Consider the following 57,530-nt stretch of genomic DNA (forward strand, 5'->3'; position numbering starts at 1 on the left):
AGCGGCACTAGCCGCGGCTGCCGGCCTTGGGGCGCTCGGGAAGGTGGTGTGCGCGGGCGCCGATCGCCGTGGCGCCGTTGATCCCGGGCGGTACGACCACGGGTTCCTGGAGGACGTCCTCCTGGGCGGTGTCCTGGCGCTGTCGGTAGCGCGGCGGCACGAGGGACTGCGCCCACAGCGGCGCCCGCGGCGAGAAGCGCGGCAGCAGCAGCAGCACCAGTCCGGCCGCACTGAGCACCACGATCACCAGGACGAACCACACGCTGGCCGAGTTCACCGAGTACGCCACCGCGCCGAAGGCGATCAGCGCCGACCAGAAGTACATGATCAGGACCGCGCGGCTGTGCGAGTGGCCGATCTCCAGCAGCCGGTGGTGCAGATGGCCGCGGTCGGCGACGAACGGCGACTGGCCCTTCCAGGTGCGCCGGACGATGGCCAGCACCAGGTCAGCGACCGGGACCAGCAGCACTGTCAGCGGCAGCAACAGCGGGATGTAGACCGGCACGGTCGTATGCACCGCCGCCCGCTCCGACCCGGTGAACAGCTTGAGCGCGTCCGGGTCCACCTGGCCCGTGATGGAGATCGCACCCGCGGCCAGCACCAGGCCGATCAGCATCGACCCCGTATCGCCCATGAAGATCCGCGCCGGGTGCATGTTGTGCGGCAGAAAGCCCAGGCACATGCCCATCAGGATCGCCGCGAACAGCGTCGCCGGAGCCGCCGCCTCCAGCCCGTAGCCGAACCACATCCGGTAGGCGTACATGAAGAACGCCGCCGCCGCGATGCAGACCATACCGGCCGCCAGGCCGTCCAGGCCGTCCACGAAGTTCACGGCATTGATGGTGATGACGACCAGCGCGACGGTGAGCAGGGTGCCCTGCATCGGCGTGAGCGCGACCGAGCCCACACCCGGAACCGGGATCCACAGGATCGTCAGACCCTGCAGCACCATGACACCCGCGGCGATCATCTGGCCACCCAGCTTGACCAGGGCGTCCACGCCCCACTTGTCGTCCAGCACCCCGAGCAGCCAGATCAGCGCGGCGCCGGACAGCAGCGCTCGCGGCTCGTTCGACATCTCATAGACGCTCTTGATGTTCTCCAGATGGGCCGCCACCAGCAGGCCCGCGCACAGGCCCGCGAACATGGCGATACCGCCGAGCCGCGGCGTCGGTTCGCGGTGCACGTCACGCGCCCGGATCTCCGGCATCGCTCCTGCGGCGATGGCGAACTTCCGAACCGGGCCGGTCAGCAGATAGGTGACGGCGGCCGCAACGCACAGCGTCAGCAGGTATTCACGCACAAGCTGCCCCAGAGGTTTCGCTGGCCATCTCAGCCCTACACCCTATGCGCCTCAGCTGAGTGCGGGTGCACATGGACTAGGACTCACACGGGTGCGCAGATGGTTGCACAGACCGCGCCTGCCCGCTCTTACCGCGTCGGATACGGCGGGAACCGGCCGGCCAGTTCCGTGGCCGCCGCCCGGGCACCCGCATCGCCGCGCAGCGCCGCGCCCAGCACGGCCGCGATGCGTGTCATCTCCGTCTCCCCCATGCCCTGCGTGGTCACCGCCGCGCTGCCCAGCCGGATGCCGGTGGTGGCCGCCGGCGGTGCGTTGCCGTGCGGCAGGCGGCAGGTGTCCAGCACGATCCGGGCGGCGGCGCAGCGACCGCGTGCCGTACGGCCGTCCAGGCCCAGCGGCGCGACATCCGCGGTGATCAGGTGGGTGTCGGTGCCGCCGGTGGTGATGGTCAGGCCCTCCGCGGCGAGGCCGTCGGCGAGCGCCCGCGCGTTGGTGACGACTTGGCGGACGTACGCGCTGAAGGCGGGCGTCGATGCCTCTTCGAAGGCGACGGCCTTCGCCGCGATGGTGTGCATCTGGGCGCCGCCCTGAGTGAAGGGGAAGACCGCCCGGTCGATGCGTTCGGCGAGGTCGGCGCCGCACAGGATGACCCCGCCGCGCGGGCCGCGCAGCACTTTGTGGGTGGTGGCGCACACCACATGGGCGTACGGCACCGGGTTGGGCGCCGCTCCCCCGGCGATGAGCCCGAGCGGGTGCGCCGCATCGGCGATGAGGTACGCGCCGACGTCGTCGGCGATCTCCCGGAACGTGGAGTAGTCGAGGTGCCGGTGGTAGGAGATGGAGCCGCAGACGATCGCCTTGGGGCGGTGCTTGCGGGCCAGTGCGCGTACCCGGCCGTAGTCGATCAGGCCTGTACGCCGGTGGACTCCGTAGCCGACGAAATTGAACCAGCGGCCGGAGAAGTTCGCGGGGGAGCCATGGGTGAGGTGCCCTCCCTGCGGCAGCGCCATGGCCAGCACGGTGTCGCCGGGCCGCAGCAGGGCGGCGTAGGCCGCGAGGACGGCCGAGGAACCGGAGTGCGGCTGGACATTGGCGTGCTCGGCGCCGAAGAGGGCGGCGGCCCGCTCGGCGGCGATCCGTTCGGCGAGGTCGACCAGCTCGCAGCCACCGTGGTGGCGGGCGCCCGGATAGCCCTCGGCGTACTTGTTCGCCAGCGGAGACCCGAGCGCGGCCAGAACGGCCGGGGAGGTGAAGTTCTCCGCCGCGATCAGCTGGAGACCGGCGGACTGCCGGTCCAGCTCGGCGAGCAGCAGCCCGGCGATCTCGGGGTCCTCCCGGCGCAGGGCGTCGAAGTCCGGCCCCCAGTGACGCCTGCCTTCGGGCGCCGCGCCCGCTCCATGTCCTTCGGCGGCCGGGCGTGGGGCTGCGCCCCGGCTGGCTTCCGTGGTGACCGGCATCGCTGGCTCCGGGCCTGGGAGAGGGTTGGTTCCCGCGTCTCACCCAATGTAGGCCTGGACCCCGCCGGTGCGCGCTGTGTGTCTTCCGGGGCGGGGAGCCCAGCGCGAGTGAGCCGAACGCCGTTACTTCCGGGTCGGGACGCCCGTGAGCGCCGTGACGACCGGGTCGAGGGCCTGGTGGATCTCGTCGCCGATGCTGCGGAAGAACGTAATGGGCGCGCCGTACGGGTCGTACACCTCGTCGGCCTCGGCGCTGGGCGCCAGCAGCCAGCCGCGCAGTGCGGCGGCGGCCCGTACCAGGGCGCGGGCGCGCTGTACCAGGGCGCCTTCGGGCTCCGGATCGGGCAGGGTCGCCGGGTCTATGGCCCGTACCAGCCGGGTGAACTCCTTCAGCGTGAACGTCCGCAGACCCGCCGAGTGGCCCATGGAGATCACCTGGGCGCGGTGGTCGCGAGTGGCGGTGAGGACGAGGTCCGCGCGGATGACGTGCTCATCCAGCAGTTCGCGGCCGACGAACCCGGCCGGGTCGGCGCCGTAGTCGGCGAGCACGGTCGCCGCATGGGCCTCCATGGGCGCGCCTTCGTGCCCCCAGGTACCGGCGCTCTCCACGATCACGCCCGCGGCCCCGGCATGGCCGAGGCGGGCCACCAGGGCATGGCGGGTCAGCCGCTCGGTGATCGGCGAGCGGCAGACGTTGCCGGTGCTGACGTGGAGGATGCGGAAGGTGTCGTTGGTGGTGTCTTCCCCAGCCGGGGCTGGGTGGTGTCCCCCGCTGGTCCCCGCTATGCCACGCCCCTCAGGGGCTGTCAATTGGCCACCTCGAGGTCGGGTACGACCTGCCGCAGCTGCTCGGCGCTGAGCGCGCCCGCGCGCAGCAGCACCGGCGCCTTGCCCGTGACGTCGACGATGGAGGACGGCACCGCGGCCGGGGTGGGGCCGCCGTCGAGGTAGACGGAGACGGAGTCGCCGAGCATGTCCTGCGCGGCGTCGCAGTCCTGCGGGGACGGGTGTCCCGTGAGGTTGGCGCTGGAGACGGCCATCGGCCCGACCTCGGTCAGCAGCTCGATGGCGACCGGGTGCAGCGGCATCCGTACGGCGACGGTCCCACGGGTCTCCCCCAGGTCCCACTGGAGCGACGGCTGGTGCTTGGCGACGAGGGTCAGCGCGCCGGGCCAGAAGGCGTCGACCAGCTCCCATGCCTGCTCGGAGAAGTCGGTGACCAGGCCGTGCAGGGTGTTCGGGGAGCCGACGAGGACGGGCGAGGGCATGGACCGGCCGCGGCCCTTGGCCTGCAGCAGGTCGCCGACGGCCTCGGCGTTGAACGCGTCCGCGCCGATCCCGTAGACGGTGTCGGTGGGCAGGACGACCAGCTCGCCACGGCGGACGGCGGCCGCGGCCTCGCGCAGGCCGGTGGTGCGGTCGGTCGCGTCGGTGCAGTCGTAACGCCGTGCCATTTAGCTGGCCTCCCTTGGCCGTGGCTCCTGCTGGGTCGTTGGTCGGTTGGCCGCGGGTGCGGCCGGGGTCGCGGTCACGGGGTCGCCCGGCGGGCTGTCGCGAACCGCGGCCGGTTGTTCAGGTCGGGGTGGTCCGCCGCGTCGGCCCAGCCCCGCTCCTCGGTGAAGATCCACGGGACCTGGCCGCCCTGGGTGTCGGCGTGCTCGATGACGACGACGCCCCCGGGGCGCAGCAGCCGGTGCGCGGTGCGCTCGAGGCCGCGGATCGTATCGAGTCCGTCCTCGCCGGAGAAGAGCGCGAGCTGGGGGTCGTGGTCGCGGGCTTCCGGGGCGACGTACTCCCACTCGGTGAGCGGGATGTACGGGGGGTTGGAGACCACGAGGTCGACCTGGCCGTCCAGTTCGGGAAGCGCGGTCAGCGCGTTCCCGTGGTGGAGAACGACGCGGGACCCCTCGACGTTCTTGCGCGCCCACTCCAGGGCGCGCTCGTCCAGCTCGACGGCGTGCACGCGGGAGCGCGGCACCTCCTGGGCGAGGGCCAGGGCGATGGCGCCCGAGCCGGTGCACAGGTCGACGATCAGCGGCTCGACGACGTCCATGGCCCGTACCGCGTCTATGGCCCAGCCGACGACCGACTCGGTCTCCGGGCGGGGCACGAACACACCAGGGCCGACCTGCAGCTCCAGATACCGGAAGAAGGCGCGGCCGGTGATGTGCTGCAGGGGTTCGCGGGCCTCGCGGCGGGCGACGGCCTCCCAGTAGCGGGCGTCGAAGTCGGCGTCGGCGACCGTGTGCAGCTCACCCCGCTTGACGCCGTGCACGAACGCCGCGAGCTCCTCCGCGTCAAAGCGCGGCGAGGGCACGCCGGCATCGGCCAGCCGCCGGGTGGCCTGGGCCACCTCCGCGAGAAGCAGAGATCGGGGGTACGCGGGGCGCTCCCCGGGAGATTGCTGCACCGATCCTCCAGCCGGTCCCGTCGTACGAAGGTTTAGTTCGCGGCCGCCAGCTTGGCGGCGGCATCGGCGTCGACGCAGGCCTGGATCACCGGGTCCAGCTCGCCGTCCAGCACCTGGTCCAGGTTGTACGCCTTGAACCCGACACGGTGGTCGGAGATGCGGTTCTCCGGGAAGTTGTAGGTGCGGATGCGCTCGGAGCGGTCGACGGTGCGGACCTGGCTGCGCCGGGCGTCCGACGCCTCCTTCTCGGCCTCCTCCTGGGCCGCCGCGAGCAGCCGGGCGCGCAGGATGCGCAGCGCCTGCTCCTTGTTCTGCAACTGGCTCTTCTCGTTCTGGCAGGAGACGACGATGCCGGTGGGGAGGTGGGTGATACGCACCGCGGAGTCGGTGGTGTTGACCGACTGGCCGCCCGGACCGGAGGAGCGGTAGACATCGATGCGCAGGTCGTTCGCGTTGATCTCGACATCGACGTCCTCTGCCTCGGGGAGGACGAGGACACCGGCGGCGGAGGTGTGGATACGGCCCTGCGACTCGGTGGCGGGGACCCGCTGGACGCGGTGCACGCCGCCTTCGTACTTCAGCCGGGCCCACACGCCCTGGCCGGGCTCGGCGGTGGCGTTGCCCTTCATCTTGACCGCCACCTGGACGTCCTTGTAGCCGCCGAGGTCGGACTCGTTGGCCTCAAGGATCTCGGTCTTCCAGTTCTGCCGCTCCGCGTACCGCAGGTACATGCGCAGCAGGTCGCCCGCGAACAGCGCGGACTCGTCGCCGCCCTCGCCGGCCTTGATCTCGAGGATGACGTCCTTGTCGTCGCTGGGGTCGCGGGGGACGAGCAGCAGCCGCAGCTTGTCGGTCAGCTCCTCGCGGTGCCGCTCGAGCTCCTTGACCTCGGCCGCGAAGTCGGGGTCGTCGGCGCTGAGTTCGCGTGCCGTCTCGATGTCGTCCCCGGCCTGCCTCCAGGCGCGGTAGGTGGCGACGATCGGGGTCAGCTCGGCGTACCGCTTGTTCAGCCGACGGGCGTTCGTCTGGTCGGCGTGGACCGCGGGGTCGGCGAGCTGCTTCTCGAGGTCGGCGTGCTCGCCGATCAGTTCTTCGACCGCCTCGAACATCAGGGGCTCATCTCCATCGGTGCGTGGGTGCGCACGGGCCGCGCACGGGCCCGCAGGACGACAAAACGCCGGTCCGGCCACCCCTGGGGCGGGGCGACCGAGGACCGGCGCGTGCGGGTCGCTACTTCTTGGCGGACCCGGCCTTCTTGCCGAAGCGGGCCTCGAAGCGGGCCACACGGCCACCGGTGTCGAGGATCTTCTGCTTGCCCGTGTAGAACGGGTGGCACGCGGAGCACACGTCGGCACGGATGGTGCCCTCGGTCACGGTGCTACGGGTGGTGAACGAGTTTCCGCAGGTGCAGCTCACCTGGGTCTCGACGTACTCCGGGTGGATGTCGCGCTTCACTGGGTTCTCCTAGGTTCGGGAGGGCGCCGGGTCGCACGAGCGGGCTTGCTCGTACGTGAACCGGGGCCGACGTACCAGTCTGCCAGCACTGGCCGCATCACCCAAAACCGGGGGACGGCCCGATCTATTCCGGGCCCGGCGCAGGGACCGGCAGCCCTGTTCAGGGGCTCTTGATCAGGCCGGAGGCGGCGGTGGGTCCGCTGACGGTGCCCTTGGTCGCGGAGGGCGGGACCGGCCGGTCGTGGCGCAGGGCGTCCCAGACCTGGCGGGACTGCTGCTCGACGGGTACCACGCGGTAGGGGTCGATGGCGTCGTAGCGCACCGGCAGGGTCAGCATGCCGATGTTCCGGGTCTGCAGGCCCCGCAGTCCGCCGGCGAAGCCGATCAGCTTGTTGACGCCGGCCAGCTCGGAGTCGGTGGTGACGCTGCGGGTCGCGGTGTCGGCGAGACCGTAGAGCTTGCCCGGGTCGTCGAAGAGATCGATGTCCTGGACGCGGTGGAGCAGCGCCCGCAGGAAGGCCTGCTGAAGCTGTATTCGGCCCAGGTCGCTGCCGTCGCCGACAGCGTGCCGGGTCCGTACCAGGCCGAGGGACTGCTCGCCGGTGAGGATGTGGGTGCCGGGCGCCAGACTCAGGTGGCTGTCACGGTCCTTGATCGGCTTGCTGGTGGTGACCTCGACGCCGCCCAGCTTGTCGACGAGCTTCTTGAAGCCGGTGAAGTCGACCTCGAGGTAGTGATCCATGCGGATGCCGGACATCGCCTCGACGGTCTTCACGGTGCAGGCCGGGCCGCCGACCTGGTACGAGGCGTTGAACATCGCACGCCGCGCGGCGGGGGCGGTGCCACGGCCGTCGCTGCGGGTGCAGGCGGGGCGGCTGACCAGGGTGTCGCGCGGGATGCTGACGACCGTCGCCGTGCGCCGCCCCTGGTAGACGTGCAGGAGCATCGCGGTGTCCGAGCGGGCGCCGGCCCGGGCGTTGCCGTACTTGCCGTTGGCGCCGCCGCGTGAGTCGGAGCCGAGGACGAGGATGTCCTGCGAGCCGTCGTCGACGTTCCGGGGCCGTTCGGTGCCCAGGGTGGTGCTGATGTCGACCCGTTTCAGGTTGCCGATAAGCCGGGAGTAGGCGTATCCCAGGCCGGCTCCCGCGAGCAGCACGAGGACGGTGAACACCCAGAGGCTGATCTTCAGTGCCGTACGGCCGCGGCCAGGGGGCTTCCGCCGCCCTGTGGCGGGTCTTGTGCTGCCCGGTCGTGAGCCGCGCGGGCTGGTGCTCGGGTCCGCCATGTGGTCTCAGTCCTCGCTGTCCGGCTGTCTCTGCCGACTCGGTCAGATACGAGGTCGCCACTCGAACGGGTGACATCATGGGGCAGAAGGTAAACATGGGGCCCACGAGGATTTTCCAGGCGAAGGTCCTCGTGGGCTCCACAGCCGGTCAGCACCTAAGAACGGGCCTGACCTGTGGTTTTCAGCTGAAGATGTGGTACTGGCCGAAGCCGGTTCCGATCTTGATGCGAGCGGCGAAGATCTCCGAGGAGGCCTTGCCGGTGCCCGGGTAGAGGTAGAGCGTCCCGGCGCTGTCCCGGGCGACGAAGTCGGTCTCGCCGTCACCGGTCACATCACCGGGCGCGGCGAAGGCGTTGTACGAGCTCCAGTCGCGGACGTGGATCGGGGACGCGAAGGGCGCGGACGCCTTGCCGGTGCCCCCCAGCGGATAGACCGCTCCCCCGCTGCCGCGGGCGATGAGGTCCGGCTTGCCGTCGCCGGTGAAGTCGCCCTTGCCGCGCAGGGAGTTCGCCTTGCCGTTGCGGCTCAGATCGGTGAAGACCTCGTAGGTGCCCGAGACATTGCAGGCCTGCGTGCCGTTGTCGATGCCCCAGGAGACGATGCCGGCGACCGTGCCGCCGACCACCAGCGGACCGCGCGCAGGAGCGGCCTTCGGCGAGCGCGACCGTACAAGCAACAGGGCCTCCCCGTCACCGGGGAGGCCCTGTTCAGCGGACTTGCGGCTCAGTCCCCGTTCGGCATCGGAGTCGTCTTCTGGATCTGCATCAGGAACTCGGCGTTGCTCTTGGTCTGCTTCATCTTGTCCAACAGCAGCTCGATGGCCTGCTGCTGGTCCAGAGCGTGCAGCACCCGGCGGAGCTTCCAGACGATGTTCAGCTCATCGCTGCCGAGCAGGATCTCCTCCTTGCGGGTGCTGGACGCGTCCACGTCCACCGCGGGGAAGATCCGCTTGTCGGCGAGCTTCCGGTCGAGCTTGAGCTCCATGTTGCCGGTGCCCTTGAACTCCTCGAAGATCACCTCGTCCATGCGCGAGCCGGTCTCGACCAGGGCGGTGGCCAGGATGGTCAGCGAGCCGCCGTCCTCGATATTGCGCGCCGCGCCGAAGAACTTCTTCGGCGGGTAGAGCGCTGTCGAGTCGACACCACCGGACAGGATGCGGCCCGAGGCAGGCGCCGCGAGGTTGTACGCGCGGCCCAGACGGGTGATCGAGTCCAGCAGGACCACCACGTCGTGACCCAGCTCGACGAGGCGCTTGGCGCGCTCGATGGCCAGCTCGGCGACGGTGGTGTGGTCCTCGGCGGGGCGGTCGAAGGTCGAGGAGATGACCTCGCCCTTGACCGACCGCTGCATGTCGGTGACCTCTTCCGGACGCTCGTCGACGAGGACGACCATCAGGTGGCACTCGGGGTTGTTGTGGGTGATCGCATTGGCGATTGCCTGCATGACCATCGTCTTGCCGGCCTTCGGCGGCGAGACGATCAGACCACGCTGGCCCTTGCCGATCGGCGCGACCATGTCGATGATCCGGGTGGTCAGCCCGCCCGGCTCGTTCTCCAGGCGCAGCCGCTCCTGCGGGTACAGCGGGGTCAGCTTGCCGAACTCCGGGCGGCCACGGCCGTTTTCGGGCGCCATGCCGTTCACCGAGTCCAGCCGGACCAGGGCGTTGAACTTCTCGCGGCGCTCGCCCTCGCGCGGCTGGCGAACCGCGCCGGTGACGTGGTCGCCCTTGCGCAGGCCGTTCTTACGGACCTGGGCGAGCGAGACGTACACGTCGTTCGGGCCCGGCAGGTAGCCGGAGGTCCGGATGAACGCGTAGTTGTCGAGGATGTCGAGGATGCCCGCGACGGGGATCAGCACGTCGTCCTCGGCGATCTGCGGCTCAGTGCCGAACTCGTCGCGGCCACGGCGGCCACGGCGGTCGCGGTAGCGGCCCCGGCGGCCACGGCGGCCGCCCTCGAAGTCGTCGCCGTCGTCCTGCTGGCCGCGGCCCTCGCGCTGCTGGCGGCCGCCGCCGCCCTGCCCGCCGTCGTCACCCTTGCCACGGCGGTCGCGCTGGCCACCACGCTCACGGCGGTCGCCCTTCTGGCCCTGGCCACGGTCCTGGCGCTCGCCGCCCTTGCCGCGGCCCTCGGCGCCCTCCTGTGCGGCGGACTCAGCCTTGACCTCGGTCTTGACGTCGGCCTTTGCCTCGACCTTGGTGTCGCCCGCGGCCTCGGTGACGGTCTCGGGGCTCCCCGCCGCCGCGACGGCCCGGCGCCGGCGGCGCTCGCCGGCCGGCTGGTCGTCGCTGGCCGGTTGGCCGGGGATATCGATCTGCTGCTGGCGCTGCTCGCCGGTCTGCTCGGCCGGCTTCTCCGCGGCCTTCTCGGCGCCCTCGGGCTCACCCGTACGGGTCCGAGAGGTGGTGCGGCGCTTCGGCTTGGCCTCGGCCTCGGCGGCCGGTGCCTCGGAGGTCTTGGCGCCCCCGCCGGCGGCGGCCTGCTTCTCCTTGATGACCTCGATCAGCTGGCTCTTGCGCATCCGCGCGGTGCCCCTGATGCCAAGGCCGGAGGCGACCTGCTGCAGCTCGGCGAGGACCATGCCCTCGAGGCCGGTGCCGGAGCGGCGTCGCCGCGAGGTACCAGTGGCAGCACCGGTGGCAGGCGCGGCGGGAGCGTCCGTGGCGGGCGCGGAGGCAGCTCCGACGTTGTTGTCGGCAGTCACGCCCATCAGATCGGTGGTGTCGCTCACGAAGGGTCCTTCCCTGGAGCGGGCGTCGGCCTGTCTGGCTCGGCGACCGGTTGTGCTGTCCGGCTGCGGTCTTGCGGACCGGGCCGGGGCGGTGGTCCGCCGGTTGCGGCGGAGAGATCACTTGATTGATTACGGCGAGGGGAGATGGTGTTTCCCCCAGCTAGCTCCCCCAGCTACCGCTGGGAGTGCCCCCTGGAGGTGCCCCAGGTCCGTCACGCCGATTTCCGGAGCGTGCTCAATACTGCTCAGGCAGGCTGCACAGGCAGTTCGGAAGGCTTCCGGAAGAGATATGGTCCCGAACGGGACGCGGCACACCGCACCAGGTAGGTGTCGGGTGCGTACTTGAGGTTAACACTACCGGATCCAACAAACATTCCCCCTCTCCAAGACCGGCAATCGAGTGTCAGGCAGCGAGCGGCAGGACGCTCGCCCCCGCTGTGTCGAGGGCCAGCCGGTTCGCCGCCCAGCCTTCGCCCGCCAGCTGTGCGACCTTGTCGGCCGCACCGTCCTCGGCCAGCGCCAGCACCGTCGGGCCCGCACCGGAGATGACCGCCGGGACACCGTCCGCACGCAGCCGGTGCACCAGCTCCACACTCTCGGGCATCGCGGGAGCACGGTACTCCTGGTGCAACCGGTCCTCGGTCGCGGCCAGCAGCAGCTCGGGGCGCCTGGTCAGCGCCTCGACGAGCAGAGCCGCGCGGCCTGCGTTCATGGCGGCGTCCACATGGGGGACCGTACGCGGCAACAGCCCGCGCGCGGTCTCGGTGAGCACCGGCTTGGAGGGTACGAAGACCACCGGAACGATGGAATGCGACGGCTCCATCCTGATGGCGCGCGCCGCGCCGGACTCGGTCCAGGCAAGCGTGAAGCCGCCGAGCAGACAGGCGGCGACGTTGTCGGGGTGGCCCTCGATCTCGGTGGCCAGCTCCAGAAGGGCGGTGTCGTCGAGCTTCTCGGCCCCACCTATGGTCACCGCCCGGGCGGCGACCAGCCCAGCGCAGATGGCGGCGGAGGAGGAGCCCAGGCCCCGGCCGTGCGGGATCCGGTTGGCGCAGACCACCTCAAGGCCGCGCGGCTGCCCGCCGAGCACGTCGAACGCGGTGCGCAGGGACCGTACGAGCAGATGGCTCTCGTCCCGCGGCAGGTTCTCGGCTCCCTCACCCGCGATGTCGATGTGCAGGCCGCTGTCGGCGACCCGGACGACGACATCGTCGTACAGCCCAAGGCTCAGCCCCAGGGCATCGAAGCCAGGGCCGAGGTTGGCGCTGGTCGCGGGCACGCGCACCCGGACGGCGGCGGCTCGGAATGCGGGACCGGCCATCGCTCGATGACTCTCCTTGGTGTGGATTTCGAGAAACTGCCCCAGGGCCCGGCGGCAGCCGCGCGAACGTGGCGGAAAACTGCGGCGGGGCGGGGTTCGGCTGCCAGCCTATCGAAGGAAGGTTCTGTCGCGACATAGGGCGCACGGGAGGCGCACGATGCGTGTCGCGTGCCTTCCCGTGCTTCCCTTTTTCTCGGGGCCTCCCCCTGGGGCGCGTTTCTCGAGGCCTCCCCCTGGGGCGCACCTGGGGGGACTACCGCTGGGAGGTGCCCCCATCTTTCGACACCGGCGCGCCCTGTGGCCCGCTCACTGTCGCTTCCGCGCGCACGAGTGGCTTTACGCCAGGCCCAGGCGCTCCGCGGCCGCGGCGGCGTCGACCGGTACGGTGACGGGCTGCGGCGCACCGGCCACCGCCCAGTCCGGGTCCTTGAGACCGTTTCCGGTCACCGTGCAGACGATGCGCTGACCCGGGTCGACCAGCCCCTGCTCGGCGGCGTGCAGCAGACCGGCGACGCTCGCGGCGGAGGCGGGCTCGACGAAGACGCCCTCCTGCGCGGCCAACAGGCGGTAGGCGGCCAGGATCTGACGGTCGGTCACGGCGTCGATGAGACCGCCGGACTCGTCCCGTGCCTGCTCGGCGAACTGCCAGGAAGCCGGGTTGCCGATGCGGATCGCGGTGGCGATGGTGCTCGGGTCCTTGACCACCTCGCCGCGCACGATCGGAGCGGAGCCGGCGGCCTGGAAGCCCCACATGCGGGGCCGCCGCGTGGCCATGCCGTCCGCGGCGTACTCGCGGTAACCCCGCCAGTACGCCGTGATGTTGCCGGCGTTCCCGACGGGCAGGATGTGGATGTCCGGGGCGTCGCCCAGCATGTCCACGATCTCGAACGCCGCGGTCTTCTGTCCCTCGATACGCACCGGGTTGACCGAGTTGACCAGCGCCACCGGGTAGTTGTCGGACAGGCCGCGGGCGAGCGTGAGGCAGTCGTCGAAGTTGCCGTCGACCTGCAGGATGCGCGCGCCGTGCACCAGCGCCTGGCCCATCTTGCCCAGCGCGATCTTGCCCTGCGGCACCAGGACGGCGCTGACCATCCCGGCCCGTACGGCGTAGGCGGCGGCCGAGGCGGAGGTGTTGCCGGTGGAGGCGCAGATGACGGCCTTGGCCCCCTCCTCCTTCGCCTTGGAGATGGCCACGGTCATACCGCGGTCCTTGAAGGACCCGGTGGGGTTCGCACCCTCGACCTTGAGATGAACGTCACAGCCGGTGCGCTCGGAGAGCACCTGCGCGGGAACCAGCGGGGTGCCGCCCTCGCGGAGGGTGACGACCGGGGTCGTCTCACTGACCGGGAGCCGGTCGCGGTACTCCTCGATGATGCCGCGCCACTGGTGAGTGCCGGACATTCGAGGGCTGGCGATTGCGTTCATTGGTTTCCTTTACTCCCCTTCGACCCGCATGATGCTCGCAACGTCCCGCACGGTGTCCAGCTTCCGCAGTGCCTCCACGGTCGCCGAGAGGGCGGCGTCGGGGGCCCGGTGGGTGACGACGACGAGGGACGCCTCGCCGCCCTCCCTCCCCCGGCTACCGCCGGGAGGTGCCCCCAGCCCACCGCCACCCTCAACGGAGGCGCTTACGGCGCCGCTGAAGTGATCCTTGGCCTGCTGGCGGACGGTGTCGATGGACACTCCGTGCCCGGCGAAGACCGTGGCGACCTGGGCCAGGACGCCCGGCTTGTCGGCGACGTCGAGGCTGATGTGGTAGCGCGTGACGACCTCGCCCATGTGGCTCACGGGCAGTCGCGTGTACGCGGACTCGCCGGGGCCGGTCGCCTCGTTGACCTTGTTGCGGCATATGGCGACCAGGTCGCCGAGCACGGCGGAGGCGGTGGGCGAACCGCCCGCGCCCGGGCCGTAGAACATCAGCTGGCCCGCGGCCTCGGCCTCGACGAAGACCGCGTTGTACGCCTCGCGCACGGAGGCCAGCGGGTGGCTGAGGGGGATCATCGCCGGGTGGACGCGGGCGGTGACGGACTGCCCGTCGGCGGCCCGCTCACAGATGGCGAGCAGCTTGACCGTACAGCCCATGCGCCGGGCGGAGGCGATGTCGGCGGCCGTGACCTCGGTGATGCCCTCGCGGTGCACGTCGTCGAGGCGCACGCGGGTGTGGAAGGCGATGCCCGCGAGGATGGCGGCCTTGGCGGCGGCGTCGAAGCCCTCGACGTCGGCGGTCGGGTCGGCCTCGGCGTAGCCCAGCGCGGTGGCCTCGTCCAGGGCCTCGCTGTAGCCCGCGCCGGTGGACTCCATCCGGTCGAGGATGAAGTTGGTGGTGCCGTTGACGATGCCCAGGACCCGGTTGACCTTGTCGCCCGCGAGGGACTCGCGCAGCGGCCGTACGAGCGGGATGGCGCCCGCGACGGCGGCCTCGTAGTACAGGTCCACGCCGCGCTCCTCGGCGGCCGCGTGGAGGGCGGCGCCGTCCTCGGCGAGCAGCGCCTTGTTGGCCGAGACGACGCTCGAACCGTGCTCGAACGCGGTGGTGATCAGCGAACGGGCGGGCTCGATGCCGCCGATGACCTCGATGACGACGTCGATGTCCCCGCGTTTGACCAGGGCCATGGCGTCGGTGGTGATCAGCTCGGCCGGGACGCCCTCGCGCACCCTGCCCGGGCGGCGTACGGCGATCCCGGCCAGCTCGATCGGCGCGCCCACGCGCGCCGCGAGGTCTTGCGCATGCGTCGTCATGAGGCGCGCCACCTCGGAGCCGACCACTCCACAGCCCAGCAGCGCCACCTTCAGCGGACGCGTACGCATCTTCCGACCTCGTTTCTCATGCATCTCTGGCCATCTTCGGCGTGCTCCAGTCTCACGCACTGGACCGGACTTTCTATGCCCCGTCCAGATTTCGAGACGTCTATTTCACTTATCCGATATCGAGCCGCAGGAGATCCTCCTCCGTCTCGCGCCGCACGATCACGCGCGCCTCGCCGTCCGCGACCGCCACCACCGGCGGGCGCAGCGCGTGGTTGTAGTTGCTCGCCATCGAGCGGCAGTAGGCACCGGTGGCGGGCACGGCGAGCAGGTCGCCGGGTGCCAGGTCGGCGGGCAGGTAGGCGTCCCGTACGACGATGTCGCCGGACTCGCAGTGCTTGCCGACGACGCGGGAGAGCATCGGCTCGGCGGCGGAGGTCCGGGAGGCGAGCGCCACGGAGTACTCGGCGTCGTAGAGAGCGGTGCGGATGTTGTCAGACATTCCGCCGTCCACGCTCACGTACGTCCGCAGACCCTGCAGCGGCTTGATGGTGCCAACCTCATAAAGAGTAAAGGCGGTGGGGCCGACGATCGCGCGGCCGGGCTCGACGGACAGCCGCGGTACGGCGAGGCCCGCGGACTCACACTCACGGGTGACGATGTCGGTCAGCCCCTTGGCGATCTCATGGGGCTCGCGCGGGTCGTCCTCGGAGGTGTACGCGATCCCGAGGCCGCCGCCGAGGTCGATCTCGGGCAGCTCGATACCGTGCTCGTCGCGGATCTGCTTCAGCAGCCCGACGACGCGGTGTGCCGCCACCTCGAAGCCGGAGGTGTCGAAGATCTGCGAGCCGATGTGCGAGTGGATGCCGAGGAGTTCGAGGCTGTCCAGCTGCAGGACGCGGCGTACGGCCTCGGCCGCCTCACCGCCCGCGAGCGCGAGGCCGAACTTCTGGTCCTCGTGGGCGGTGGCGATGAATTCGTGGGTGTGCGCCTCGACGCCGACCGTGACCCGGATCTGGACGCGCTGGCGCTTGCCCAGCTTCTCGGCGATGTGGGCGACGCGGACGATCTCCTGGAAGGAATCCAGGACGATCCGCCCGACACCCGCGGTAATGGCCCGCTCGATTTCGGCCATGCTCTTGTTGTTGCCGTGCAGCGCGATGCGGTCGGCGGGCATGCCGGCCGCGAGCGCGGTCGCGAGCTCGCCCTCGGAGCAGACGTCGAGGTTCAGGCCCTCTTCGTTGATCCAGCGCACCACGGCACGGGAGAGAAAGGCCTTGCCCGCGTAGAAGACGTCGGCGCCGCCGCCGAAGGCCTCGTGCCAGGCGCGGCAGCGAGCGCGGAAGTCGGCCTCGTCCAGGAAGTAGGCCGGGGTGCCGAACTCCTCGGCGAGCTGCCTGACGTCCAGGCCGCCGACGGTGATCACGCCGTCGGCGTTCCGGGTGACCGTACGGGACCACACGCGCGGGTCGAGGGCATTGAGGTCTGCGGGCGGCGCGGTCCAGTGGCCCTCGGGGAGGACGTCGGCGTGACGGGGCCCGGCGGGGTGGGCGGAACGGCTCATGGTGCTCTGATTCTCCTCAGAGGTGTTCAGGTGCGTGGACGCCCAGCAGGTGCAGGCCGCCTGCGAGCACCGTGCCGGCCGCCTGGGCGAGGGCGAGCCGGGACCGGTGGGCGGCCTCGGGTTTCTCGTCGCCACGGGGCAGCACGGGGCAGGTGGCGTGGAAGCGGAAGAAGGCGTCCGCGGTGGTTTCGAGGTGGCGGGCGACCCGGTCGGGGGCGCGGTGCCGGGCGGCGGAGGCCAGGACGGCCGGGTACTCGGCGAGGGCGGCGAGGAGATCGTCCAGGGCGGCGCCGGGGTGACCGGGGTGACCATGGTGGCCGGGGTAACCGGGGTGACCGGGGTGACGAGGGTGGCCGGGGTGACCGGGGTCACTTGCCGTGTCTGCTGCGGTGCCTGCTGCGGTGTCCGCTGCGGTGCCTGCTGCGCTGTCTGCGCTGAAACCCAGCTCCGCGGCGTTGCGGAGGAGCGCGCGGGCGCGGGCGTGGCCGTACTGCACGCGGAAGAGGGGGTTGGACTCGCGCTGCGTGAGGAGATCGTCCGGGGCGGTGCGCGGGTGATCGTGGGCGGCGGGCCGCAGAAGGGCCCAACGGGCGGCGTCGGCCCCTAGCGCGCCGAGAAGCGCGGCGGCGGTGGCCTTGACGGGGACGGGGCGGACGGAGGTGTGGCTGGTTTCTGTCGGCCGGGGTCCGTACGCGTCGACGGTCACGCCGAGCTGAGCCCAGACGGGGTCGGGCCGCTCGGCACACCGGGTGGTGACGGCGGCGCCCTGGGTGCGGAGGATGCGCCCGAGGGAGTCGGCGGTGACGGCGGCGCGGGTCTCGTGCGCGAAGGCGAGCTCGATGTGCTGCCCGGCCAGCGCGTCACCGTGCCCGTAGGCCGTGCCCTGCGCGAGGACGGTCCGTACGAGAGCGGCGTGCGAACCGGCCTCGAGGGTGATGTTGAGGAAGCCCGGGTCGGCGATCTCAACGCCTGCGATGCCGGGGGCCTGCGCGAGGCGCCGGCGCAGGATCTCGGCGACGCGGCGGGGCGGGTGACCCGCCGGTCCCGCGAGCTGGAGCGCGATGCCGGTGGCGTAGTCCCCACAGCCGGGACGGGGCGGCCGCCGCACCACGGCCCGCTCGGGTACGGGCGCACGCAGCTCACCGTCCTCGACGGCACGACGCACGGTGCACAGCACGGTGCGGGAGAGCTGGGCGGGGGTCACGGCACAAGCGTATGGGAGGAATGGGGTGGCTCCGCCAACGGTATTCCGCGGGGCTCCCCGCTTGGCCCCTCGCGAAAGGGCGTGCCGTCAACCGGCCGGATGGACGGCGGCCTCGGCACCTCCGGCGGCAGCGGCCGACCCAGGCATTGGTGATGATGGTGTCGAGGCTGTCTCCCCCGGGGCGGCCCCGAGGGACACCCCCGTCCCGCCCTCGGCGAGCCGTCGTACGAGCCGCACCAGCTCGACCGGCTCGAAGGGCTTCGCGAGAAACGCATCGACGCCGACGGCCTGCCCACTGTTGACCTCGAGCTGCGTGCAGGCGCTCACGATCGCCACGGGTATGTGCCGGGTGCGGGGATCGGCGTGCAGACGGCTGGCCGTACGCAGCCCGTCGAGCCGAGGCATGACGACATCGAGCGTGATGACGTCGGGGCACAGGCGGTGCACGATGTCCAGACACTCGGCACCATCAGCCGCGGTCACGACCTCGAACCCGTCAAGCTCGAGATTGACCCTGATCAGCTGCCGGATGACCTTGTTGTCGTCGACGACAAGGACCCGGCCGGACGAGCCAGGCACAAATCGAGGGTAGGTGGGCGACTCGGGCCGCGTCCGCGTTTTGACCACTTCCACCACCTGCGGGGCGACTGCGCGGTGGGTCTGCTGGGGCTGAGGTGACCGTTTTGAGCCCGTGGGTACCGTCGCATTCCCGCACCGCTGCCGGGGCGCGTCCGCCTGTATCCCGCCACGGAAAACCGCGTTCATGGACACCCCGCCGGAGCTGGTAGGGTTCTACCCGTCACCGCCGAACACGGCGAGTCGCCCCCGTAGCTCAGGGGATAGAGCAACGGCCTCCGGAGCCGTGTGCGCAGGTTCGAATCCTGCCGGGGGCACTTCGGAAACAAGCCCTGACCTGCAGAAACGCAGGTCGGGGCTTAATTGTGCACGTCAAAACGCACAAACACACACGGCCTACTTGGTCATGACCACTCGCCCCCGAGAGGGCTTCGACCTGCGGCTTTACGGGCCGACCTCCGGCACTGTGACCCTGCCCCGGCACATCGACTGGGACCCGCACTACGCATACGACCTCACCGACGAGGCCGACCTGCTCCTCATGTACGAGCGGGTGATCCGCGAGGCCCAGTCCCCAGCCGACCTACAGTCGCACCTGAATGCCGATCTATTGCGCCAGCACTGGAGCGCCTGCGGAGTCCGGGGCCGTCACCGAGCGGCGTAGATCACGATGGTCGGTCGGCGGCAGGTACGGCATGCTGTCGGGGAGGTGACCGGCGGCGGTGTCACCCGAACGGGCTAACGTCGGGTGCGGCTTCGTACCGCCCGCGACGAGACTGTTTCATGCGCAGGCCGAAATCAAAAGAGATCATCTCAAAGCGCTTGGTCTCAAAAGGGAGCCAGCCATGTCTCAGCAGGTCAAAGAGCGCGGTACGAAAGCCGAAGCGGAAGACTACTTCTACCCGGGCGAGCTCGAGCTGACCCCGGTGAAGGGGTTCACCCGGCCGCAGGAGCAAGAAATCGACCTCAATCCCGAGATAGCGCACATCCTGGGCCTGGGGAAAGCGCTGACCGAAACGGTACGCGCGCAGACCAAAACCATGATGTTCCAAGGCGAGATCCACACCACCGCCACGCACGAGCCGATCGCGACGATGCAGGATGTGACCGTGACGGCGACACGTCTGACAGACCCGGGGAGCGGTGCGCCGTTCGTCCACGTGACGCTCGATTACATGAACACGAGTCACCGCTGGCGCACCGGGCGTGGTGGCACTGAGCCCCTCGGCGTCCCGCACGGTCTGTATTTCAAGAACCGGAGCGGCGGGATCATTCACTCGTGGGGATTTCCCAGGGATGATTTCTTCCTGCACTGCGACTGGAACAGAAGGCACTGTTTCCACCACTTCGTAGACAGGACATTCGTCGGCTGGTTCGACGTCTGGGAAGCCATCGAGTGGCGCGTGGGCGGTGTCTTCTTCCGCTGCCCGTGAGGAGCGTGAGCATGCCTGCCCGACGGGTCGGCGGCGAACGCCGTCGAGGACGTGGGAGGGCCCTGACGTGGGAGGGCCCTCCAGCGGTCGGTCCCCTTGTATAGATGGGGGGTGCCTTGAGCGCGCTGCCATGTCCTGCGTGGCGCGCTCGCCGCCGGCCTCACCGGCACGGCGCCAGTTGCTGGATCAGGCGCTCGTCGCCAATCACCCCAGGTCATTGACGCTTTCCGAAGACGGCCAGCCCTCCCTCGCCGAAGGGATGTTCATCCGGTTGTGTCGGTGAGTCGGGGTAGTCGCGAGGGGAGGGCCGAGTCACGGCCAGCGGCCGGTGGTTTTCCCGCGGGCAGAAGCACGGTCCGGAGCCCAGGCGGAGGTGGACGCGGATGACGGTGAAGCTGAACGCGAAGGCGTTCGACCACGCAAAGAAACTGATCGAAGACGACCGGATCGTCCTCGACGACCGGGACGAGTGGAGCGAGCACCAGCCCTCGGCGGCGGCAGAGAACGCCTACCTCGAGGAGCACGGATTCGACGAGTACGCCAGGTGGTACCTGGGGATCGACGACGAGATGAAGGAGGACACGAAGGGCCGGTACAAGTTCCCCTACGGCGACTTCGAGCGCGTTCACCGCTGCGGAGTGCTCTCCGCCGAGGTACGCGCCGGTCAGCAGAAATACACGGACATCGAGGACGCCGCCGCGCACCTGCACGGACTGCTGGACGGGAGGCGGGCCGCCACCCGGTGACCCAACCCGCTGCAGCCTCAGACCCCTCTCAGCGCTGGAGGGGCTGGTTCACATAGGTTTCGCCGGACGACCGCGCCCCCCGGCCGGGACAAACCATGAGCATGCGGGCGCACGCAGTGCAGAGGCAGGTGCCGGGGAAAGAACGCCTTGCCGAAGACACAAAAAGACCCCGCCACCAGCCGAAACACTGGGTACGGGGTCACCGGGAGCTTGCGGGCATTACAACGCCTACGAGGTGGGCTTCCTTCGCCGGCATTGTCCGGATCAGGTGTTGGACGTCGCCGTCCGGTCTTTCGACCTTTCAGCCTCTCAGCCAGATCCTTTGTGACACCAGATCGAAAACCTTAGTTCTCTTTCGAAAACCTTAGTTCTCTTTCCACTGCCACGGGGACCGAGCTCCGTCGCTCGCCCCGTAGGCTTAACGCCAGTCTAGACCCGCCCCACTATGCCTGACTAGCCCGATTTGTGAAAAAAATCCGGCTCCCACCCACCCTCCGCCCCCGCACCCTGCGCGAAAATATCCGCGCCGTGATCAAAGCGGTACGTTCTGAGACCGAAGCGATATGTTCCGCGGATAGACCTCCCCGCGTTGCCCGGGAGAAACTCGACGCTCCTGCACCGGCCCCCGAGTCCGGTGCGGGCTCACGTAGCAGTCGGAGCAGAAGAACAGAGGCGGGTGGGGCGGGTGCGTCGGCGGTACCTGGGACTGGTGGCGGGGGCTGTCGTGACCACCCTGGCTTTCACCCTCTCGGCCTGCGGCAATCAGTCGCTGGCCGACGGTGGGACCACCCTCAAGCTCATCGCGGCCGACTACGGCGACCGGCCCGGCAACAGTTCGAAGCACTACTGGGACCGCCTGGTCGGCGAGTTCGAGTTCAAGAACCCCGGCATCAGCGTCGACGTCGACATCTACAGCTGGAGCGAGGTCGACCGGAAGGTCGCCTCCCTGGTCAAGGCCGGCAAGGCTCCGGACATCGCCCAGATCGGCACCTACGCCGACTACGCGGACGAGGGCAGGCTCTACCGCGCCGACCAGGTGCTGTCGATCCCGACCCAAGCCGAGTTCATCACCGCCCTCGCCGACGCGGGCTCCGTGCACCGGGTGCAGTACGGCCTTCCGTTCGTCGCCAGCACGCGGGTGCTCTTCTACAACAAGGCCCTCTTCGCCAAGGCCGGCCTTTCCGGCCCGCCCCGGACCTGGCGCGAACTGCAGCGTGATGCCCAGGCGCTCAAGCAGGCCGGCGTGAAGGTGCCGTACGCGCTGCCGCTCGGCCCGGAGGAGCCGCAGGCCGAGACGCTCAACTGGATGCTCAGCAACGGTGGCGGCTACACCGACAGCCTCGGCGCGTACACCATCGACTCCCCCGAGAACATCGAGACCTTCAAGTGGCTCCGGGACGAGCTGGTCGGCAAGGGGCTCACCAATCCCCACCCGAGCAGCACAAACCGGCAGGACGCGTTCGACGCCTTCACCCGCGGCGAGGTCGGCATGCTCAACGGCCACCCCACGCTGATGCAGCTCGCGCGGGAGGGCATGGTCGACTTCGGGACGGCCCCGCTCCCGGGCAGGACCGGGCCGTCGAAGGCGACGACCGGCGTCACCGACTGGATGATGGCGTTCAAGCAGAACGACCACCGCGAGGAGATCAAGAAGTTCCTCGACTTCGCGTTCAACGAGAAGAACGTCCTCAGGTTCGCCGATCAGTACGACCTGCTGCCGGTGACCAACGCGGCGTCCCAGGCGATGCGCGCCGACGAGGCCAAGAAGGACGTGTGGGAGTTCCTGGATCAGCTCCCGAACGCCCAGCTCTACCCGGTCGGCAAGCGGTCATGGGCCCCGACCGTCCGCAAGCTCAAGTCCACCATCGGGGGCGCGGTCGAGCCGGGCGGCGATCCGGGCAGTGCGCTGTCCGCGCTGCAACGCGAGGCCGAGACCCGGGAGACCGAGCACCGCTAGAGCTGGCGGCGCACACACCGCAGCCACCGCGGCCCGCCGCGCACCTTTCCGCTCTCCGTGCAACCGACCGTGGTGTGTCGGCGGCTCATTCTCCTTGACCGCCGGCGTTGTCGAGACGCCAGGCTGGTCGTCCAGGCACCGCAGCGGGGCGAGGGACAAGGAGTGTGATCGGGATGCGTGTGGTTCAGGCGACCGGGTTCGGTGGCCCCGGAGTGCTGGTGGCGGGGGAGACGCCGGATGCGACGCCCGGGGTGGGCGAGGTGGTGATCGCGGTGGCCGTCGCCGCGATCGAATCCGTCGAGACACAGCAGCGGCAGGGCGCGTTACCCGGGCCCGCGCTGCCGACCGTGCCGTACGTGCCGGGGCACGCGGTGGCGGGCGAAGTGATCGCGGTCGGCACCTGGGTGGACCGCGGGTGGGTCGGCCGGCTGGTCGCCGCCTCCGCCCTCAGCGGTGGTTACGCCGAGCAGGCCGTGGCCACGGCAGAGTCCCTGCTCCCGATTCCGGACGGGCTGGGCCTGCGCGAGGCCGCGGCCCTGCTCGGCGACGGCGCCACCGCACTGGGGCTGTTCGAGGCCGGCCGGGTAGGGCGCGGGGACTGGGTGCTGGTCGAGGAGGCGGGTGACGGTGTGGGTTGTCTGCTGGTACAGCTCGCACACGCGGCCGGGGCCCGCGTCATCGGTGCTGCTCACGGGGAGCGAAGGCTGAGCCTGGTACGGGAGTTGGGCGCCGACGCAGCGGTCGACGCCGGTACACCCGGCTGGCGCGAGGAGGTGCGTACGGTGACCGGGGGCGCGGAACCGGACGTGGTGTTCAACGCCGTGGGCACGGAGTCCGGCCGGTCCCCGTACGCGAGGGACCGGGCCGTACGGGTGCTGGCGGAGGCGGCGGTGGGCCGGCTCAGGCCCGTCATCGGCCAGACCTTTCAGCTGGAACGGGCCGCGGAAGCGCACGCGGCGATCGAGGCCGGTGAGGTCACCGGTACCTCACTCCTGCTGGTCTGACCTGCCGGGCAGTCGGCCGTACACGCGGCGGGGGTGCACCGGCCGGGGAACGCTCCCCCTGCCGACGACCACGGACAGTGACAGGTTGCACGCCCTCCGTGTCCCGTTTAGCGTCATTTGTGCGAGTTGGTCGTTGCATTGCAAGGCTTTCCCAACTCGCCGCCGGAAAGGCCTGGATGACCCCGGCAGAGGCCCGGGCTGTCGCCGTCCACCCCGGCGCGCCATGAGCCCCGAGGGGGACTGATCCCTCCACAGAAGGAGGACACACATGCATCTGCAGTCCAGGTTCGGCAAGCTTGCCTTCAGCGCCGCCGCCGGCGCACTTGCCGCCGCAACGGCGGCCGGGCCCGCTGTTGCGGCCCCCGCCGACAGCCACGGCCAGCGTGAGTTCCACGGCCGCGTCATCGCCCGCACCGGCCTGCTGTTCCGCGACGCCCCCAACCAGGGCGGCCGGGTCGTCGGGAGCGCTCCGTTCGGATCGACCCTGAGCTTCACATGCAAGGTCAACGGCCAGGTCATCGACGGCAACCCGCGCTGGTACAAGCTGACCAACGGCGCGTGGACCGTTGCCTCCGCGCGCTACATCGTGAACCTCGACGGCATTCCGCCCTTCTGCCTGCTGAACGGCGGCAGCCAGAGCAGCGGCAGTCACAGCCAGGGCAGCGGGAAGAGCCAGGGCTCCCAGATGGGCTACAGCAACACCACCGACGAAAACGGCGAGAACGACAACCGCTAAGCCCCACCGGCGTCACCACGCCTCCTGATCACACCTGCGAGCGGGGGGCCGACGCCGTCAACTCCGCCGCCCGGCATCCCACCCTGCCCGCATATCGACATAACAGACATAAGCCTCATGGCTTGCTACGTTGCCTGGCATGACGGCAACAACGGCGGACGCACCCCCACCGGCGCTACGGCTCCCCAGACGGCGGGGCGTCGAACTGGCCCTGCTCTCCGGCGCCGTGCTCATCTCCGTCTACGGCTACATCCAGGTCGGCCTGGCCAAGCAGCACACCGTGCCGGGCGGCGCCGCCGGATACGGCGCGGGCCTGGGCATCCTCGCCCTCCTGGCCCATCTCTCCGTCCGCCTCCGCGCCCCGTACGCGGACCCCCTGCCGCTGCCGATCGCCGTTCTCCTCAATGGCCTCGGCCTGGTGCTCATCCACCGGCTCGACCTGGAGACCCCCGGCGCCCAGGCCGCCCCCGCCCAGCTGGTGTGGTCCACCGTCGGCGTCGGACTGTTCATCGCGGTCGTCCTGCTGCTGCGCGACCACCGCGTCCTGCAGCGGTACGCGTACGTGTGCGTCGCCGCCGCCCTCCTCCTGCTGATCGCGCCGATCTTCTTCCCGGCCATCAACGGCGCCAAGATCTGGATCCGGTTCGCCGGGTTCTCCATCCAGCCCGGCGAGTTCGCCAAGATCCTCCTCGCGATCTTCTTCGCCGCGTATCTGGCCGTGAACCGCCATGCCCTCGCCTTCACCGGCCGCCGAGTCTGGAAGCTGGAGTTCCCCACCGGCCGGGTCCTCGGCCCCGTGGTCGCCATCTGGCTGGCCAGCGTCGGCGTCCTGGTCCTCGAACGCGACCTGGGCACCTCGCTGCTGTTCTTCGGAATCTTCGTGGTGCTGCTGTACGTCGCCACCGGCCGGAAGGGCTGGATCGCCGTCGGCCTGCTGCTGGCCGCCGTCGGGGCCTTCACCGTCAGCGCCCTGGAACCCCATGTCAACGACCGGGTCGAGGGCTGGCTGCACCCCTTCGCGACCATCGATGCCGGCCACGGCCCAAGCCAGCTCGCCCAGTCGCTGTTCGCCTTCGCCGCCGGCGGGATGCTCGGCACCGGCCTCGGCCAGGGACGCTCGATCCTCATCGGCTTCGCCGCCAAGTCCGACTTCATCCTCGCCACCGCAGGTGAGGAGCTGGGCCTGTACGGGCTCACCGCCATCTTCATGCTGTACGCGCTGCTGGTGGCCCGCGGTTACCGGACCGGCCTGGCGCTCCGCGACGACTTCGGCCGGCTGCTCGCCGTCGGCCTCGCCTCGATCGTGGCGCTCCAGGTCTTCGTGATCGCGGGCGGCGTGATGGATCTGATTCCGCTGACGGGCATGGCGATGCCGTTCCTCGCTCAGGGCGGCTCGTCGGTCGTCACCAACTGGACGATCGTGGCTCTGCTCATCCTGCTCAGCGACTCGGCTCGGCGTCCTCAGCCGTCCATCGCCAAGGCCGGCGTCATCGCCCCGGCCGGCGCAGCCGATCCGTACGGCGGGGAGCGCCGCCCGTGATCCGTACCATCCGGCAGGCGTCCGTCTTCAGCCTGCTGCTGCTCATCGCCCTGCTCCTCAACGCCTCGCGCGTGCAGGTGTTCAACTCCCCCGCGTATGAGAAGAACCCGGCCAACCGCCGACAGGCGATCGCGCGTTACGGCCAGCCGCGCGGCGACATTCTCGTCGGCCGCACGCCCGTCACCGGCTCCCGCGACACCCAGGAACGCCTGCGCTACGAGCGCACGTACACCGACGGCCCGCTGTACGCCCCGGTCACCGGCTTCGACTCCCAGACGTACGGAGGCTCACTGATCGAGAGCGCCGCGGACGACTTCCTCTCCGGCACCGACGTGCGGCTGGCGCCGTTCCCGCTGTGGAGCCAGCTCACCCGCGAGCAGCGGCCCGGGGGCGACGTACGCACCACCATCAAAGCCGCCGTCCAGAAGGCCGCGTTCAAGGGCCTCGGCGGCCGACGGGGCGCGGTTGCCGCGATCGAGCCGGCAACGGGCCGGATCCTCGCGCTCGCCAGCAGCCCGTCGTACGACCCGGCCCGGCTGTCCGGCAACGGACCGTCGGTGACCCGCGCCTGGAAGCGGCTGAACGCCGCGACCGACAAGCCAATGCTCAACCGCGCACTGCACCAGACCTATCCGCCCGGCTCGACCTTCAAGGTGGTGACCGCGGCGGCGGCCCTGGACAGCGGCGTGGTGAACGGCATCCGCATGCCCACCGACAGCCCGGATCCGTACACCCTGCCCGGCAGCCGGACCCGGCTCACCAACGAGGCGGAGGGCTGCCGGGGTGCGACGCTGCTGGACGCCTTCGCGGTCTCCTGCAACACGGTCTTCGCCCGCCTCGCCGTACAGGTCGGGCTGCGGGGCATGGTCGAGGCCGCCGAGAAGTTCGGCTTCAACGACAACGCGTTGCGCATCCCCTCCCGCGTGGCCAAGAGCACCTTCGACACCGAGATGGACCAGGCGCAGCTGGCGCTGTCCGCCATCGGCCAGTTCGACACGGCGGCGACCCCGCTGCAGATGGCCATGGTCGCGGCGGCGGTGGCGGGCGACGGCGACCTCAGGAAGCCCTATCTGGTGGAGCGGCTGACCGCGGCGAACGGCCACACCGTGGCCCGTGCCGAGCCGGAGACGCTGCGTCAGGCGATGAGCCCGGCTGCGGCGATGCAGCTGAGGGAGATGATGGTGTCCGCCGTCACCGACGGCACGGGCGGCAAGGCGGCGATCCGGGGCGTGGAGGTCGGCGGCAAGACCGGTACGGCGCAGCACGGCCTCGGCAACGCCGGGATGCCGTACGCCTGGTTCATCTCCTGGGCACGGCCCGAGGACGCGCCGCAGCCGGCGGTCGCGGTCGCGGTCGTCGTCGAGGACGCGGAGGCGGACCGGGCGGACATCAGCGGGGGCGGCAGCGCGGCGCCAATCGCCCGCCAGGTCATGCTGGCGGCCCTGCGGTAGAGCCTCCGGCTCGGGGGCTGGATCCTCGAGACCCTGCGGGTTGGCCCCCTCGAGGCCGCAGCAGGCCTACGCGCGGCCCGCCGCGCAGGTACACGCGCCTTCGGCGCGTGTACTTGCCGCCCACCCGCCCCAAATGGGGCGATCGGGCGCCCCTGTGGCCCCCGGCGAAAGCTGAGCCGAGCACCTGCCGCTCAGCGGTGGGCGGCCGACGAACGGCGGGCGGGTCGCGGTCGTGCCGGCCGTTAATGGGCGAGTTGCGCCCTGCTCACCGGCCGGGCGCGACCGGGTGCGGTCCAGGCCACGTGTCCGTAACGCGGCATGTATGGCTAGGGTGCGGGCATGACGACCGACGCCTCCTACGAGCTCGCCCAGGTGAACATTGCCCGCCTCAAAGCGCCTTTGGACTCTCCGCAGTTGAAGGACTTCGTCGACGCTCTCGACCCGGTCAACGCCACCGCCGACGCCGCCGACGGTTTTGTCTGGCGGCTGCAGAGCGAGTCCGGCAACGCCACCGATGTGCCCGTCTTCGGGGACGAGTGGCTCATTGTGAACATGTCGGTGTGGCGGGACCTCGGCTCGCTGACCGCCTTCATGTACGCCGGGCAGCACCGCGAGCTGCTCAGCCGGCGGCGTGAGTGGTTCGAGCGGCTGGAGGAGGCCGTGACGGCGCTGTGGTGGGTGCCCGCGGGGCACCGGCCGACTGTCGCGGAGGCCGAGGAGCGGCTCCTCCACCTCCGCGAGCACGGCCCGACGCCGTACGCCTTCAACCTCCGTACGACGTTCACCGCCGAGGAGCACCAGCAGCACGTGGCGGCCGGCGCCTGAGAGGTCAGTCGGCTGCGGCGCCCTGCGCGATCGCCTCCGCCACCTCCGCCGTACGGGCCGCCTCCTCCTGGGCGAAGCGCTCCGCGTCGAGACGTTCCGCCAGTTCCTCGTCCGCGGCCATCAGCAGGTCCAGATTCGAGTCGCCGAGGTCGAAGACGCCCATGTCGAGGTACGCGCGCTGCAGCCGCTCGCCCCACAGGCCGATGTCCTTCACACAGGGCACGATCCGGCTGAACAGCAGCTTCCGGAAGAGCTGCAGGAACTCCGACTGCTCGCTGTACTCGGCGGCCTCCTGCGCGGATATGCCGAAGTTTTCCAGGACTTCGGTGCCGCGCAGCCGGTCGCGCATCAGATAGCAGCCCTCGATCACGAACTCCTCGCGCTCGCGCAGCTCCGCGTCCGTCAGCTGCTTGTAGTAGTCGCGCAACGCCATCCGGCCGAAGGCCACATGCCGGGCTTCGTCCTGCATGACGTACGCGAGGATCTGCTTCGGCAGCGGCTTGGTCGTGGTGTCGCGGATCATGCCGAACGCGGCGAGCGCGAGGCCCTCGATGAGCACCTGCATGCCGAGGTAGGGCATGTCCCAGCGGGAGTCGCGCAGCGTATCGCCCAGCAGCGACTGCAGATTGTCGTTGATCGGGTAGAGCATCCCGATCTTCTCGTGCAGGAAGCGGCCGTAGATCTCGGCGTGCCGGGCCTCGTCCATGGTCTGGGTGGCGGAGTAGAACTTCGCGTCGAGGTCGGGTACGGACTCCACGATCCGCGCGGCACACACCATCGCGCCCTGCTCGCCGTGCAGGAACTGGCTGAACTGCCAGGAGGCGTAGTGCCGCCGCAGTTCGGCCTTGTCCCGCTCGCTCATCGTGTCCCAGTACCGGGTGCCATAGAGGGTCAGCGACTCATCGGGCACGCCCAGCGGGTCGTACGGATCGACCTCCAGGTCCCAGTCGATGCGCTTGGTTCCGTCCCACTGCTTGTCCTTGCCCTTCTGATACAGGGCCAGCAGCCGGTCACGGCCGTCGTCGTACTCCCAGCTGAAGCGGGCGGCGCCGGAGGCCGGCACCTGCCACAGGTCTGCTCCTGGGTCGTGGACGTAGAGATCGTGCGTCGACACTGACGCCTCCTTCGCCTCGCGCAGGGCCCCGGACTCCCGTTCGTGGGCCGATGGTTGGCAGGCTCACACGTCTGTTACCGCCGGGTCAACAAGTTGGGCACAGGGGATTGACGAGCTTGCTGACAGGCAGTCTCATAAGTAGTACCACGGGTAACCCATAGCGGCAGCGAGGTGTGCTCAGCCATGACGACGACCGAAACCCCTGCGCTCCGGGACGCACTCGGACTGCTCCGGGACCGCGAGCAGGTGGCCGAGCGCCTGCTCGAGTCCTCGGCGAGGCACTCCTTCGACCCGGACACCGAACTCGACTGGGACGCACCCATCGAGGAGGGCAAGTGGTTCTGGCCGCCGGAGCTCGTCTCGCTCTACGACACCCCGCTGTGGCGGAAGATGCCGGAGGAGCAGCGCATGGACCTGGCCCGGCACGAGGCCGCGTCCCTCGCCTCGTTGGGCATCTGGTTCGAGATCATCCTGATGCAGCTGCTCGTACGGCACATCTACGACAAGCCCGCCACCAGCTCACACGTCCGCTACGCGCTCACCGAGATCGCCGACGAGTGCCGGCACTCCATGATGTTCGCGCGCCTGATCCAGAAGGGCGGCGCACCGGCATACCCGGTGACCCGGATGCATCACAACCTGGGCCGCGTCCTCAAGACCATCTCGACCACGCCGGGTTCGTTCGCCTGCACGCTGCTGGGCGAGGAGATCCTCGACTACATGCAGCGGCTGACGTTTCCGGACGAGCGCATTCAGCCGCTGGTCCGCGGTGTGACCCGGATCCATGTGGTGGAGGAGGCCCGGCACGTTCGCTATGCGCGCGAGGAACTGCGCCGCCAGATGGTCGGCTGCCCGCGGTGGGAGGCCCAGTTGACCCGGCTCAGCGCGGGAGAGGCGGCGCGGGTCTTCTCCATCGCCTTCGTCAATCCCCAGGTGTACACGAATGTCGGCCTCGACCGGCGCGAGGCGGTGGCGCAGGTCAAGGCCAGTGCGCACCGGCGTGAGGTGATGCAGACCGGTGCGAAGCGGTTGACGGACTTCCTCGATGAGGTCGGTGTCCTGAAGGGAGTCGGCCGCAAGCTGTGGCGCAGCTCGGGCCTTCTCCCGTAATGGTGGCGCCTCCGGCGCGGTTCCTGACTTCCGGCGCATTCCGGCGCTCCCGACCCCGGCTGGACCTCCCGGCGCTTCGCGCCCGGGTATTTCCCGCCCACCCGCCCCGCATTGGGCGGGTGGGCGAAAACACGCGCCGCAGCGGCGTGGGGGGCGATGAGGCGGCGCACGGACGCGCACCGTGGCCCATGGCCGGGATGCGCCTCTTGCCAACGGCAAGGGTCCATCCTGCCTGCTCCGCCCGCGCCGGAGGCGGTTACGCTGCCTGTCATGAACGGTAGCGGCACCGCCTCGACAGCACGGCCCGGCCGCGGCTCGGCCGGCACCGCCGGAACCTCCCGCACTGCCGGAGCCTCCGGAGTCGCGTACCGCCGGATGTCCGTCGAGCAGCGCCGGTCCCAGCTGCTCGCCGCCGCGCTGGGCCTGTTCGCCCACCGCACCCCCGAGGACGTCTCCCTGGACGACGTCGCGAATGCCGCCGAGGTCTCCCGCCCGCTCGTCTACCGCTACTTCCCCGGCGGAAAGCAGCAGCTGTACGAGGCCGCGCTGCGCAGCGCGGCCGACGAGCTGGAGCGGTGCTTCGCCGTGCCGCAGACCGGCCCCCTCACCCGCCGCCTGACCCGCGCCCTGGACCGCTACCTGGCCTTCGTCGACCAGCACGACACCGGCTTCTCGGCACTGCTTCAAGGCGGCAGCGTCGCCGAGACCTCCCGCACGAACGCCATCGTCGACGAGGTGCGCCGGGCGGCCGCCGAGCAGATCCTGCTGCATCTCGAGGTCCGGCAGCCGGGGCCCCGCCTGCGGATGATGGTGCGTACGTGGATCACCGCGGTCGAGGCGGCCTCGCTCATCTGGCTGGACGAGGACAAGCAGCCGCCGGTCGACGAGCTGCGGGACTGGCTGGTCGACCACTTCGTCGCCCTGCTGGCGGCCACCGCCGCCGGCGACCGGCAGACGGCCCGGATCGCGGCGGCCGCGCTGGCCATGGAGCCGGCGGACGGCCAGGTCGGCTCGCTGGCCCGGCGAGTCGTCCCGCTGATGAGCGACGCCGCGCATCTTCTGCAAGAGCGGTGACACTGGAGCCGTGAGAAGCGAGGAGACGCCCTTCGTGGGCGGTCCACTGGACGGCAGAGTGCTGCCGGTGCTGGTGGGTGTCACCGGGCACCCGCCGAAGGTGTACGAGGTCCCGGTGCCCGACCCGGAGGGCGGCGAGCCGACGGTCCACGTCTACCGCAGGGTGGCGGCCGGGTACTCAAAGCGGCTGGGGATCCAGCAGGGCTGGAAGTACGAGTACGTCCCAGAGGGGAGAAACGCGGCGGATCTGCCCCCGAAAGGCCTGAAATGGCCGTGGCCCAAGCGGGATTGACCGTTGCCGGAGCACCTCACCCTGCGCACCCCATAGCACGTACGCGGCCGCATGTACGGCAACCACACCGACCGGTCCGCCTACGGTCCACCAACGAGTGACTGTGTTGGTCGGATCCGACCAGAGCGTTTGCCGGAGATTTGACCACCTCTCAATCTGCGTCATGAGATCAGGAACCACTCATGATCCGGGAGAGGTGAGCTCGTGTCAGGACGGTTCGTACGGTCGGTGCGCACGGCCGTGGTGGCCGCGGGGTGTGCGCTCGCGATGGCCGCACCACCCGCCGTCGGGGCCCCGGCCGACCGGTCGGCGGGTGAGCTGCTGACGCAGCTCCAGACGCTCTACCACAAGGCCGAGGAGGCCAGCGAGGCCTACAACGCGGTGGAGGAGCAGCTACGTCAGGAGCAGAAGCGGGTACGGCTGCTGGACGCCCGGCTGTCCGACGCCCGGACCGCTCTCGCCAACGAGCGCGAGGACGCCGGGCGGCTGGCCCGGGAGGAGTACCAGCACTCCACCGGGCTCTCCCCGCTCGTTCCCTATATGCGGCTGCTGCTCGGCCGGCATCCGCAGTCGGCCCTCGACGAAAGCCATCTGCTGCGGCGGGCCGCGCACCGGCGGGCCGCGACCATCGCCCAGCTGACCAGCGGCGAGCGGCGGCTGGACGGTCTGGCCGACCGGGCCCGTACGGCCCTCGACAAGCAGCACAGCCTCGCCGAGCGGCAGCGGAAGAAGCGGGACGCGGTCCGCACCCAGCTGCACAAGGTGCAGCGCCTGGTCGCGTCGATGTCCGGCGAGGAACTGGCAGTAGTCGGGCGGCTGGAGGAGCAGCGGGTCGGCCGGGCGCAGCGGAGCTTCATGCGGTCGGGGGCGCTGGGCCGCCGCTCGTTGGCGCCCTCGCGGGCGGGCGACCGGGCCCTGCGGTACGCGATCAGGCAGCTGGGCAAGCCGTACGAGTGGGGCGCGGAGGGGCCGGACTCCTTCGACTGCTCGGGGCTGACCTCGCAGGCGTGGCGGCACGCGGGGCGCGCCATTCCGCGCACGAGCCAGGAGCAGTGGAAGCAGTTGCCGCGGGTGCCCATGGAGGAGCTGCGGCCCGGGGATCTGGTGATCTACTTCCCCGGTGCGACGCATGTGGCGATGTACATCGGCGGCGGGCAGGTGGTGCAGGCGCCACGGCCTGGGGCGTTGGTGAAGGTGTCGCCGATCGCGGCGAATCCCGTACTGGGAGCCGTCCGGCCGGACATGGGGGCCGTGCCGCTGCTGGATTACGACCCGCCGGTGATCCCGAAGCTGGCGACGATGGGGGCGGACACCGGCTACGGCTCCGCTGCGGCCCCGCCTTCCAAGGGACGCACGTCTGCGCCGCCCGCCGGCCTCAAAAAGGCGCCCACACGGCCCAAGAAGGCGAACCCCGGACCGTCGAAGAAGGCGCCGCCCCGCCCCAAGAAGGCGAACCCCGGACCGTCGAAGAAGGCGCCGCCCCGCCCCAAGAAAGCGCACCCCGGACCGTCGAAGAAAGCGCCACCCCGCCCCAAGAAAGCGCACCCCGCACCCACGAAGAAAGCGCCACCCCGCCCCAAGAAAGCGCACCCCGCACCCACGAAGAAAGCGCCACCCCGCCCCAAGAAAGCGCACCCCGCACCCACGAAGAAGGCGCCGCCCACCCGCCCCAAGAAAGCGCACCCCGCACCCACGAAGAAGGCGCCGCCCACCCGCCCCAAGAAGTAGGCGGGTGGGCGGGAAAGGTCCCGGCGCTGAGCGCCTGGAGCCCAGAGCGGGGCTCAGGCGTGCTACTGGGCCGAGGCCGCGACCTCACCCAGGTACGCCTCGGCCTTCTGCGGCTCGTAGAAGAAGTTCTCGAAGTCCGCCGGGTTGTTGAATCCGTTCGCGATGCGGTTCGCGACCGGCTGCAGCTGACCTCCGGCGCCGATCAGGTTCAGCACGTGCTCCGGCGGCGGAGCCAGCATCGCGTTCGTCCACTTGGTCACGTGCTGCGCCGTGTCCCAGTAGCGGTCGAACGTGGCCTGCATCCACTCCTCGTCGAACGGCTTGTCGCCCTGCTCGATGATCGAGGCGAGGTACGCGGCGGCGCACTTCGAGGCCGAGTTGGAGCCCTGACCGGTGATCGGGTCGTTGGCGACGACCACGTCCGCCACGCCCAGCACCAGCCCACCGCTGGGCAGCCGGCCGATCGGGTAGCGGACGGTGGGGGCGTAACGCCCGGCCAGCGTGCCGTTCTCGTCCGTCAGCTCCACCTTGGTGGCCCGCGCGTACTCCCAGGGCGTGAACTGCTCCATCAGCTCGAGCGTCTTCGCCAGGTGCTCGTTCGGGTCCTTGATGCCCTGGAACACATCGAGCGGACCGCCCGGGATGCCTTCCCAGAACAGGATGTCCGCGCGCCCGGACTTGGTATAGGTCGGCATGATGAACAGCTCGCCGACGCCCGGCACCAGGTTGCAGCGCACCGCGTCGAACTCGGGGTGCTCGGGACGCGGCCCGAGCCCGTGCACATAGGCCACCGCGAGCGCGCGCTGCGGGGCGTCGTAGGGCGACCGCGAGGCGTCGCGCCCGAACATCGACACCAGCTCGCCCTTGCCCGCCGAGACGAGCACCAGGTCGTACTTGCGCGCGAAGAAGTCCAGGTCGGAAACGGCCGCGCCGTGGATGACGAGCTGCCCGCCGCGCTGCGCGAACGTCTCCATCCAGCCGGCCATCTTCACCCGCTGGTCGACGGACTGGGCGTAGCCGTCCAGCTTGCCCACCCAGTCGATCAAGCGCTGGGACTCCGGACCGGCGACGGAGACGCCGAGGCCCTCGATCTTAGGGGCCTGGCTCTCCCAGAAGTTGATCTCCAGGTCGCGCTCATGCTGGAGCGCGGTGTGGAACATGCACTGGGTGGACATGACCCGCCCGCCGCGAATCTCGTCGGCCGTGCGGTTCGACATCAGGGTGACCTCGTAGCCGTGCGACTGCAGGCCGAGGGCGAGTTGGAGACCGGACTGGCCGGCTCCGACGATGAGTATCTTCCGCATCCTGTTGTGGCTCTCTCTCAAAAACTTGAAACCAGAACGATCGCTCCGCAGCGGGTGACCCTACGTCACTCAGATGACACGTCAAGGGCGTGGCCCACCAGCGCAAGCAGCGATTCCACAACCGTTACCCGCTTGCGCGCATCCATGATCACCACGGGTACGTGCGGCGGTACGGACAGCGCATCCCGTACGTCATCCACGCCGTAATAGGGCGTCCCCTCAAAGTGGTTGACGGCCACGATGTACGGCAGCCCGCAGCTCTCGAAGTAGTCGAGCGCCGGAAAGCAGTCCGGCAGCCGCCGGGTGTCGGCCATCACCACGGCGCCGATAGCGCCGCGCACCAGGTCGTCCCACATGAACCAGAAGCGCTGCTGGCCCGGCGTCCCGAAGAGGTAGAGGACCAGGTCGGACTCGAGCGTGATCCGGCCGAAGTCCATGGCGACCGTGGTCGTGGTCTTGTCCGGCGTCGCGGCGGTGTCGTCCACCTCCTCGCTGGCCTGCGTCATCACCGCCTCGGTGGTGAGCGGGGTGATCTCCGAAACCGAGCCGACGAAGGTCGTCTTACCGACACCGAACCCACCCGCGACCACGATCTTGGTGGCCAGAGGCGCCCGGGCCCGGTCCGTCTGCCAGCTCTGCAGGCCCTCTTCAGGGGCGGCCGCCTCCGCGGTCATGGTATTGGCGTCAGAGCCTGCGAAGTCCACTCAGCACCCTTTCGAGCGTCGTGCGGTCGGGACGGCCGGCACCGTGCCCGTTGCCGTAGACGCGGATCTTTCCCTGGTCGGCCAAGTCGCTGAGCAGCACACGGACCACGCCCAGCGGCATCTTCAGCAGTGCGGCGATCTCCGCCACCGAGCGCATCCGGCGGCAGAGTTCGACGATCGCCCGCATCTCGGGCATGACGCGGTCGGCCCATGCCCCGGCGGTCAGCTCGCGCCGTTCGTCCGGCGCCTCCAGAGCGGCCACAAACGTTTCGACGAGCAGTACGTGGCCGAAGCGGGTGCGGCCACCGGTGAGCGAGTACGGACGTACGCGTGCGGGTTTCCGGTCCGGATTGCGGGCCGGCAACTTGGGCAAGGAGGTCACTGGTCCCTCTCCAAGGACTGGCGCAGTTCACTGCGGAGTTCGGGGGTCAGGACGTGGCCGGCCCGGCCGACGAACAGCGCCATGTGGTAGGCCACGACGCTCATGTCGCAGTCCGGGGTCGCGTGCACACCCAGCAGGGAACCGTCGCTGATGGACATGACGAAGAGGCTCCCCTCCTCCATCGCGACCATGGTTTGCTTGACGTTGCCGGCGTCCATCAGCTTGCAGGCTCCGGTGGTGAGGGCGCCCATACCGGAGACGATCGTCGCCAGGTCGGCGCTCGACCCCTTGGGGCCCTCCGGCACATCGCCGCTCTGTTGAGCCGCGGCGAGACCGGGGTCGGAAGCGAGCAGCAGCAGGCCGTCGGAGGAGACCACGGCGACCGAGTGGACGCCGGGGACTTCATCCACCAGATTCGACAGCAGCCACCGCAGGTTACGGGCTTCGCTGCTCAGGCCGTAACCGCTCTGTGACTCCCCCGAACTGGGCTTGGTATACGCGCTCAACCGCGTGCCTCCTCGACTGTGCCACCGTCGTCCAGCGCCCCCGTCTGATGTTGTCCGGTTCGTTCTGCGATCTCCGCCTCGACGTCACGACGGCCCTCGCGTGCGCCCTGGTGGAAGCCGCCGAGCCGACGGCGAAGCTCCTCCGCATTCACGGACTTGGGCTGTGGGCGCGGTGCCTCGCCAGTCGCGACCACCTTCGGTGTGCGCTTGGGCAGGCCCTTGTCGGTGACGCGCTCCCACCGGGGCGCGTTGCCTGCGGCGGGTGCCGGGGCCTGGCCGGCGGGCACGGCCGGGGCCACGGAGTCGCCCGCGGCGGGCTGCTTCGGGACGGCGACCGCATCCGGCATGCCGGGCGCCGGCGAGCCGATGTCGCCGGCCGGGACGCCGTCCTCGACCCTCATGTGCTCGTCGGGCCCTATGGCGTACGGCCCGTGGGCGAAGGCGGGCAGGTCGGCAGCCGCGGCGGTGTCGAAGGCGGCGCCCGAATCGACCGACTCGGCTCCGGCCACACCGGCGTACTCCGGGCCGGCGCCCTGCGGACCACTCTCGGCAGCCTCGGCAGGCACCACCTCGGCCCCTGCGACCGCGCCGTCATCCGCAGCGGCCGGACCGGTCGTCGGCACCTGCGGCACCGCGGCCTCAGCTCCGGCCTCGGCGGCGAACGGTGACGGCGTGCCGCCGCCCGCCGCCTCGACGGCCCGCTCGGCCGCGGCCACCAGCGGGTCCGGGACAGGTGCCGCGACAGGCTCGGCTGCCGACGGCCCGGTCGCCGCGAAAGCGTCAGCCGCGGGCCCGGACTGGACCGCAGGCTCGGCCCCCCAGCCCGCCTCGGCCGTCGAGGCCTGAGCCTGCGCCTCGGCCGGCGCCTCCTCGTGCGGTATCAGAGCCTTGAGCGCCCCCGCCGCACGACGCGGAAGTGCGTTGGAGTTGGCCTCCGCCTCCGTGCCCGGCATGTTGACCGCCTGGGCCTCATCGCGTGCGGCCGCCGGCCTGATCGGCTCGCTCTTGGTCGGCAGGATCGACTTCGGGAGTACGACCACGGCCGTAACCCCGCCCTGCTTCTGCTCACGCAGCTGCACCCGTAGGCCGTGCCGCGCGGCAAGCCTGGCGACCACGTACAGACCCAGGCCCAGTGCGTCGTCCGCCCCGGAGGCGGCCCCGTCCTGCGGGTGCGGGTCGGCGAGACGGGCGTTGAGCTCCTCCAGGCGGTCGGCGGTCATGCCGATGCCCTCGTCCTGGACGGACAGCATGACCTCGCCGCTCTCCAGCAGCCAGCCGGAGAGCTCCACCTTGGCGTCCGGCGGCGAGAACGCCGTCGCGTTCTCCAGCAGTTCCGCGACGAGGTGGCTGATCGCGTCCGCCGCGAAGCCCGCGACGTGCGCGTGCGGCGGCAGGGCCTGGATCTCCACACGCTCGTAGCGCTCGATCTCACTGATCGCGGCGCGCAGCACGTCCAGCAGCGGCACCGGCCCGGTGTGGCCGCCGTGGTGCTCGGAGCCGGCGACGACGAGCAGGTTTTCGCTGTGCCGCCGCATCCGGGTGGCGAGGTGGTCGAGCTTGAACAGGGTGTCCAGACGGCCCGGGTCCTGCTCGGTGTCCTCAAGGCCCTCGATGACGCCCAGCTGCCGCTCGACGAGACCCAGCGTCCGCAGCGCCAGGTTGACGAAGCTGCCGTGTACGCGGTGCTCCAGGCCGGCCAGCCGCTCGGCGGCGTCCCGCAGCTGTTGCCGCAGCTCCTCCCGCTCGTCGGCGAGCCGCTGCCGTTCCCCGACCAGCCGTGTGCGGTCGTCGCCCAGCTGCTCCGCACGCTCGTGCAGCCGCACCGCCGTCTCGCGGAGCCGGTTGACCGACTGTACGGCCTCGGCGAACTCGTCATTGCGGCCGGTGTACTTCACCGGCTCCTGCGCGACCGGGTCGTCGGCGACCCGGCTGGTGCCGAGCCGCAGCACGGCGAGTGGCTGGGTCATCGAGCGGGCGGCCCACGTACTGATGCCCACGGCGATCAGCAGACAGGCGCCGACGATGGCGATGCGCAGCTCCAGCTCGGTGACGTCGTCGTCGCGGAGCTGGGCGAGCCGGGCGACCTCGGCGGTGGTCAGTGCGGACTCGGCGGCCCGCATCCGGTCGATCCGGCCCGAGAGCGTGGCCGCGATGCGGTCCTTGCTCAGCGCCAGGTCCTCCGGGGAGAGCTGGGGCTGGTCGGTGAGCCGCGCGAGGTAGCGCTCAGCGGTGCTGACCTCGCTGCCGTTGACGGTGTTGGCGTAGCGGTCGCGGGCCGGCTTGGGGGCCTTCTCGTCGAAGTCGGCGAGCGCCGCCTGCTCCTGGACGTAGGTGCGCTGCGCGGTACCGCTGAGCCCCGGCTGCGCACCATGCGCGGCGAGTGCGCCGAGGATCAGCCCGCGGGTCGCGGAGGCCTCCTCGACGGCGTGCCCCAGCGCGGGCAGGACGTCGGTGGGTCCGCCCGAGGCGCGGGCCGGGAGGGCGCTCGCGATGTCATCGGCGATGGCGTGCAGCCCCTGGACGATCTCGGTGTAGGCCTCGTACGTGTCGGTGGCCGGGGTGCTACCGGACATCGCCTGCTGCCGCACTTCGGGCAGCTTGTCGAGCTGGCGGCGCAGCCCGGCGGGAGCGTCGGCGCGGATCTCCTCGATCTGCCGGTCGACGCTCGCGCGGCGGCTCTCGGAGACCGCGGTGGAGCCGGAGGCGCTGCTGCGGCCCGCCGCCACGAACTCGGTCATGATGTCGCGTTCGTCGGCGAGGGAGTGCGCCAGCGAGACCGCCTGCGCGTTCAGCTCCGACAGTGTGACGAGGCGCTGGGAGTCCGTCAGGTCACCCGAGGCAACGGCTATGCCTGGTGCGCCCGCGCCGAGTACGGCGACAGCCACCACGGCAACCGATGCGACCAAGCGGTTGCGGACTCGTGCGGTCTTGCGCGGCGGTGATGCGTCAGCCGTGCCCGTAGCACCTTTCGATTGTTGCCCGTTGCCCCGAGGCCGCGTTTTCTGCACCGGTGCTCGCAATCTGTTCTCGTCTGCCCATGGCCCAGGTGACGACAGCTCACTCGTGCCATCTGCGCGCTTAGGCGCGCCGACGAGCGTTCTCCCACCCCTTGGTATGGAAAACGACCATTCCAGTACCGATGTGGGCGGGACACCCATCGCCCGCGTGGCCACCCGAACGAGTGAACCCCATATCCGAGTTGATAAACAACTCTCAGTTTCGGAGCCTGCGGGCGCCTGCGGCGCGGCGGCTGGAAAACCTCCGAGGTGCCTGGCAAGATGCGCTCCCGCAGCAATCAGGAGGCGGGAATTCCGGTGAAATTCCGGCAGTGCGGACGCTGACCGGTCCACTTCCCCGCAGGTCAAGGGTGTAACCCAGAGTTAACCGGGCCTTCCGGCACACTGTTTGCATGCGCACCGAACTCACCACTGAGGCCGGCGACCCCAAGCACCCCAATGAAGACTACGTTTCGGTAGCTCTACCAGCGTCGGGGCAGGGCGGAGCGATCGTCGTGCTGGACGGAGTGACCCCGCCGGAGGGTGACGACGGATGCGTGCACGGGGTCCCCTGGTTCTCGGTACGACTCGGCGGCGCGTTGCTCGAACTGTCCGGTTCGCGGCGGGATATGACTCTGGATGATTGCCTAGCGGAGTCGATCATCCGTACCGCGAACACTCACCGCTCAACCTGTGACCTTTCTCACGTCCGAACACCCCAGGCAACCGTCGTCGCGGCGCGCTGGGACGAGGCCTCGGTGGAGTATCTGGTGCTCTCCGATTCCGTGTTGCTCCTCGAGCGGCCGGACGCAGCGGTCACCCCTGTCCTGGACGACCGGCTGGACCACCTGCCGGACGATGTACGCGCCCTGCGCGACGCCGTGCGCGCCCTGCCGCGCGGCTCAGCCGAGCGGCGGGCGGCGGGAGCGGCGTACGGGCGGGCCGTGGAGGCGTTGCGCAACGCCGAGGGCGGCTTCTTCACGGCGGCGGCCGACCCTGGGGTGGCGGCGCGGGCCGTGACGGGCACTGTGCCGCGCGCGGAGGTACGGACGCTGGTCGTAATGACGGATGGCGCGGCGCGATGGGTGCAGGTCTTCGGCGAGGGCGACTGGGCGCAGTGCGTGGCGCTGCTGCGGAAGGAGGGCCCGCGGGCGCTGGTCGACCGCGTCCGCGCGACGGAGGCCGCGGATCCGGACTGCACGGCCTTCCCGCGCGGCAAGGCGCGGGACGACGCGTCGGTGGTACTGGTGGAGCTCTAGCCGTCGGGGAATGGGGCTCAGGGGCGCAAGTCGTCTGTACTGCCAGATTTATTGCCTCAACGCATGCTTCAGGGCAAGCGCTTCGTGAAGGACCCCATGACCGAGCAGCCGGCGGGGTGCTCGGGCGAACGAAACGGGGGCACGGCTCTACGGCCGCGCCCCCGTGTGAAGTCCCGTCAGCGGTGGGTTCGGTGGTGGTCGGTGTGAGCGGCGCGAGTGTGGTGGCCCGTGGCACCGGGGGGCAGCGTGCGAGGACCGCGCCTCATCCGGCCGCTTCACCTTCGCAGCCTTCGGTTGACGCCGGAGTGCGGGCTGCCCAGCGTCCACGGGCCCTTCACCTGTCCACCCCTTGGCTGAACACCAAGCTGTGGTCATACGGGCTTGTTGGCCCGTTTCACCTGCGCCGCCTTGGGCTGAGCTGCAGGGCGCGGAGACGCCGGCTTTCACGGCTGCTGGATCTTGGCAGCCTTGGACTGGGCTGCAGACTGCGCGGACCGCGGCTTCCGCGGCGGCTGGGCCTGCGCGGGTTTGGGGTGTGGGCTGGCCTTGGCGCAGTGGCAAGGTGCGGGGGCCGCGGTTTGGGCGGGCACTTGCCCTGCGGACCATGCCCGTACGGGCCGCCATGGGGGCAGAGGTGCGGGGGCGGTGGCGGTTTTTGGCGCGGCGGGGCGTTCAATCGCGAACGCCTCCGCGGTGTCCTCGCCGATGAGCCCGCCGACGGCGTAGACACAGGGACCACTCGCGCTGTGCTTGGGACACAGCGCCGCAGCACCCACCAGGAGGCGGCGAGCGGTCGGCATCGGGGGCAGACTCGCCCACGCATTGGTCGCCGGACTGTACGCCTCCAGCGTGCCCAAGTTGGCCAAGCCGTCGTGCCCGCCGACGGCGTACACGCAGGTATGCCTGCCGACCGCCGTTCCCCCGGCTCATCGACGCAGCCACCGGCAGGAAACACGGCCCGTTCGCAAGACGACGCACGCGCCTGTTGCGCTGCCAATGCAGCCCACCACCGTCCCTCCCAGCAGGTCATCTCCCGCCTGAAGTCTGTCCCCCACCCAGCCCAAGCCTGATCCGTTCGACATGCGAACCCCCGCCAAGAACGTTGTGATGAGCCCGCGGACAGCATCGCCCGCACACCACTTCCCAGTGCTGCCACGCCAGTCCCCGGCAGGCCTCCGCGACTCAGGAAGGAATATTGATCATGCACCTTCGCACTCCGGCTCCCGAAGGCAAGAGCTCAGGTGCCTCTCGCAAGCGACGTCTGCTCTACCGGACCTGCTTGGCGACCATGACCGCAGGTGCCGCCCTCGGCGGGCTCGCGCTGGCTCCCACCGCCCAGGCCACCGCCCAGCAGACGGCTGCCGCGCCCCAGCACGGCCTCACGGGATTCCTCGCCAATGGGACGTTCACTCCCCCCGTCGGCATCTCGGAGGTATTCGTCCAGGCATGGGGCGGCGCAGGAGGCGGAGGAGGCGGAGGCGGCGGCGCCGCGGGTGCCGGCGGCGACGGCCACGGCGGAGGCGGCGGCGGTGGCGCCTCAGGCGGTTTCGTCTGGTGCAAGATCACCGTCGTCCCAGGAGCCACGTACCATGTGACTGTGGGCCTCGGCGGAGCAGGCGGCACGGGCGGCCCAGGGGGCAGCCCCGACGGCAGTGACGGCAACCCTGGGGTGGCTGGAACCTTCACAAGGATCGTGAAGGTCAGCAGCGGCGCCACGATCGTCAACGCCAACGGTAGTCCGGGCGGTGGCGGCGGTGGCGGGGCCGCGCTCGAAGGGACCGGTGCCGGCGGTGTCGGCGGTGTCGGCAGCACCACCAACTATTGCCAGGGGCCGCCCGCCGCTTTGGACCGCAAGGGCAATGACGGGCAGGAGGGCATGAGCGGCAACGGTGGCGGAGCCGGCGGCGAGGCCGTCGACGGAATCATCGCCCAGCGGCCGGGCAGAGCACTCGGCGGAGCCGGCGGCGACGGCGGCGTGCCCACTTCGCCTACCACAGGTAGCGCCGGAGACGACGGCACTGACGGCGGCGACGGCTACGCCGTCATCTACTGGTAGTCAGACCCGGTCGCCTCGTCATCCTGTGGGCTACGCGAACCAACCTGATCATTCGTCAGACAGAATCCACCAGCTCGACAGCTCAGTTCGCGGCAGTGTGACCTCGAGCACTTACAACGCGGAACCTCCGTTCGATCGGCCCCAGGCAATCACCACTCGGGCGCGCGAATCCGGGGGCGCGGCCCAGGGTCACGCCCCCGATTCATTTGCCGTCAGCCGTGGGCCCGGGGTCGCTGACCCTTGGCGTGGGAGACAGGGTGCGAAGGCCGCGGTTTGTGCGGTCACTTCACCTTCGTCGGCTTGGCCTTCGCAGCCTCGGTCTTCGTTGCCTGGGGCTGGACAGCAGGGCGTTGGGACCCCTTGTTGTTCGGTCCCTTCACCTGCACACCCTTGGGCTCGGCGGCAGGCTGCGAGGCCTGCGGCTTCTGCGCCGGCTGAGCCTGCGCGGCCTTGGGATGCGGGCTGCCCTCGTCACAGTGGCAAGAGTGCGGAGGCCGCGGCTTGGGCGGGCACTTCCCATGCGGGCACGAGTGTGGAGGCTGTGGGGTCGGGGGGCGTTCAATCGCGAACGCCTCCGCCGTACTCAGGAGACCGGAGCTGTTGAACCCGCCGACGGCGTACACGCAGTGGCCACTCGGCGCCTTGGGGCAGGGTGCCGCCGATGCCGCCAGAGCCTCGCGGGTGGTCGGCATCGACGGCAGGGTCACCCAGGCATTGGTAGCGGGACTGTACGCCTCCACCGTATCCAGGACGCCACTGCTAGGAGTCCCGCCGACGGCGTACACGCAGCCGTCTGTCAGCCCCGTCGGGCAGGTCGCCGACGCTCCCGCCAGGAAGGAGCGAGCAGTCGGCAGCGACGGCAGGGTCACCCAGGCATTGGTGGCTGGGCTGTACGCCTCCACCGTGCCCAGAGTGCCGGAGTCGTTGAACCCGCCGAAGGCGTACACACAGGTGCCCTGCAGCGCCGGCACCGACGCGGGACACGGCGCCGCCGCACCCGCCAGAGCCTCGCGGGCGGTCGGCATCGACGGCAGACTCGCCCAGGCATTGGTCGCAGGGCTGTACGCCTCCACCGTATCGAGGAAGCCGGAGCCGTTGACCCCGCCGACGGCGTACACACAAGTGCCCTGCAGCGCCGGCACCGACGCCGGGCAAGGCGCCGCCGCACCCGCCAGACCCTCGCGGGCGGTCGGCATCGACGGCAGACTCGCCCAGGCATTGGTCGCAGGGCTGTACGCCTCCACCGTATTGAGGAAGCCGGAGCCGTTGACCCCGCCGACGGCGTATACACAGGTGTTGGTCACCCCCGTCGGACAGGGCCCCGCCGCACCCGCCAGATCCCCGCGGGCGGTTGGCATCGAGGGCAGAGTCGCCCAGGCATTGGTAGCCGGACTGTAGGCCTCCAACGTGCTCACGCTGTCGAAAGAGCTGTTGAGCCCCCCGACGGCGTACACACAGGTGTTGGTCAGCCCCGTCGGGCAGGGTGCCGCCGCACCCGCCAGCAAGTCCCGGGCGGTCGGCATCGACGGCAGGGTCAACCACACACCCTGGGCGTTCGCCGCAGTGGCCGTCAAAGCCAGAAGGGGTGCCAGCACCGCGACGCCAAGCCGCCGCCGCCACGAGCGCCAACGCGGCGGCGTTCGACCGCCCGCCACCGGCGCACGCGCCGGCTTCGAGCCGGGGGCACCGCGACGCGGCAGCAAGACCTCTACAGGGCCCTTCACTGGACCCGACCGACAACTGATGCCCATCGGACACCTCTTTCATGGCACGCCGCAGCAGCCCGCTGCGACCGGAATGAGATATATATGACTATTCATATCGGCATGGATCGGGAGCCAATCACCCATCACACGACTGAACGCATGAAACGAAACAGCCACCGGGCCGGCAGGCCACAGCAGATGGCGACCGAGCAGCCTGCTGGGTGCTTGACATGCGAAATCGGGGGCGTGGCCAAAGCCGCGCCCCCGATTCACTTGCCGTCAGCCGTCGGCCTCATGACTGCCGGTTTGAGGCTCACGAGAGTGCTGACCCCTGGCCAGGGAGCCTGGCTGCGGGGATCCCGGCTTGTGCGGAGGCTTCACCTGAGCACCCTTGGGCGGGGCGGCAGGGGGCGGAGAACCTGGCTTGTGAGGCGGCTGGACCTTCGGGCCCTTGGGCGGGGCGGCAGGGGGCGGTGACGCCGGCTTGTGCGGCGGCTCAGGCATTCGTAGCAGGGCTGAAAGCCTCCACCTTGACCGATAGGCCGGACACGTCGCTGCCACCGATGGCATAGACGCAACGTGCCCGCAGTCGCTGGTCCGAACCGCGTGCACGCGGCGGAGGCGCGGGACCCGGACTGCACGGCCTTCCCACGGGGCAACGCATGGGACGACGCATCGGTAGTGCTGGTGGAGCTTTAGCGGTCCGGAAGGCGGTGCAGGGCGGCTCAGGTCACCACCCCTTCGGAGTTTGTTGCCTCAACGCACGCTTCATGGCAAACAATTCGTGACACCCCATGCCCAGCAGCAGGCTGGGTGCTCGGGCGACGGATCGGGGGCACGGCCGCCACGGCGCGCCCCGGATTCATGTGCCATCAGCCGTGGGCGCGAGGCGGTGGGCCTTGGCGTGGGACACAGGGTGCGAGGACCGCGGCTTGTGCGGCTTCACCTGCGCAGCCTTGCCCTTCGCTGCCTTGTGCTGGGCGGCAGCGCGCGGTGACCCCGGCTTGTTCGGCCCCTTCACCTTCACAGGCTTGGGCTGAGCAGCAGGGTGCGGGGACCCCGGCCTGTGCGGCTGCTGGACCTTCGCTGCCTTGGGCTGAGCAGCAGGGTGTGCAGGTCCCGGCTTGTGGGGCTGCTGGGCTTGTGCGGCCTTGGGCTTGGCGGCAGGCTGCGATGCCCGCGGCTTCTGCGCCGGCTGGGCCTGCGTGGCCTGGGGGTGCGAACCGTCCTTGCCGCAGCGGCACGGGTGCAGGGGCCGCGGCTTGGTCGGGCACTTCCAGTGCGGGCAGGGGTGTGGGGGAGGCGGCTGGGGCGCAGGACGTTCAATCGCAAATGCTTCCGCCGTGTCCAGGGCGCCGAGGTTGTTGGCGCCACCGACGGCGTACATGCAGGGGTTATTCGGCACCTTGGGGCAGGGTGCCGCAGCCGCGGCCAGGAGTTCGCGGGGGGTTGGCATCGACGGCAGGGTCACCCAGGCATTGGTCGCCGGACTGTAGACCTCGAGCGCGTCCGAGGTGGCAAACAGCGAGGTGCCGGGGTTCCCGCCGACGGCGTATACGCAAGTGTTAGTCACACCCGTCGGGCAGGGCGCCGCCGCCCCTGCCAGATTCCCGCGGGCGGTCGGCATCGACGGCAGAGTCACCCAAGCATTCGTGGCCGGACTGTACGCCTCCACCGTGCCCAGGAAACCGGGTGCGCTATTGTTCCCGCCGATGGCGTACACACAGGTGCCCTGCAATGTCGGCACCGACGCGGGACAAGGCGCCGCAGCCCCCGCTAGACCTCCGCGGGCGGTCGGCATCGACGGCAGGGTCGCCCAGGTGTTGGTGGCCGGACTGTACGCCTCCACCGTGGCCAGGGTGCTGGAGCTGCTGAACCCGCCGAGGGCGTACACGCAGGTGCCTTGCAGCGCCGGCACCGACGCGGGACAGGGCGCCGCAGCCCCCGCCAGGAAGGAGCGGGCGGTCGGCATCGACGGCAACGTCGCCCAGGCATTGGTAGCCGGACTGTACGCCTCCACCGTGGCCAGGGTGCTGGAGCTGCTGAACCCGCCGAGGGCGTACACGCACGTGTTTGCCAGAGCCGTCGGACAAGGCGCCGTAGCCCCCGCCAGATCCCCGCGGGCGGTCGGCATCGACGGCAGGGTCGCCCAGACATTGGTAGCAGGACTGAACGCCTCCACCGTGGCCAGGGCGGTGCCACTGCCGGGGTTCCCGCCGAATACGTACACACACGTGTTTGCCAGACCCGTCGGACAGGGCGCCGCAGCCCCCGCCAGCTCCAGGCGGGCGGTCGGCATCGACGGCAGGGTCAACCACACACCCTGGGCGTTCGCGGCAGTGGCCGTCAACGCCAGCAGGGGCGCCAGCAGCGCCACGACGAGCCGCCGTCGCCACGAGCGCCAACTCGGTAGATTTCGGCTTCCAGCCACCGGCGCGACCACCAACTGCAAACCGGGGCCACCGCGAGGCGGCAGCAAGACATCCATGGGCCCCTTCATGGGACCCGACCGACAACTGATGTCCATCGGACACCTCTTTCATGGCACGCCGCAGCAGCCCCGCCGCGACCGAAATGAGCGATTCGTGGTTATTCATATCGACATATCAAAGCTGCCAATCGCCCATTCACACAGCCAGACGGATGAGCTGCCCCGGCCTCAGGTGCAGCACACCGCCCAGCTAGGTCCGCGTGCCCCGGTGACGCGGGCACTCGCACGGCGGGTATGTGTTGGGGTTCGGGAGCGGCGCCCAGGGGTCGTCGGCGCGGACGGTGACCGTACGGATAGGGGTCCGCTCGCCCGTCGGGGAGAGGCGGTAGACGACCAGCGTCATACGGTGCGGCTCGTCGAGGGGCTTCATGCGCGCTCCCGGATCCAGGAGGCGAGAGCGAACACCTCGGTCGCGGACGCGCCGCCGAGGTGGACATACGGCTGACCCATCACCGGGAAGCCGCCCGTGAGGGACGGCAGTTTGCAGCCGGCCAGGGCAAGCGCATCGGCCAACTCCTCGGCCGCGCGCCGGGCAACGGCGAGTGGGCAGCTTGCTTACGTCGAGGGGCAAGCCGACAGCCAGCTCGTATCCGACCGGAAGAAGGTCAGCGCTCTAATGAAGCGATATGACATGATCCGGACACAGGCCCTCTCGACCGGGGAATCGGCCCAGTTAATCGAGGAGTTGGCGGGGCAACTATGAGCAGCGATCTGATGTGGTTCAAGTCGAGCTACAGCGGCCCGCAGGGCGGAGACTGCATCGAGGTCGCCATCACCTGGCGCAAGTCCAGCTATAGCGCGCCTGGGGACGCCGACTGCGTCGAGGTCGCCTCCTCCCCCGGCACCGTCCACGTACGGAACTCCAAGGACAAGACCGGGCCCGCCCTCTCCTTCTCTCCCTCCGCCTGGGCGGACTTCGTCGCCTTCGCCGCCCATCAGCCGGTCATTGGCCCGGTCAGCGGTCGATGAGCTGAGCCATCAACTCGGGTGTCAATAAGGGACGGTCGCCCGTACGCCTCTGAACAGGCCGCCCGCGGCTGCCGTATTACACGGCAAGCGGGGAGTCAGCCGCCGCACCGGCTCAGGAGGTCTGCCAGGGATGTCCGCCCATCGCACCGCGGCCGGAGCCGCGTTCGCCGGTGTCACACTGCTCATCCTGTCCGCTGTGGCCGCACAACCGGCCGCCGCGCACGGAGCGCCGACGGACCCGGTGAGCCGGGTGTTCGCCTGCGGACCCGAAGGGAAGCAGTACGCGCGGTCGGCGGCCTGCAAGGCCGCCATCGCCGCGAACGGCGGCGCCTCGTTCGAGCAGTGGGACAACCTGCGCGTGGCCGATGTCCGCGGCCGGGACCGCCGGCTCATACCGAACGGACGGTTGTGCAGCGCGGGCATCGACGCCTACAAGGGCCTGGATGTCGCCCGCGCCGACTGGCCCGCCACCACCCTGAAGGCCGGTTCCGACCTCACGCTCAGCTACGCGTCGACCATCCCGCACAAGGGGTCGTTCAGCCTCTACCTCACCAAGGACGGCTACGACCCGGCCAAGCCGCTGACGTGGAACGACCTGGACGCCAAGCCGTTCGCCACCGCCACCGACCCGGCACTGCAGAGCGGCGCGTACCGCATCAAGGGCAAGCTGCCCGCCGACCGCACCGGCCGTCACATGGTCTTTACGGTCTGGCGGAACACCGACACCCCCGACACCTATTACTCATGCTCGGATGTCGTACTGACCAGCGGTGACAAGAACACCGACAACAGCGGAGGCGGTCAAGCGGCCAAGGACCCAGCCAAGGACGCCGCCAAGGCCCCCGCCTCCGAGGAACCCCAGCAGCGCGCGGCCCCGTCCGCGCAGCCCCACGAGTCGTCCCCCTCCCAGCCCGACGAGTCGTCCCCCTCCCGGCAGCCCACGGCCGTCGCGAGCCACCCCCACGAGGGCCTCACGATCGCGCTCGCCGGTGCGGCGGCGACCTTGATCGCCCTCGGCGGAGTGGGCGCGTTTCTGTACCGCCGGCGGCGGCGCCGCTGACGGACGTCTGCCGCTCTCACCACCTCATCTCTCGTCGACCTGTCGTCGCATCATGTCTTGCCACCCCCCGGCGCCGCCACCGCTCACGCCACCGAGGCGTACGCACACCGTAAGGAGATCCCGTCGTGTCTCAACCGCTTGATACCGGCGTTCTGCGCACAGCGGCCCACAGCCCGTCGTGGGCCATGCTCAACCGCGTGGCGCCTGGCGACTGGCACGATTCCCAGGAGCGAGCACACGGAGGCAACTGGCGCGAGGACGGCGAGGACGCGGACGACGCCGATTATCCCGATCACGGCGCTTCGCGGCGGATCGCGGCGGCTCCGTCGGCCCCATCGGCCCCGTCGTCCCGGGTGGACTTCTGTATCCCGTGCAATCCGTACTTCCCCCCGCCCGAAATGTTCGCCCGAATACAGGACTCGTTGAAGACGATCCTGACCTACTACCCGAGTGATGCCGGCACCATCACGGCCGAGCTGTGCAACGTACTGAAGCTCAATCCTCAGACGGTCGCCATGGGGAACGGGTCGACCGAGCTGATCACGTGGATCGACCATCTGCTGGTGCGGGAGAGCCTCGCCGTCCCGATCCCGACGTTCGGCCGCTGGACCGACCAGCCCCTGGAGACCGGCAAGCGGGTCGACATGTACCCGCTGCGGGAGGAGGAGGACTTCACCCTGGACCCGCGGGAGTACGTCGACTTCGTACGGCGCCGGGGCTCGAAGGTGGCCGTGATCTGCAACCCCAACAACCCGGACGGGGGTTACCTGAAGCGCAGGCAGGTGCTGCGGCTGCTGGACGATCTGGGGGACCTGGACCTGGTGGTGGTCGACGAGTCGTTCATCGACTTCGTCGACGCGGAGCGGAATCCGTCCGTCGCGGACGAGGCCGCGATCCGTCCCAATGTGATCGTGCTGAAGAGCCTCGGAAAGAACTTCGGGATGCACGGGATCAGGTTCGGCTACCTGGTCGCCAACCCCGGTCTCGCAGCGAAGGTCCGTGAGGTCCTGCCCAAGTGGAACCTCAATTCCTTCGCCGAGACGGTGGTCTTCATGCTCAGGGAGTACGGGGACGAGTACCGCCGGAGCCTGGAGCTGCTCGCGCGCGACCGGGCCCAGATGTGCAATGCGCTGTCGGGCGTGCCAGGGCTCGTGGTCTTCCTCTCACAGGGGAACTTCCTCCTGGTGAAACTGCCCGACGGGGTGGACGGGGCCGTGCTGCGCGACCGGCTGCTGGCCGAGCACGGCGTGTTCGTCCGCGAGTGCGGTAACAAGCTCGGCAGCAGCAGCCAGTTCCTGCGGCTGGTGGTACGGCCGCAGGAGGACGTACAGCGGCTGTTGGCAGGCCTGAACGCCTGTCTGCACGGCGGCCCGTCGGCGGCCGTGGCCCGTCATCCGAGGGCGGTCGCTGCCCTGGGTCCGGCGTTCCCCTCCAGGCGCATCGCCGCATCGGCGTAATGGGCTGAACGTTGTGCTTGTCGTGCCCGGGGTGCGGCCCGGGCACGACCCCTCTCGCCCATCCAGCGCATCACCTCGTGCTGACCTGAGCCCCGCGAGCCAAGACTGGGGAGGTGTACTCAGCCAGCCTCAGTTCTCGTCCCTGCCCTCCTGCTGGGCGTTCAACTGGTGGAGGAGCCGGGCCAGTTCGGCGACCTCCGCGCGGTCCCAGGAGGCGAGCCTGCGTACGTACTGCTGGCGGCGCGCCTTGCGGATCGCCGAGAAGCGGGCGCGGCCCTCTTGAGTGAGGTCGACCAGGGAGGCCCGCCCGTCGGCCGGGTCCGGGTGCCGCGTGACCAGGCCCAGGTTCTCCAGGGCCCGCAACTGGCGGCTCATCGTGGCCTTGCCGACGCCGAAGTAGGCCGCGAGGTCGGTCGCCCGCTGCCGGCCGGCGTCCGCCAGCCGGACCAGCAGGCCGTACGCCGCCGGTTCCAGGTCGGGGTGCAGCGCGCGGGCCAGTTCGCCGGAGGAGGCTCGGGCACGGCGCAGAAAGACCGCCAATTCCCTTTCCAGTGCCAGAAAGGCGGGGTCCTCGGCCCCTCCGGGCTCGGTGTTCTGCACGGGAGCGCCCTTTCGGCTGTCCGGGGGTTTCCTCGGGACGGGATGTTCTTTCAGCGACGGCAGTCGTCGCAGTTCCGCCAGTATTTCGCAGGATTAGACCAACGGCAGCACCGTGCCGCCCGTTCCATGGCCTTCTGGCATGGGCATACCAACCACACTCTCTCTCCCCCACGAAAGCCCCGGAGGCACGCGTATGCCCGTGTACGCATCCACTTCACCAAGAGCCCGCCGGCCGTTCACGACCGTGACCGGGCTCCTCGCCGCTCTGCTCGCCCTCTTCGTGATCGCCATGCCGGGTACGGCGGTCGCGGGCGGGGGTCCCGAGCCCATTCCCCACCCTGAGCGGGACTGGATGGGCTCGACCGTCCTGCGGCACGAGGGCGGCGGCGCGCGCGGCGTCCCGCCACCCAGGCCGCTCGCGGCGGTCGAGGGCGTGGACGTCAGCAGCCATCAGGGGAACGTCAACTGGGCGGCCCTGTGGACCAGTGGCGTCCGCTTCGCCTACGTCAAGGCGACCGAGGGCACGTCGTACACGAACCCGTACTTCACGCAGCAGTACGGCGGCTCGTACGACATCGGCATGATCCGGGGCGCCTACCACTTCGCGCTGCCGGGCAACTCCAGCGGATCCGCCCAGGCCACGTACTTCGTGGGGCACGGCGGCGGCTGGTCGAACGACGGCAAGACGCTGCCCGGCGTGCTCGACATCGAGTACAACCCGTACGGCGCCACCTGCTACGGCAAGACGCAGAGCGGGATGGTCAGCTGGATCCGGGACTTCCTGAACACCTACCGCTCGCTGACCGGGCGCCATGCGGTGATCTACACGACGACCGCCTGGTGGACGACCTGCACGGGGAACTACAGCGGGTTCGCGAGCACCAGCCCGCTGTGGATCGCGCGTTACGCGTCGGCTCCCGGCACTCTGCCGGCCGGCTGGAGCTACTACACCTTCTGGCAGTACACCTCCTCCGGCCCGATCGTCGGTGACCACGACAGGTTCAACGGGACGTACGCGCGACTGCAGGCCCTCGCCAACGGCTGAGGCGGAGAGCCCCGGAAACGCGGCCGGCCCCTCCCGGGTATGGAGGGGCCGGCCGGACCGCTCGCGTCCGAGCGAGCCAAAGGGCGCGCCGGCGTCGAAAGGGAGGGAGTGGGGGCACCTCCCAGCGGTAGCTGGGGGTGCGCGGAGGGCCCGAGGAACGAGGGCCCGAGCACGGTCGCCCGTCGACACCGGGTCTGGGGGCACCTCCCAGCGGTAGCTGGGGGAGCCCGGAGGCGAGCGAGGGGCGAAGCGTCACGCCGCGACCGGGACCTCCGCCGACGCGGGCTGGAGGGCCAACTCCAGCACCTGGCGGACGTCGGAAAGCGCGTGGACCTCGAGCTTCTCCAGCACCTCGGCGGGCACATCGTCCAGGTCGGGCTCGTTCCGCTTGGGGATGATCACGGTGGTCACCCCGGCCCGGTGGGCCGCCAGCAGCTTCTGCTTCACACCGCCGATGGGCAGGACCCGCCCGGTGAGGGAGACCTCTCCGGTCATGGCCACGTCCGGGCGGACCTGGCGGCCGGAGAGCAGCGAGGCCAGCGCCGTGGTCATCGTGATGCCCGCACTCGGGCCGTCCTTCGGTACGGCGCCCGCGGGGACGTGCAGGTGCACGCCGCGCTCCTTCAGGTCGCCGACCGGAAGTTCGAGCTCCGCGCCGTGGGAACGCAGGAAGGAGAGCGCGATCTGGGCGGACTCCTTCATCACATCGCCGAGCTGGCCGGTCAGGGTCAGGCCCGCGCCGCCGGTCTCCGGGTCGGCCAGCGACGCCTCGACGTAGAGAACGTCGCCGCCCGCGCCGGTGACCGCGAGCCCGGTCGCCACGCCCGGTACGGCGGTACGCCGCTCCTCCGGGTCCTGGGCCGACTCCGGGACATGGTGCGGCCGGCCGATGAGCGCGCGCAGGTCGTCCGGTCCGATCATCACCGGGAACTCCTGTTCGCCGAGTTCGTGCTTCGCGGCGATCTTGCGCAGCAGCCGGGCCACCGAGCGCTCCAGGTTCCGTACGCCGGCCTCGCGGGTGTACTCGCCCGCCAGCTTGCGCAGCGCGCCGTCCCCGATCGCGACCTCGCCGGGCTCGAGCCCGGCGCGCTCCAGCTGGCGCGGCAGCAGGTGGTCGCGGGCGATGGTGACCTTCTCGTCCTCGGTGTAGCCGTCGAGCCGGACGAGCTCCATCCGGTCGGCGAGCGCCTCCGGAATCGCCTCCAGGACGTTGGCGGTGGCGAGGAAGACGACGTCGGACAGGTCAAGTTCCACCTCCAGGTAATGGTCCCGGAAGGTGTGGTTCTGCGCCGGGTCGAGGACTTCGAGGAGCGCCGCGGCCGGGTCGCCGCGGAAGTCGGAGCCCACCTTGTCGATCTCGTCCAGCAGGACGACCGGGTTCATGGACCCGGCCTCCTTGATGGCGCGGACGATACGGCCGGGGAGCGCGCCGACGTAGGTGCGCCGGTGGCCGCGGATCTCGGCCTCGTCGCGGACGCCGCCGAGCGCGACCCGTACGAACTTCCGGCCCATGGCGCGGGCGACGGACTCGCCGAGCGAGGTCTTGCCGACGCCGGGCGGTCCGACGAGCGCCAGCACGGCGCCGCCGCGTCGGCCGCCGACGACGCCCAGTCCCCGGTCGGCGCGGCGCTTGCGGACGGCCAGGTACTCGGTGATCCGCTCCTTGACGTCGTCCAGGCCGGCGTGGTCGGCGTCCAGCACGGACTTGGCGCCAGGGATGTCGTACGCGTCCTCGGTGCGCTCGTTCCACGGCATCTCCAGGATGGTGTCGAGCCAGGCGCGGATCCAGCTGCCCTCGGGGCTCTGGTCGGAGGAGCGCTCGAGCTTGTCGACCTCCTTCAGCGCCGCCTCCCGCACCTTTTCGGGGAGATCGGCGGCCTCCACGCGGGCCCGGTAGTCGTCGGACTCGTTCTCCGGCTCGCCCCGCAGCTCGGCCAGCTCCTTGCGGACGGCCTCCAGCTGCCTGCGCAGCAGGAACTCGCGCTGCTGCTTGTCGACGCCCTCCTGGACGTCCTTGGCGATCGCCTCGGCCACGTCCTGCTCGGCGATGTGCTCGCTCAGCCACTTGATGGCCAGCTTGAGGCGGGCGACGGGGTCGGTGGTCTCCAGCAGCTGGACGCGCTGCTGGACGGTGAGGAAGGGCGAGTAGCCGGAGTTGTCGGCGAGCTGCGAGACATCGTCGATCTGCTGGACCCGGTCCACGATCTGCCAGGCGCCGCGCTTGCGCAGCCAGCTGGTGGCGAGGGCCTTGTACTCCTTCATCAGCTCGATGACCGAGCCGGGCAGGCCGGCGCCGTCGGGGCCGGTCGGAGTGACCTCTTCGACCTCGGTGCCCTCGATCCAGAGCGCGGCCCCGGGGCCGGTGGTCCCAGCGCCGATCCGCACCCTGCGCACACCGCGGATCAGGGCGCCGGGGTCGCCGTCGGAGAGCCGGCCGACCTGCTCAACCGTGCCGAGCGTGCCGATGGCGGCGTACGTGCCGTCGATCCGTGGCACGAGCAGGACCCGTGGCTTGCCTCCGCCGGCTCCCTCTGTGCGGGCGTGGGCCTGTGCGGCCTCGACCGCGGCGCGTACCTCGGTGTCGGACAGGTCGAGCGGCACCACCATTCCGGGCAGCACGACCTCGTCATCGAGCGGCAGCACGGGCAGGGTGAGCGATGCGGGCATGGAAGGCATGATCTCCCCTTCGGCAGGCAAGTTGAGCTTCATTGACTCAATGCGTGGGCGCTCCGCGTTGTTCCCGGAGTCTGTTCGCTGTGAGCGATCGCTTACCCCCGCGCGCGGGGCCGCTTCCCACCGCTCCGCGGCGGGGTCCCCCTTTGACGGGCCCAGGTGGGCCGGGACAGGGACACCACCCATGAAAGGGGCGGGTGGGCGGGAAGAGAGCCGCACCGAAGGCGCGGAAGTGATCCAGGCCCGCGGCCGGCCCGTGCGCCGGGCAGGCGGCGGTACGGGGCCGGGCACCGTCCGCACCGGAGGGGACGGCGGTGGTATGGGGTTCACCTGACCACCCGCCACGGCGCGTTCACCGGGGCGACAGCCGGTGGCGGCACGAAGTTCCGCCGCCGGGTGCTCGTTAGGCTGGGCGGCGCAGCTGCCGCGCGACGCAGGAGGTTCCTGAGCCATGCCTGGACCGAGTGCCGATCTTCTGCCGGTGACGGTCGACCGCCGCGAGGGCCCGTACGGCGAGGTGGTGCTGCGGCAGCGCGGGGAGCATTTCGAGATCATCGCCAACGGCTGCTTTCTGATGGACACCTCGGACGGCCGCTCCGAGCGGCGGCTGGTGGACGCCGCGCTCGCGGCCCTGCCGGCGGAGTGCGTCGCGCCGTCCGTGCTGATCGGCGGACTCGGGGTCGGGTTCTCCGTCGCCCGCGCCGCCGCGGAGCCCCGCTGGGGGCGGATCGCGGTCGTCGAGCGCGAGCAGGCCGTCATCGACTGGCACCGGACCGGGCCGCTGTCCCGGATCTCCGCGGCCGCGCTGGCCGACCCGCGGACCGAGATCGTCCGCGCGGACCTGGTCGCGTACGTCCAGGAGGCCCCGGTCAGGTACGACGCGTTGTGTCTGGACATCGACAACGGCCCGGACTGGACCGTCGACGAGGACAACAACAGCCTCTACGGTCCTGCCGGGCTCACCGCCTGCCGTGAGCGGCTGAGCCCCGGCGGTGTGCTGGCCGTCTGGTCTGCCCGGCCGTCCGCCGTCTTCGAGGACGCACTCCGAAATGCCGGATTTATCGAGGTACAGACGGAAGAGGTAACAGTCGCCCGGGGCGAGCCGGATGTTGTTCACCTCGGGGTTCGCCCTGCGTAGCAGAGCATCGCGCCGTGCCCGTACCCTGCTTGCCAGCGACGACAGCACACACCGGCACGACGGGGACATGCAGGGGCGGGCGATGGAGCAGACACACCAAAACGGCGTCGGCGGCGCGGCGGCGACCACTCCCGGGGCCCAGCGCCGCGTCCTGGTCGTCGAGGACGACGCCACGATCGTCGACGCCATCGCGGTCAGGCTGCGCGCCGAGGGCTTCCAGGTGCAGACGGCCCACGACGGCCCGGCCGCCGTGGAGGCCGCCCAGGTCTGGCAGCCCGACCTGCTGGTACTCGATGTGATGCTGCCCGGGTTCGACGGGCTGGAGGTCTGCCGCCGGGTGCAGGCCCAGCGGCCGGTCCCGGTGCTGATGCTGACCGCGCGCGACGACGAGACCGACATGCTGGTGGGCCTCGGGGTCGGCGCCGACGACTACATGACCAAACCGTTCTCCATGCGCGAACTGGCGGCACGGGTGCATGTGCTGCTGCGGCGCGTGGAGCGGGCGGCCCTGGCCGCGAACACCCCGCGCAGCGGCATCCTGCGGCTCGGGGAGCTGGAGATCGACCACGCACAGCGCCGGGTGCGGGTGCGCGGCGTGGACGTGCACCTGACGCCGACCGAGTTCGACCTGCTGGTGTGCCTGGCGAACACACCGCGCGCGGTGCTCTCGCGCGAGCAACTGCTGGCCGAGGTGTGGGACTGGGCGGACGCCTCCGGCACCCGGACCGTCGACAGCCACATCAAGGCACTGCGGCGCAAGATCGGGGCGGAGCGGATCCGTACGGTCCACGGCGTGGGGTACGCACTGGAGACTCCGGCCACCCCCACCCCATGATCGGGCCCAGACCGTGAGCCGGCCCTCCTCCGCCAAGCGCCGCAGCAGCCCGAGTGTCTGGACCCGGGTGTGGGAGGCGCTGCGGCCGCTGGACCCGTACCGGTCGGTCAAGGCCGCGCTGGGCGCGCTGGTGATCGTCTCGGTGACCATCACCACCCTGCTGATCTTCGTGGCGATCCACACCCGCACCGAGCTGCGTGTGGTCACCATCTTCTCGATCATCGCGACGATGCTGATCACCCAGTTCGTGGCCCATGGCCTGACCTCGCCGCTGGACGAGATGAAGACCGTCGCCCGCGCGATGGCGCACGGCGACTACAGCCGGCGGGTGCGGGCGGACCGGCGGGACGAGCTGGGCGACCTCGCCGCCACCTTCAATCACATGGCCGCCGACCTGGAGGCGGTGGACCGGCACCGCAAGGAGCTGGTGGCGAACGTCTCACATGAGCTGCGCACCCCCATCGCGGGCCTGCGGGGCGTACTGGAGAACGTCGTCGACGGGGTCTCGCAGGCGGATCCGGAGACGATGCGGACGGCGCTGCGGCAGACCGAGCGACTGGGCCGGCTCGTCGAGACGCTGCTGGACCTCTCCCGGCTGGACAACGGCGTCGTACCGCTGCGCACCCGGCGCTTCGAGGTGTGGCCGTATCTGTCGGGCGTGCTGAAAGAGGCCAGCCTGGCGGCGGCGGCCGCCCGCGCCTCCGGAGCCCGCGGGCGCGGCGATGTCCATCTGCACCTGGACGTCTCGCCGCCCGAGCTGACCGCGTACGCCGACGCCGAGCGGCTGCACCAGGTGGTGGCCAATCTGGTCGACAACGCCGTCAAGCACAGCCCGCCCCACGGCCGGGTCACGCTGCGTGCACGGCAGGGTACGGGCCCCGGCAGCCTCGACCTGGAGGTGCTGGACGAGGGCCCCGGCATTCCGGAGTCGGAGCGGCACCGGATCTTCGAGCGCTTCAACCGGGGCAGCGTCTCGACCCCGCACGGTCCGGGGAGCGACGGCGGTACGGGGCTGGGCCTGGCGATCGCCCGCTGGGCCGTGGATCTGCACGGGGGCAGCATCGGGGTGGCCGAATCTCCTCGGGGCTGCCGGATCCGGGTCACCCTCCCCGGGCAGCGCCAAGGCGCAGGCTTGACGTAGGGTCGTAAGCGGAACTGCACATTCGGGGTACTGAACGTCACCCCGTACGGACATCGGAAGGTCATGCAGTCAGATCGGGCGCGGCGAGCGGGCCACGACCGTGATCGGTCGTCCCCGTCCGGCGCGGAACCTGACGTGTTTCCCGCCA

General features: G+C 70.4%; 50 protein-coding genes, 1 tRNA gene and 2 pseudogenes. 24 read left to right on the forward strand and 29 right to left on the reverse strand.

From position 1 onward, the window contains the following. Window positions 1-7: 7 nt before the first annotated feature. The 16 genes from ACY34J_RS02045 to ACY34J_RS02120 form a co-directional block, all read right to left on the reverse strand. Window positions 8-1,303: an MraY family glycosyltransferase gene (locus ACY34J_RS02045; protein ID WP_462724713.1), complete on the reverse strand. Its 1,296-nt coding sequence runs from the start codon at window positions 1,301-1,303 to the stop codon at window positions 8-10. Window positions 1,304-1,431: 128 nt separating this feature from the next. Continuing rightward, complete coding sequence (locus ACY34J_RS02050) at window positions 1,432-2,760, reverse strand: serine hydroxymethyltransferase (RefSeq protein WP_462724712.1); 1,329 nt, start codon at window positions 2,758-2,760, stop codon at window positions 1,432-1,434. 123 nt (window positions 2,761-2,883) lie between these two features. Next, complete coding sequence (locus tag ACY34J_RS02055) at window positions 2,884-3,570, reverse strand: arsenate reductase/protein-tyrosine-phosphatase family protein (RefSeq protein ID WP_462724711.1); 687 nt, start codon at window positions 3,568-3,570, stop codon at window positions 2,884-2,886. Next, window positions 3,567-4,214, reverse strand: coding sequence for an L-threonylcarbamoyladenylate synthase (locus ACY34J_RS02060; RefSeq protein ID WP_462724710.1), 648 nt, complete (start codon window positions 4,212-4,214; stop codon window positions 3,567-3,569). Before ACY34J_RS02060 ends, ACY34J_RS02055 begins: the two co-directional genes overlap by 4 nt. A 74-nt stretch (window positions 4,215-4,288) precedes the next feature. Further along, window positions 4,289-5,170: a peptide chain release factor N(5)-glutamine methyltransferase gene (gene prmC / locus ACY34J_RS02065; RefSeq protein ID WP_462724709.1), complete on the reverse strand. Its 882-nt coding sequence runs from the start codon at window positions 5,168-5,170 to the stop codon at window positions 4,289-4,291. A gap of 32 nt (window positions 5,171-5,202) precedes the next feature. Then, complete coding sequence (gene prfA, locus ACY34J_RS02070) at window positions 5,203-6,279, reverse strand: peptide chain release factor 1 (RefSeq protein WP_462724708.1); 1,077 nt, start codon at window positions 6,277-6,279, stop codon at window positions 5,203-5,205. 121 nt (window positions 6,280-6,400) lie between these two features. Continuing rightward, on the reverse strand, window positions 6,401-6,625 hold the full coding sequence (gene rpmE / locus ACY34J_RS02075; protein ID WP_462724707.1) for a 50S ribosomal protein L31: 225 nt from the start codon (window positions 6,623-6,625) through the stop codon (window positions 6,401-6,403). Between the two features lie 160 nt (window positions 6,626-6,785). Further along, a complete protein-coding gene (locus ACY34J_RS02080) occupies window positions 6,786-7,910 on the reverse strand; it encodes an LCP family protein (protein WP_462724706.1) in 1,125 nt (374 codons plus the stop codon). A gap of 181 nt (window positions 7,911-8,091) precedes the next feature. Continuing rightward, window positions 8,092-8,586 carry an FG-GAP repeat domain-containing protein gene (locus ACY34J_RS02085; RefSeq protein ID WP_462724705.1) on the reverse strand — a complete coding sequence of 165 codons (495 nt, stop codon included), beginning with the start codon at window positions 8,584-8,586 and terminating at the stop codon, window positions 8,092-8,094. A gap of 47 nt (window positions 8,587-8,633) precedes the next feature. Beyond that, the gene (rho, locus tag ACY34J_RS02090; protein WP_462724704.1) at window positions 8,634-10,640 is read right to left on the reverse strand and encodes a transcription termination factor Rho; all 2,007 of its coding nucleotides are present in this window, start codon (window positions 10,638-10,640) and stop codon (window positions 8,634-8,636) included. A 403-nt stretch (window positions 10,641-11,043) separates the two neighbouring features. After that, window positions 11,044-11,961 (reverse strand): homoserine kinase, encoded by a 918-nt coding sequence (gene thrB, locus ACY34J_RS02095; RefSeq protein ID WP_462724703.1) that lies wholly within the window; start codon window positions 11,959-11,961, stop codon window positions 11,044-11,046. Window positions 11,962-12,297: 336 nt separating this feature from the next. After that, a complete protein-coding gene (thrC, locus tag ACY34J_RS02100) occupies window positions 12,298-13,362 on the reverse strand; it encodes a threonine synthase (RefSeq protein ID WP_462724735.1) in 1,065 nt (354 codons plus the stop codon). Between the two features lie 33 nt (window positions 13,363-13,395). Further along, a complete protein-coding gene (locus ACY34J_RS02105) occupies window positions 13,396-14,769 on the reverse strand; it encodes a homoserine dehydrogenase (protein WP_462724702.1) in 1,374 nt (457 codons plus the stop codon). A 109-nt stretch (window positions 14,770-14,878) separates the two neighbouring features. Continuing rightward, window positions 14,879-16,270 (reverse strand): diaminopimelate decarboxylase, encoded by a 1,392-nt coding sequence (lysA, locus tag ACY34J_RS02110; protein WP_462724701.1) that lies wholly within the window; start codon window positions 16,268-16,270, stop codon window positions 14,879-14,881. A 16-nt stretch (window positions 16,271-16,286) separates the two neighbouring features. Further along, the gene (nrtL, locus tag ACY34J_RS02115; RefSeq protein WP_462724700.1) at window positions 16,287-17,474 is read right to left on the reverse strand and encodes an ArgS-related anticodon-binding protein NrtL; all 1,188 of its coding nucleotides are present in this window, start codon (window positions 17,472-17,474) and stop codon (window positions 16,287-16,289) included. An 87-nt stretch (window positions 17,475-17,561) separates the two neighbouring features. Next, window positions 17,562-18,053, reverse strand: coding sequence for a response regulator (locus ACY34J_RS02120; protein ID WP_462724699.1), 492 nt, complete (start codon window positions 18,051-18,053; stop codon window positions 17,562-17,564). 242 nt (window positions 18,054-18,295) lie between these two features. Here ACY34J_RS02120 and ACY34J_RS02125 point away from each other — a divergent pair. From ACY34J_RS02125 to ACY34J_RS02170, 10 genes are all read left to right on the forward strand, one after another. After that, a tRNA-Arg gene (locus ACY34J_RS02125) sits at window positions 18,296-18,367 on the forward strand. 89 nt (window positions 18,368-18,456) lie between these two features. After that, complete coding sequence (locus ACY34J_RS02130) at window positions 18,457-18,714, forward strand: hypothetical protein (RefSeq protein WP_462724698.1); 258 nt, start codon at window positions 18,457-18,459, stop codon at window positions 18,712-18,714. A gap of 181 nt (window positions 18,715-18,895) precedes the next feature. Continuing rightward, window positions 18,896-19,483 (forward strand): hypothetical protein, encoded by a 588-nt coding sequence (locus ACY34J_RS02135; RefSeq protein WP_462724697.1) that lies wholly within the window; start codon window positions 18,896-18,898, stop codon window positions 19,481-19,483. Window positions 19,484-19,866: 383 nt separating this feature from the next. Then, on the forward strand, window positions 19,867-20,229 hold the full coding sequence (locus ACY34J_RS02140; protein ID WP_462724696.1) for a hypothetical protein: 363 nt from the start codon (window positions 19,867-19,869) through the stop codon (window positions 20,227-20,229). Between the two features lie 685 nt (window positions 20,230-20,914). Next, entirely contained in the window at window positions 20,915-22,186 is a 1,272-nt protein-coding gene (locus tag ACY34J_RS02145; protein WP_462724695.1) for an ABC transporter substrate-binding protein, read from the forward strand. Window positions 22,187-22,359: 173 nt separating this feature from the next. Then, window positions 22,360-23,190: a zinc-binding dehydrogenase gene (locus ACY34J_RS02150; RefSeq protein WP_462724694.1), complete on the forward strand. Its 831-nt coding sequence runs from the start codon at window positions 22,360-22,362 to the stop codon at window positions 23,188-23,190. Between the two features lie 268 nt (window positions 23,191-23,458). Then, a complete protein-coding gene (locus ACY34J_RS02155) occupies window positions 23,459-23,926 on the forward strand; it encodes an SH3 domain-containing protein (RefSeq protein ID WP_462724693.1) in 468 nt (155 codons plus the stop codon). A gap of 139 nt (window positions 23,927-24,065) precedes the next feature. Next, on the forward strand, window positions 24,066-25,466 hold the full coding sequence (locus ACY34J_RS02160) for an FtsW/RodA/SpoVE family cell cycle protein (RefSeq protein WP_462724692.1): 1,401 nt from the start codon (window positions 24,066-24,068) through the stop codon (window positions 25,464-25,466). Next, the gene (locus ACY34J_RS02165) at window positions 25,463-26,917 is read left to right on the forward strand and encodes a penicillin-binding transpeptidase domain-containing protein (RefSeq protein WP_462724691.1); all 1,455 of its coding nucleotides are present in this window, start codon (window positions 25,463-25,465) and stop codon (window positions 26,915-26,917) included. Before ACY34J_RS02160 ends, ACY34J_RS02165 begins: the two co-directional genes overlap by 4 nt. Before the next feature lie 339 nt (window positions 26,918-27,256). Continuing rightward, window positions 27,257-27,742, forward strand: coding sequence for a DUF3291 domain-containing protein (locus ACY34J_RS02170; RefSeq protein ID WP_462724690.1), 486 nt, complete (start codon window positions 27,257-27,259; stop codon window positions 27,740-27,742). Between the two features lie 4 nt (window positions 27,743-27,746). Here the strand turns inward: ACY34J_RS02170 and ACY34J_RS02175 are convergent, their stop codons facing one another. Then, a complete protein-coding gene (locus tag ACY34J_RS02175) occupies window positions 27,747-28,856 on the reverse strand; it encodes a ferritin-like domain-containing protein (protein WP_462724689.1) in 1,110 nt (369 codons plus the stop codon). Between the two features lie 183 nt (window positions 28,857-29,039). On the opposite strand from ACY34J_RS02175, the gene ACY34J_RS02180 reads away from it, so the two are divergent. The 4 genes from ACY34J_RS02180 to ACY34J_RS02195 all read left to right on the forward strand — a co-directional run bounded on the left by ACY34J_RS02180 (window position 29,040) and on the right by ACY34J_RS02195 (window position 33,060). Then, window positions 29,040-29,966: an AurF N-oxygenase family protein gene (locus tag ACY34J_RS02180; RefSeq protein WP_462724688.1), complete on the forward strand. Its 927-nt coding sequence runs from the start codon at window positions 29,040-29,042 to the stop codon at window positions 29,964-29,966. Between the two features lie 375 nt (window positions 29,967-30,341). Beyond that, the gene (locus tag ACY34J_RS02185; protein ID WP_462724734.1) at window positions 30,342-31,040 is read left to right on the forward strand and encodes a TetR/AcrR family transcriptional regulator; all 699 of its coding nucleotides are present in this window, start codon (window positions 30,342-30,344) and stop codon (window positions 31,038-31,040) included. A 10-nt stretch (window positions 31,041-31,050) separates the two neighbouring features. Then, a complete protein-coding gene (locus tag ACY34J_RS02190; RefSeq protein WP_462724687.1) occupies window positions 31,051-31,332 on the forward strand; it encodes a hypothetical protein in 282 nt (93 codons plus the stop codon). Between the two features lie 204 nt (window positions 31,333-31,536). Then, a complete protein-coding gene (locus tag ACY34J_RS02195) occupies window positions 31,537-33,060 on the forward strand; it encodes a C40 family peptidase (protein WP_462724686.1) in 1,524 nt (507 codons plus the stop codon). Between the two features lie 62 nt (window positions 33,061-33,122). Here the strand turns inward: ACY34J_RS02195 and ACY34J_RS02200 are convergent, their stop codons facing one another. The 5 genes from ACY34J_RS02200 to ACY34J_RS02220 all read right to left on the reverse strand — a co-directional run bounded on the left by ACY34J_RS02200 (window position 33,123) and on the right by ACY34J_RS02220 (window position 38,841). After that, a complete protein-coding gene (locus ACY34J_RS02200) occupies window positions 33,123-34,364 on the reverse strand; it encodes a styrene monooxygenase/indole monooxygenase family protein (RefSeq protein ID WP_462724685.1) in 1,242 nt (413 codons plus the stop codon). Between the two features lie 65 nt (window positions 34,365-34,429). Then, window positions 34,430-35,038 (reverse strand): GTP-binding protein, encoded by a 609-nt coding sequence (locus tag ACY34J_RS02205; RefSeq protein WP_462724684.1) that lies wholly within the window; start codon window positions 35,036-35,038, stop codon window positions 34,430-34,432. A gap of 10 nt (window positions 35,039-35,048) precedes the next feature. After that, on the reverse strand, window positions 35,049-35,450 hold the full coding sequence (locus tag ACY34J_RS02210; RefSeq protein WP_462724683.1) for a DUF742 domain-containing protein: 402 nt from the start codon (window positions 35,448-35,450) through the stop codon (window positions 35,049-35,051). Then, window positions 35,447-35,956 carry a roadblock/LC7 domain-containing protein gene (locus tag ACY34J_RS02215; protein WP_462724682.1) on the reverse strand — a complete coding sequence of 170 codons (510 nt, stop codon included), beginning with the start codon at window positions 35,954-35,956 and terminating at the stop codon, window positions 35,447-35,449. Before ACY34J_RS02215 ends, ACY34J_RS02210 begins: the two co-directional genes overlap by 4 nt. Next, the gene (locus ACY34J_RS02220) at window positions 35,953-38,841 is read right to left on the reverse strand and encodes a sensor histidine kinase (protein ID WP_462724681.1); all 2,889 of its coding nucleotides are present in this window, start codon (window positions 38,839-38,841) and stop codon (window positions 35,953-35,955) included. The genes ACY34J_RS02215 and ACY34J_RS02220 overlap by 4 nt, the downstream gene beginning before the upstream one ends. Window positions 38,842-39,365: 524 nt before the next feature. Here ACY34J_RS02220 and ACY34J_RS02225 point away from each other — a divergent pair. Next, window positions 39,366-40,211 carry a hypothetical protein gene (locus ACY34J_RS02225; RefSeq protein WP_462724680.1) on the forward strand — a complete coding sequence of 282 codons (846 nt, stop codon included), beginning with the start codon at window positions 39,366-39,368 and terminating at the stop codon, window positions 40,209-40,211. 443 nt (window positions 40,212-40,654) lie between these two features. On the opposite strand, the pseudogene ACY34J_RS02230 reads toward ACY34J_RS02225, so the two are convergent. Further along, window positions 40,655-41,116, reverse strand: a pseudogene (locus ACY34J_RS02230) (Kelch repeat-containing protein); the annotation flags it as partial. Between the two features lie 296 nt (window positions 41,117-41,412). Here ACY34J_RS02230 and ACY34J_RS02235 point away from each other — a divergent pair. Then, window positions 41,413-42,267: a hypothetical protein gene (locus ACY34J_RS02235; RefSeq protein WP_462724679.1), complete on the forward strand. Its 855-nt coding sequence runs from the start codon at window positions 41,413-41,415 to the stop codon at window positions 42,265-42,267. A gap of 281 nt (window positions 42,268-42,548) precedes the next feature. On the opposite strand, the gene ACY34J_RS02240 is transcribed toward ACY34J_RS02235, so the two are convergent. From ACY34J_RS02240 to ACY34J_RS02255, 4 genes are all read right to left on the reverse strand, one after another. Continuing rightward, window positions 42,549-44,018 (reverse strand): Kelch repeat-containing protein, encoded by a 1,470-nt coding sequence (locus tag ACY34J_RS02240; RefSeq protein WP_462761934.1) that lies wholly within the window; start codon window positions 44,016-44,018, stop codon window positions 42,549-42,551. An 817-nt stretch (window positions 44,019-44,835) separates the two neighbouring features. Beyond that, the gene (locus ACY34J_RS02245; RefSeq protein WP_462724677.1) at window positions 44,836-46,350 is read right to left on the reverse strand and encodes a Kelch repeat-containing protein; all 1,515 of its coding nucleotides are present in this window, start codon (window positions 46,348-46,350) and stop codon (window positions 44,836-44,838) included. 304 nt (window positions 46,351-46,654) lie between these two features. Beyond that, complete coding sequence (locus ACY34J_RS02250; RefSeq protein ID WP_462724676.1) at window positions 46,655-46,834, reverse strand: hypothetical protein; 180 nt, start codon at window positions 46,832-46,834, stop codon at window positions 46,655-46,657. Next, window positions 46,831-46,977 (reverse strand): hypothetical protein, encoded by a 147-nt coding sequence (locus ACY34J_RS02255; protein WP_462724737.1) that lies wholly within the window; start codon window positions 46,975-46,977, stop codon window positions 46,831-46,833. Before ACY34J_RS02255 ends, ACY34J_RS02250 begins: the two co-directional genes overlap by 4 nt. On the opposite strand from ACY34J_RS02255, the gene ACY34J_RS02260 reads away from it, so the two are divergent. The 4 genes and pseudogenes from ACY34J_RS02260 to ACY34J_RS02275 form a co-directional block, all read left to right on the forward strand. Further along, entirely contained in the window at window positions 46,931-47,167 is a 237-nt protein-coding gene (locus ACY34J_RS02260; RefSeq protein ID WP_462724675.1) for a Scr1 family TA system antitoxin-like transcriptional regulator, read from the forward strand. The two genes, ACY34J_RS02255 and ACY34J_RS02260, sit on opposite strands and share 47 nt — an antisense overlap. Continuing rightward, window positions 47,164-47,433, forward strand: coding sequence for a DUF397 domain-containing protein (locus ACY34J_RS02265; RefSeq protein WP_462724674.1), 270 nt, complete (start codon window positions 47,164-47,166; stop codon window positions 47,431-47,433). Before ACY34J_RS02260 ends, ACY34J_RS02265 begins: the two co-directional genes overlap by 4 nt. Before the next feature lie 130 nt (window positions 47,434-47,563). Continuing rightward, entirely contained in the window at window positions 47,564-48,493 is a 930-nt protein-coding gene (locus ACY34J_RS02270) for a lytic polysaccharide monooxygenase (RefSeq protein ID WP_462724673.1), read from the forward strand. 311 nt (window positions 48,494-48,804) lie between these two features. Beyond that, a pseudogene (locus ACY34J_RS02275) lies at window positions 48,805-49,890 on the forward strand (pyridoxal phosphate-dependent aminotransferase); the annotation flags it as partial. Between the two features lie 189 nt (window positions 49,891-50,079). On the opposite strand, the gene ACY34J_RS02280 reads toward ACY34J_RS02275, so the two are convergent. Continuing rightward, entirely contained in the window at window positions 50,080-50,550 is a 471-nt protein-coding gene (locus ACY34J_RS02280; protein WP_462724672.1) for a MarR family winged helix-turn-helix transcriptional regulator, read from the reverse strand. Between the two features lie 193 nt (window positions 50,551-50,743). Between ACY34J_RS02280 and ACY34J_RS02285 the strand changes: the two genes are divergently transcribed. Then, window positions 50,744-51,595 carry a lysozyme gene (locus ACY34J_RS02285; protein WP_462724671.1) on the forward strand — a complete coding sequence of 284 codons (852 nt, stop codon included), beginning with the start codon at window positions 50,744-50,746 and terminating at the stop codon, window positions 51,593-51,595. Window positions 51,596-51,847: 252 nt separating this feature from the next. On the opposite strand, the gene lon is transcribed toward ACY34J_RS02285, so the two are convergent. Further along, entirely contained in the window at window positions 51,848-54,271 is a 2,424-nt protein-coding gene (lon, locus tag ACY34J_RS02290; protein WP_462724670.1) for an endopeptidase La, read from the reverse strand. 448 nt (window positions 54,272-54,719) lie between these two features. Between lon and ACY34J_RS02295 the strand changes: the two genes are divergently transcribed. The 3 genes from ACY34J_RS02295 to ACY34J_RS02305 all read left to right on the forward strand — a co-directional run bounded on the left by ACY34J_RS02295 (window position 54,720) and on the right by ACY34J_RS02305 (window position 57,382). Beyond that, complete coding sequence (locus ACY34J_RS02295) at window positions 54,720-55,406, forward strand: spermidine synthase family protein (protein WP_462724669.1); 687 nt, start codon at window positions 54,720-54,722, stop codon at window positions 55,404-55,406. 82 nt (window positions 55,407-55,488) lie between these two features. Further along, window positions 55,489-56,241 carry a response regulator transcription factor gene (locus tag ACY34J_RS02300; RefSeq protein ID WP_462724668.1) on the forward strand — a complete coding sequence of 251 codons (753 nt, stop codon included), beginning with the start codon at window positions 55,489-55,491 and terminating at the stop codon, window positions 56,239-56,241. Window positions 56,242-56,320: 79 nt separating this feature from the next. Continuing rightward, window positions 56,321-57,382 (forward strand): HAMP domain-containing sensor histidine kinase, encoded by a 1,062-nt coding sequence (locus ACY34J_RS02305; protein WP_462724733.1) that lies wholly within the window; start codon window positions 56,321-56,323, stop codon window positions 57,380-57,382. Window positions 57,383-57,530 lie beyond the last annotated feature (148 nt).

It is taken from the genome of Streptomyces sp. HSS9-12 (genome assembly GCF_054963655.1).

Coding starts and splice junctions, on each gene's coding strand:
- ACY34J_RS02050 (WP_462724712.1), bottom strand. CDS start 2,760: ATGCCGGTCACCACGGAAGCCAGCCGGGGCGCAGCCCCACGCCCGGCC.
- ACY34J_RS02060 (WP_462724710.1), bottom strand. CDS start 4,214: ATGGCACGGCGTTACGACTGCACCGACGCGACCGACCGCACCACCGGC.
- prfA (WP_462724708.1), bottom strand. CDS start 6,279: ATGTTCGAGGCGGTCGAAGAACTGATCGGCGAGCACGCCGACCTCGAG.
- ACY34J_RS02080 (WP_462724706.1), bottom strand. CDS start 7,910: ATGGCGGACCCGAGCACCAGCCCGCGCGGCTCACGACCGGGCAGCACA.
- thrB (WP_462724703.1), bottom strand. CDS start 11,961: ATGGCCGGTCCCGCATTCCGAGCCGCCGCCGTCCGGGTGCGCGTGCCC.
- thrC (WP_462724735.1), bottom strand. CDS start 13,362: ATGTCCGGCACTCACCAGTGGCGCGGCATCATCGAGGAGTACCGCGAC.
- ACY34J_RS02105 (WP_462724702.1), bottom strand. CDS start 14,769: ATGCGTACGCGTCCGCTGAAGGTGGCGCTGCTGGGCTGTGGAGTGGTC.
- lysA (WP_462724701.1), bottom strand. CDS start 16,270: ATGAGCCGTTCCGCCCACCCCGCCGGGCCCCGTCACGCCGACGTCCTC.
- ACY34J_RS02130 (WP_462724698.1), top strand. CDS start 18,457: ATGACCACTCGCCCCCGAGAGGGCTTCGACCTGCGGCTTTACGGGCCG.
- ACY34J_RS02135 (WP_462724697.1), top strand. CDS start 18,896: ATGTCTCAGCAGGTCAAAGAGCGCGGTACGAAAGCCGAAGCGGAAGAC.
- ACY34J_RS02140 (WP_462724696.1), top strand. CDS start 19,867: ATGACGGTGAAGCTGAACGCGAAGGCGTTCGACCACGCAAAGAAACTG.
- ACY34J_RS02150 (WP_462724694.1), top strand. CDS start 22,360: ATGCGTGTGGTTCAGGCGACCGGGTTCGGTGGCCCCGGAGTGCTGGTG.
- ACY34J_RS02155 (WP_462724693.1), top strand. CDS start 23,459: ATGCATCTGCAGTCCAGGTTCGGCAAGCTTGCCTTCAGCGCCGCCGCC.
- ACY34J_RS02160 (WP_462724692.1), top strand. CDS start 24,066: ATGACGGCAACAACGGCGGACGCACCCCCACCGGCGCTACGGCTCCCC.
- ACY34J_RS02170 (WP_462724690.1), top strand. CDS start 27,257: ATGACGACCGACGCCTCCTACGAGCTCGCCCAGGTGAACATTGCCCGC.
- ACY34J_RS02180 (WP_462724688.1), top strand. CDS start 29,040: ATGACGACGACCGAAACCCCTGCGCTCCGGGACGCACTCGGACTGCTC.
- ACY34J_RS02185 (WP_462724734.1), top strand. CDS start 30,342: ATGTCCGTCGAGCAGCGCCGGTCCCAGCTGCTCGCCGCCGCGCTGGGC.
- ACY34J_RS02200 (WP_462724685.1), bottom strand. CDS start 34,364: ATGCGGAAGATACTCATCGTCGGAGCCGGCCAGTCCGGTCTCCAACTC.
- ACY34J_RS02205 (WP_462724684.1), bottom strand. CDS start 35,038: ATGACCGCGGAGGCGGCCGCCCCTGAAGAGGGCCTGCAGAGCTGGCAG.
- ACY34J_RS02225 (WP_462724680.1), top strand. CDS start 39,366: ATGCGCACCGAACTCACCACTGAGGCCGGCGACCCCAAGCACCCCAAT.
- ACY34J_RS02235 (WP_462724679.1), top strand. CDS start 41,413: ATGCACCTTCGCACTCCGGCTCCCGAAGGCAAGAGCTCAGGTGCCTCT.
- ACY34J_RS02240 (WP_462761934.1), bottom strand. CDS start 44,018: ATGGGCATCAGTTGTCGGTCGGGTCCAGTGAAGGGCCCTGTAGAGGTC.
- ACY34J_RS02250 (WP_462724676.1), bottom strand. CDS start 46,834: ATGAAGCCCCTCGACGAGCCGCACCGTATGACGCTGGTCGTCTACCGC.
- ACY34J_RS02265 (WP_462724674.1), top strand. CDS start 47,164: ATGAGCAGCGATCTGATGTGGTTCAAGTCGAGCTACAGCGGCCCGCAG.
- ACY34J_RS02270 (WP_462724673.1), top strand. CDS start 47,564: ATGTCCGCCCATCGCACCGCGGCCGGAGCCGCGTTCGCCGGTGTCACA.
- ACY34J_RS02285 (WP_462724671.1), top strand. CDS start 50,744: ATGCCCGTGTACGCATCCACTTCACCAAGAGCCCGCCGGCCGTTCACG.
- lon (WP_462724670.1), bottom strand. CDS start 54,271: ATGCCTTCCATGCCCGCATCGCTCACCCTGCCCGTGCTGCCGCTCGAT.
- ACY34J_RS02295 (WP_462724669.1), top strand. CDS start 54,720: ATGCCTGGACCGAGTGCCGATCTTCTGCCGGTGACGGTCGACCGCCGC.
- ACY34J_RS02300 (WP_462724668.1), top strand. CDS start 55,489: ATGGAGCAGACACACCAAAACGGCGTCGGCGGCGCGGCGGCGACCACT.